Genomic DNA, 55,728 nt, shown 5'->3' on the forward strand with positions numbered 1-55,728 from the left:
CATCCCGCCAGACCGGCGATGCTGTCATCCAGGAAACCGTGCGCCCATTCGATCACTTCGATCTCGGCCACGCCGCCCACGACGAACGGGTCCTGCGCGGCCAGTGCGGCCACCGCATCGCGGCTCTCGCCCTTCGCCAGCAGAATGCCGCCTTCACGCGGGACCTTGCGGCCCCAGCCCAGCAGATGTCCCGCCGCATGCTGTTCGCGCAGCCAGGCGACATGGTCTTCGAGCAGCGCATCCACCTTGTCGATCGGTGCAGTATAGGTGAGCGAAACGATGAAGCTGGCCATTACAGTGTCGCCTGTCCCAGAATGCCCTTGGTCGAGGGGATCGCCCCGCCCTTGCGCGGATCGAGTTCCACCGCTTGCCGCATGGCGCGCGCGAAACCCTTGAAGATGCCTTCGCAGATATGGTGGTTGTTGGTGCCGTAGAGCAGCTCGATATGCAGGGTGATGCCCACCGCCTGCGCGATCGAGTGGAACCAGTGCTCCACCATCTCGGTGTCGAATTCGCCCAGCTTGTCCTGCGTGAAGCCGGCCTTCCAGACCAGATAGGGACGGCCCGAAATGTCCAGCGACACGCGCGCCAGCGCCTCGTCCATGGGCGAGTGCACGTCGCCGTAGCGGCCGATTCCGGCCTTGTCGCCCATGGCCTGGGTGATGGCCTGGCCGATGGCGATGGCGCTGTCCTCGGTCGTGTGGTGCTGGTCGACGTGGAGGTCGCCCTTGATGCGGCAGGTGATGTCGATCAGCGAATGGCGGCTGAACTGCTCGATCATGTGGTCGAGAAAGCCGATCCCGGTCGAGACCTGATAGGCCCCGGTTCCATCGAGGTTAACCTCGACGAAGATGTCGGTTTCGTGCGTCTTGCGGGTGATCGAGGCTGTGCGCATGGCTGCGCCTATATACCCGTGCGTGTCAGAATCAATCCGGTCGTCAATCGGGCCCGCGCCGGCCCCTTCAGTGGATTTTCCTTGGATAAACGATCGGGGAGGCGTAATTTCCCACTCGTAACGGGTTGACCACCCGATGAACGATGCGCAGGTAGTGGCGCGATGAACGATACCCCGCCAGACAGCATGATCCCCTATGACGAAATCGTGCAGGAAGCCCTGCGCGCCGTCGTCGGACGTGTGCTGGGCCAGGTGGAGGCCGCCGGCGGCGTCCTTCCGGGCAGCCACCACTTCTACATCACCTTCAAGACCGGCGCTCCGGGTGTGAGCATTCCGGCGGACCTGCGGGCCCGCTTCCCGGACGAGATGACGATCGTTATGCAGAACAAGTTCTGGGATCTGGGCGTTTCCGACCGCGGTTTCACGGTCAGCCTCAGCTTCAACCAGATGCCTGCCAAGCTGGACATCCCGTTTTCCGCGATCACCGCCTTCGTCGATCCGGCGGTCGATTTCGGCCTCCAGTTCCAGGCGATGGACGACGGCGAGCAGGACGATGACATGTCCGCCACTGCCGGCAACGACGAATCGGAACGCGACGTCGCCTCGCGCATTACTCCCAGTGAAGACGGCTCCAACGTCGTCTCGGTCGATTTCGGCAAGAAAAAGTAAGGCGGACACCCCGCCCGAGGATTTACTGGGCGATGGCTACCAAACTGAAAAAACAGGCGCTCAAGGCCGCAAGCGCGGTCAAGTCCGGTCCTGTCGGCCTTAAAAAGCTGGCGGACAATGGCGGCGAACTGCACGGGCCCAGCCCCAACCCCGCCACCAACCTGGTAATCGCCGACATCGTCCTGCGCACCGGGACCACGCTGGCCCGCCGCGCGGTGGAACGCGGCGTGCTGGGCAGCAGCTATTCGCAGAGCAAGGCCAAGTCGATTCTCAGGGGCCGGACGGTATCCGAAACCCTGCTCCACGGCGCCCTCGCCCGCGTGGCGTTAAGCTCGATCCCCGGCGCGATCGTGGTGGGCGGGGCGCTCGTCGCCAAGACCCTTTACGACCGAAGCCGCGCACGGCAGGCCCGCGCAGAGGGCGCCGCCGACCTTCACGAAATGGCGCAGGACGGCGTCGAGGACTGAGGCGGCCGCATCCGCTCCGGCGGCAATTTTCCCCTGACCGGCCGCAAGCCACCTTGATTTGCGCGCTTTCCCCCGCCATCGGGGGCAATGGTCCAGACCGATCCCTCCCCGGCTTCCACCGGCACGCTGTCACGGCGCGGCCTGATGTTCATCATGTCCTCGCCGTCGGGCGCGGGCAAGACAACGATCTCGCGCATGATGCTCGAACATGATCCGCACATCTGCAACTCGGTGTCCTGCACCACGCGCCCGCCGCGTCCCGGCGAGGTTGACGGCAAGGACTACCACTTCGTCACCCAGGAACAGTTCGACCGCATGGCGGAAGACGGCGATTTCCTGGAATGGGCGACCGTGTTCGGCCACAGCTACGCCACCCCCAAGGCGCAGGTCAAAGCCGGCCTGAAGGACGGGCAGGACTATCTGTTCGACATCGACTGGCAAGGCACCCAGCAGCTGTACCAGAAGCTGGAACGCGATGTTGTCCGCGTGTTCCTGCTGCCCCCCAGCATCGAGGAACTGCGCCGCCGCCTGACCGGGCGCGGCACCGACAGCGCCGAAGTCATCGCCGGGCGCATGGAGCGCGCGCGTTCCGAGATCAGCCACTGGGACGGCTACGACTACGTCGTGGTGAACGATGACATCACCAGCTGCTTCGAACAGGTGAAGAAAATCCTGGCCGCCGAACGCCTGCGCCGCGCCCGCCAGACCGGCCTCATCGGCTTCGTGCGCGAACTGATGCAGCCCGGGGATTGACGGTGCAGGCGCTGCGGCGCCGGGGGCTTCGACAAGCTCAGCCTGCGGGGAATTTTAGGAACCAGCTTTCAAAACCGCTCAGGCTGAACTTGTCGAAGCCCCCGGCCGCGAACGCTGCCCTGATCCGACGATAGCCTTGCTCTGCGCCGCGTCTGCCTCTAGGCCGCGCCCCGACAAATAGCCCCATCCGGAGACCTTTCCATGTCCGACCTCGCCGCCAAGATCGAAGCCGCGTTTGACGCGCGTGACACCGTCACCCCCGCCAGCGACGATGTAAGGCTGATCGTCGACGAGGCGCTGGAACTGCTCGATTCGGGCGCGGCGCGCGTTGCCGAGCCGGACGGCCAGGGCGGCTGGAAGGTCAACCAGTGGCTCAAGAAGGCCGTGCTCCTCAGCTTCCGCCTCTCCGACAACGCCGTTGTGGACTACGGCGCCGCCGGCGCGCCTGCCTACGACAAGGTGCCGCTCAAGTTCGCCAGCTGGGATGAAGCCCGCTTCAAGGCCGCCGGCGTACGCGTGGTCCCCGGCGCGGTCGTGCGCCGCAGCGCCTACATCGCCAAGGGCGTGGTGCTGATGCCCAGCTTCGTGAACCTGGGCGCACACATCGGCGAAGGCACGATGATCGACACCTGGGCCACCGTCGGCTCCTGCGCACAGATCGGCAAGAACGTGCACATCTCGGGCGGCGCCGGCATCGGCGGCGTGCTGGAACCGCTGCAGGCCGGCCCGGTCGTGATCGAGGACGGCGCTTTCATCGGCGCGCGTTCGGAAGTGGCAGAAGGCGCGATTGTGGGTGAAGGCGCGGTGCTGTCGATGGGCGTGTTCATCGGCGCCTCGACCAAGGTCGTCGACCGCGCCACCGGCGAAATCCACATCGGCCGCGTGCCTCCGTTCTCGGTGGTCGTGCCCGGCGCGCTGCCCGGCAAGCCGCTGCCCGATGGCACCCCCGGCCCGTCGCTCTACTGCGCCGTGATCGTCAAGACCGTCGACGCGCAGACGCGCTCGAAGACCGGCATCAACGAGCTGCTCCGCGACTGATCTCGCACGACCAACGCATACTTACGCGGGGCGGGTGGCGGAACGCTGCCCGCCTTGGCGTGTTGTTCGATGTAAAGGGCCCGCTTGAGGCCCGCAGCATTCGGAGACAGGCCATGGAAACCCGCACGCAGGAAGTCCACATCGAGAAGGATGACGCCCGTGCCGGCACGACGCCAGGCGTCGTCCGTTATGTGCTGATGATCAGCCTTGCCATCGCGATCGTGGCGCTTTCAGCCATCTGGCTGACCGGTTCCCTCACCACCCCCGAAACCGGCGGCGCGGCCGATACCTCGAAGGCGGTCGCCGAAGACGGCGGCAAGATGCCGTGACCGCATGTTCACCCTCCGGCATATTGCGCAAGGGCACGGATGTGCGCTGGAAATGGGGTCAGGGGACCGCGACCGGCAAAGTCGCAGAGCGCTTCGAACGCCGTGTCAGCCGCACCATCAAGGGCAAGCGGATTGCCCGAAATGGCACCCATGACAATCCCGCCTACATCATTGAACAGGAAGATGGCGCCCGCGTCCTGAAACGTGGTTCGGAACTGGAACCCGCCTGATGGACCTGCAACGCTTCGTCACCGCGCAGGATGAGATTTTCCCACAAATCCGCGCCGAACTCGTCAGCGGTGAAAAGCGCGGTCACTGGATGTGGTTCATCTTTCCGCAGCTTGCCGGGCTTGGCACCAGTTCCATGGCCGAGCGCTATGCCATCGAAGGTCTTGGCGAGGCGCGGCGCTATCTTGCGCATCCGGTTCTGGGGCCGCGCCTTGGGGAAGTGACGCAACTTATGCTTGGCTGGGCCGGGCGACGCAGCGCCGTTGCTATTCTTGGCCCGGTGGATGCCGTGAAATTCTGCAGTTCGATGAGCCTGTTCGAGTTGGCAGCGCTGGAACGCAGCAGCGAGGCCGATCGATTTGGCCATGCTCTTGACGCCTTCTGTCAGGGGAGGCGTGATGAACGCACGATCGAAATGCTCAACCGCGTTTCCGCCAGGCCTGCGGCCTGAATTCCACCCTTCCGGCATAACGGGAACTTTTCCGCTCTTCCCGCGTAACGGGAACTTTTCGGCATCGTACCGCGTTCAGCAGTACGGACCGAACCAAGTGCGGCCACCAAGACCGCCATCGGCCCGACGGGAGAGCCGTCATGCAACGTGTCGGAGACGAGGTTCACCTCGATGACGACGAGGCACGCGGGGGAAGCACGCCTAACATCGTTCGTTATGTGCTGATCGCCAGCCTTATTCTTGCCATTCTGGCCATGTCCGCGATCTGGATTTCGCGTGCGTGGTACGACAGCCCGGAAAGCGGCCAGGCTGTCACCGCAGAGCAGCATGCCCTGGGCAATTGACGCAGACAGATGATTTTGGGTGAACAGTGAAATTGACAGGAACCGCCTGCGTTACCGGATGAGGCCCTGAAGCCTTTGGTCCGGTTGCCGGCGGTTCCCGTCAAATCTGACGACAAAGTCGCCATCTCCTGTACCCACAGAACTACCCGCAACCTCTTGCGAATTCCTTAACGCGCTGAAAAAATCGCCTGCTAAAATCGGGGGCCACTTACAGCGAAACCCGCGCAAGGCCGCGCCAGCGCGCAGCAGCAGCCAGATGCGCCTGCGCTCTCCTCACCTGCCGCTGCGTCCACTTGCCTGCCGGTCGCACCCGGCCTAGCCCATGGAAATGGGAGAGTTCGATTATATCATCGTGGGCGGAGGCAGTGCCGGCTGCGTCCTTGCCAACCGCCTCAGCGCCGACCCGAAAACGCGGGTCCTGTTGCTCGAAGCGGGCGGCAGGGACGACTATATCTGGATACGCGTGCCGGTGGGCTACCTCTACTGCATCGGCAACCCGCGCACCGACTGGTGCATGTCAACCGAGGCCGAACAAGGGCTGTCTGGCCGCTCGCTCAAATACCCCAGAGGGCGCGTGCTCGGCGGCTCCTCGTCGATCAACGGCATGATCTACATGCGTGGCCAAGCCGCCGACTATGACGGCTGGCGCCAGTCCGGCAACGCCGGGTGGGGCTGGGACGACGTCCTGCCCTACTTCAAGCGCGCCGAGGACCATTACGAAGGCCCCGGCGAATTCCACGGCGGCGGCGGCGAAATCCGCGTCGAGAAGCAGCGGTTGCGCTGGGAAATCCTCGAATCCTTCCGCGACGCCTGCGAGCAGCAGGGCATCCCCCATAGCCGCGACTTCAACACCGGCGACAACGAAGGCGCGGGTTTCTTCCAGGTCACCCAGCGCAGTGGCTGGCGCTGGAGCGCCTCCGACGCTTTCCTCAAACCCGTACGCAGCCGCGCCAACCTCAAGGTGGAGACCGGCGCGCTGGTGGACCGCGTCATCATCGAGCAAGGCCGCGCGGTCGGCGTTGCCTACACCCTCGGCGGCGAAAAGCGCGAGGCGCGCACCGGCGGCGAAGTCATTCTGGCGGCGGGCGCGATCGGCTCACCCGCCATACTCGAACGCAGCGGCATCGGCGACGCCGCCCGCCTCGCCGACCTCGGTATCGCCCCGGCGGCAGATAGCCCCGAAGTCGGCGCGAATCTGCAGGACCACCTGCAATTGCGCTGCGCCTGGCGCGTCTCAGGCGTCGCCACCCTCAACGCCCGCGCCGCCAACATCTTCGGCAAGGCGCTGATCGGCATGGAATATGCCCTGCGCCGTACCGGCCCCATGGCCATGGCCCCCAGCCAGCTGGGCGTCTTCACCCGCAGCAATCCGCGTTACACCACCGCCAACCTCGAATACCACGTCCAGCCCCTGAGCCTCGCAGCCTTCGGCGGCGCGCTGGACCCGTTCCCCGCCTTCACCGCCAGCGTATGCAACCTGCGCCCCGAAAGCCGAGGGACCAGCCGCATCACCAGCGCCGATGCAGCGATCGCCCCCTCGATCCGCCCGAACTACCTCTCCGCCGCAGAAGACCGCCGCGTCGCCGCAGACGCGATCCGCATCACCCGCGCCATCGTCGCCCAGCCCGCGCTTGCCCGATATCACCCGGAGGAAGTACGCCCCGGCATCGCTTTCCAGACCGAAGAGGAACTGCAAAACGCCGCCGGGGAGATCGGGACGACCATCTTCCATCCGGTAGGCACCGCGGCGATGGGGACAGTGGTGGACCAGGAGCTGCGGGTCATCGGGGTGCGCGGACTGCGCGTGATTGACGCCTCGGTGATGCCGGCGATCACCTCGGGGAACACCAATGCTCCGACCATGATGATCGCGGAGAAAGGGGCGGAGATGGTTTTGAAGGCGCGTCGACATTCAGCCCCGTCATTCTGAACTTGTTTCAGGATGACGGGATTTGGACGGCAAAGCAGCGAATTTCGACATGTCCTGGCAGCACTCAGGGTCTGAGGCGATGGCCCCAGGCCTTCAACCCATCCCGCTTAAACCAGAAACTCCCGCGTTCGCTTGACGATCTCGCCCACGTAGTCCCGCGCGGCCCGCCCGTTCTGCGCTGCCGCCACCAGCGGTACTTCAAGCCCCAGCACCTGCCCGCGCGGCAGAGCATCGACGAATTCCCGCAGGGGCAGTTCGCCCTGCCCCGGCACCATGCGCCCTGTCATCGCCTCGGTCATATAGTCGCCCTCGCCCTTGCGGGGCGCGTCGCTGAGCTGGATGTGCCCGATCAGCGCCGGGTCCAGTTCCGCGATCTGGCGCACTGTCCCGCCGGAGCGGAAGAAGTGCATCGCATCTATCAGCACCCCTGCGCGGCCTTCGCCGATGTGACGCACGGCATCCAGTGCTTCGGGCAGCGAGCGGATGGTGAACAACGGGCAGAACTCGATCGAAAACCCCATGCTGCGCTCAGCCGCCATTTCCGCGAGGATGGCGAGCTGGTCGAAGGCGCGTCCGCGCTCGGCGCCCATGTCGGCGGAGTTGACGCGCAGGGCGCCAAGGTCGGCGAACAAGTCCATGTCGGCCGCGCGCTCCGACGCATCAATGTCGGAAGAAACGCTCATCCCCTCGGCGATGGAGATCGCTACGCCCCGGTCGCGCAGAGCGGCCTTCAGGTCGCGCCGCAGGCCCGCGTCATCGCGCAGCGACCATCCGGGGTAGCCGTGGGGATTGAAACGGTCGGGCAGCTGGGTCAGCCCCATCGAAACGGCGGTGCAGCCGAGATCCGCCGCCAACGTGACATGCTCGACCGGACCAAGCCCAAGCACCGTCAGCAATTCCAGTCCAAGCGGATGTGGCATTTATCGAATCCTCTCCCGTATGCGCACGGGTATACAGCCTTGTCCCCAAGCGGGCACGGGCAATTGCAGGAAAGCTCAGTGCAGAAAGCCCTGCCGCCACTTCTTCGCAGCGTACCACAGCAGCGCCAGCGCTACGGCCCATATGGCGCCGTTAAGCGCGAGATTGCCCGGCGAAGTCACACCGCCGGGCATGTTCGAGGTCGCTTGCCAGACCTGGTTGCCCGCCAGCCCGCATAGCGAAACGGCGAACGCCGGAACCGCCCAGCGCGAACGGTCCAGCAGGGCCAGCGATCCGACGAACCCGCCGCCCACGCCCAGCGCCCATGTGAACAGTGACCAGGTGGGCGCGGAATCGAGCCAGTCGATGACCTCGGGCGGCAGTGAGGCGAGCCACTCGGGGCTGCGCATCGCGGTCATGGTGAAATCGAGGCACCCGAAGGCGTTCCACACCAGCGCCAGCACCGCGATCAGCCAATAGGGCCAGCGCGGCTTCGTTACGACAGCATCTGCCACGAGTTTCGCGCCCCTTTTTGCACCGCCTCCCCCTACGCCTGCCCCTCACCGGATGCAATTGCCGGCAAAGCTCGCTAGATAGCCGTGATGGCCGACCTTTTCGCCGACGAACTGCCGCCCCCCGGCACTCCCGATGACCTGCGCGAGGATGCCCCGCTCGCCGACCGCCTGCGTCCGCGCGTGCTGGAGGACGTGGTGGGGCAGGAGCACCTGACGGGCCCGGAAGGCGCGATCGGGCGCATGGTGGCGGCGGGGCGCCTGTCCTCGATGATCCTGTGGGGGCCGCCCGGCACCGGCAAGACCAGCACCGCGCGTCTGCTTGCCGCTGCCGTGGGGATGCGGTTCCATGCGGTGTCCGCGGTATTCTCGGGTGTGGCGGACCTCAAGAAGGCCTTCGCCGAGGCGGACGTCGCGGCAAAGGCGGGCCAGCGCACTCTGCTGTTCGTGGACGAAATCCACCGTTTCAACCGCGCCCAGCAGGACGGCTTCCTGCCTTTTGTCGAGCGCGGCACCGTCACCCTTGTCGGTGCGACGACCGAGAACCCCAGCTTCGCGCTCAACGCCGCTTTGCTCAGCCGTGCGCAGGTGCTGATCCTGCACCGCCTCGATGCTGCAGCGCTATCCGCGCTGCTGGACAAGGCCGAAGACCTCGAAGGCGCGCTGCCGCTGACCGCCCCCGCGCGCGAGGCGCTGGTCGCCTCGGCGGATGGCGACGGGCGGTTCCTGCTCAACCAGGCCGAAACGCTCTATGCCGCGAAGATCGCGGCTCCCCTCGATCCTGCGGGTCTCGGCCAGTTTCTGCAGCGCCGCGTGGCGGTGTACGACAAGGACCGCGACGGGCATTACAACCTGATCAGCGCGCTGCACAAATCGGTGCGCGGGTCCGATCCGCAGGCCGCGCTCTACTACATGGCGCGGATGCTGACGGCGGGCGAGGAGCCGCTGTTCGTCCTGCGCAGGCTGGTGCGCATGGCCAGCGAGGACATCGGCCTCGCCGATCCGCAGGCGCTGGTGCAGTGCCTTGCCGCCAAGGACGCCTACGAATTTCTCGGTTCGCCCGAGGGGGAACTGGCGATCGTGCAGGCCTGCCTTTACGTCGCCACTGCGCCCAAATCGAACGCGGCTTATGCGGCGTTCAAGTCCTCGTTCAAAGCCGCGCGCGAGACCGGGTCGCTCAGCCCCCCGGCGAACATCCTCAACGCGCCGACCAAGCTGATGAAGGATATCGGCTACGGCAAGGACTACGCCTACGACCACGACGCGCCCGACGGTTTCTCAGGCGACAACTACTGGCCCGACGAGATCGGCCCGCAAGTCTACTACGAACCCGTCGAACGCGGCTTCGAGCGCGAGGTGAAAAAGCGCCTGGAATGGTGGGACAAGAAGCGCGCCGAGCGGCGGGAGAAGTGATCCGGGATGTTCGTGTGATCGCGGCGGGGGCTTCGACAGGCTCAGCCTGAGCAGGTTTTCACGGTCACCTCACTCGATCATTCATCTCAGATCCCGCTCAGGCTGAGCTTGTCGAAGCCCCCCGCGTTCCCACGCGACACCCAGGACGGAACCACGATGCATTTCCGCAACTTCATGGCGATCGACTGGTCCGGCGCACAGGGTGAGCGGCACAAGGGCATTGCGCTCGCCCTGTGCGCGCAAGGGGACGGCGCCCCGCGCCTGCTGCACCCGCCCGGCCATGCGCGCTGGTCCCGCGCCGAGGTGCTCGACCTGCTGCTCCGCCGCCTGCCGCCCGATACGCTGGTGGGCATGGACCTGGGCATATCACTGCCTTTCGCCGATGCAGGCGCGTTCTTTCCCGGATGGGCGCAAAGCCCGCCAGATGCCCGCGCGTTATGGGCGATGATCGACCGCCTTTGCGCGGATGATCCGCACCTTGGCGCCGCCAGCTTCGTCGACCACCCAGGTCTCAGCGCCTATTTCCGCCGCCACGGCGGGCGAGAGGGTGTGCACTTCCACCTTCCCGGCGCCTTGCACCGGCGCGGACGGATGCGCGTGACAGAGGAGGCGCAGGCCCGCGCCGGGTGCAGGCCCTACTCCAACTTCAACCTCGTCGGCGCGGCGCAAGTCGGCAAGTCGAGCTTGACGGGGATGCGCCTGCTCCACCGGCTGGGTGGGCGCGTGCCGGTGTGGCCGGTCGATCCGCTACCGGAAAGCGGGCCGGTGGTGACTGAAATCTACACTACCCTCGCCGCCGTTGCCGCCGGGCGCACCGCTGGCCGTGCCAAGATGACCGATCACGCCGCGCTCGATACCGCGCTGGCCGCGCTCGGCTCGCAGCCGCTGGGCGGCAGCGGCGCGATCGACGATCACAGCGCGGATGCCCTCGTCACCGCCGCCTGGCTGCGCACCGCCGCGCACCGCAGCGAACTGTGGCATCCCTCTGAACTTACGCCGGAACTCGCCGCAACCGAGGGCTGGACCTTCGGCGCGGCCTGACGCACAACCTGCTCCATAAAACAGGGAGCTTCCACCCAATGAAGACCGTTCTGCTGGCAGGTATCGCCTGCCTATCGCTGGCCGCCTGCGCTACTCCGCCGGCCGGTGAAACCGTGTCCGCGACCACGCCGGCCCAAACCGCGCCAACCCCAAGCTGGAAGGCCCTTGTCGACCAGAGCATCGAGCAGTGGTTCGCCGTCGATCCCTCCTTCGCCATCTACGAAGGGGCGCACCAGTATGACGGCAAGCTGCCCGACTGGAGCGATACCGGCCTGAAGGCCCGCGCCGCATTCCTCCACTCGGTGATCGACAAGGCCGGCAGTTTCACCGGCCTGTCCGAGGCAGACAGCTTCGAGCGCGACTACATGGTGCAGGTCGCCAAGGGCCAGCTGTTCTGGCTGGAGGACGCGGACCTGCCGCATACCAATCCGACGTTCTACATCAATGGCGGCCTTGACCCGAACGTCTACGTCAGCCGCGACTATGCCGACAAGCCGACACGAATGAAGGCCATGATCGCCTTCTTCAAGGCCGTGCCCGCAGCCGCCGCGCAGATTGGCGCCAACCTGCCCGCCGCGATGCCCGCCAGCTTCATCAAGGTGGGCAAGGACGGCTTCGGCGGCTTCGCGGACTACTATCGCGGCGATGCCCGCGCTGCGTTCGCGGACGTGGCCGACCCGGCGCTCCAGGCCGATTTCAAGGCATCTTCCGAAGCGGCCGCCGCCGCCATGAAGGCCGTCTCCGAGCAGGTCGCCAAGGCTACGGCGACGCAGGACTTCGCGATGGGCGCGGACAAGTTCTCGCGCATGGTCGCCGCCACCGAGGCGGTCGACGCGCCGCTGGACCGGCTGGAAGCGGTCGGCCGCGCGGATCTTGTGCGCAACCAGCAGGCGCTGAAAGCGGCCTGCGTGAAGTTCGCGCCGGGCAAGACGATCCCCCAGTGCTTCGACAAGATGCGCGCCGACAAGCCCGCAGACGGACCCGTCGCCGAAGCCCGCCGCGAAATCCCCGAACTGGCGCAGTTCGTGCGCACTCACGATATCCTGACGATCCCCGGCACCAAGCTGGCGCAGGTGGAGGAAAGCCCGCCCTACAACCGCGCGAACTCAGCCTACATCGATCCGCCGGGACCGCTGGAGAACGGCGGTTCGTCGATCTACTATATCTCGCCGCCCGACCCTGCGTGGTCGAAGCAGATGCAGATGGACTACATCCCCGGCAAGGCTGACCTGCTGTTCACCACCGTCCACGAGGTTATGCCGGGCCACTACCTGCAGTTCCTCCATTCGAACGCCGCGCCCTCGATGGTGGGCAAGCTGTTCGTCGGCTACGCCTTCGCCGAGGGCTGGGCGCATTATGCCGAGGAAATGATGCTGGAGGCGGGCCTCGGCAATGGCGATCCCGGCGTTCAGGTCGGCCAGATCTCCAACGCGCTGCTGCGCAACTGCCGCTACCTGTCCGCCATCGGCCTTCACGCGCGCGGGATGACGCAGGCGCAGTCCAAGTCTCTGTTCATGAAGGAATGCTACCAGGACGAAGGCACCGCCGAGCAGCAGGCCGCGCGCGGCACTTACGATCCGGCCTACCTCAACTACACGCTGGGCAAGCTGATGATCCGCAAGCTGCGCGAGGACTGGACCGCCACGCGCGGCGGCCGCACGGCATGGAAAGCCTTCCACGACGATTTTCTCAGCCACGGCGGCCCGCCGATCCCGCTGGTCCGTCAGATCATGATGAAGGAAGACGCTCCACACGCCGTTTTCTGACCAAAGCTGTTTTCTGACTGGACCGGTGCCCCCCGCTCGCGGTAAGGGCGCCGGACTAGCCCCGCTTAAAGCGGAACGCAGGGCCGGCTTAGCTCAGTTGGTAGAGCACCTGATTTGTAATCAGGGGGTCACGGGTTCGACTCCTGTAGCCGGCACCACGCGCATTGCGATTTCTGCCAAGACAGCCAGATTGCGTTGACCGGCAAACACCGTCAGGCAAGCACCGCCAGGAAGGGCGCGGCAATACCGTGGGCGCGCTCCTCGGCTCGATCGTGATCAGCGGCCGTTCTGCGGTCATGGTGCAGGGCCAGCAGGTTCCCGCCTTCACCGCCGCACCCGTTCCCTACTGAGCACACCCGACATGCAACAGGCGCCCCCGCGAACGGTGGGCGCCTGTCCTGTATGGCAGTCCGGGCACCCTGCAATGCAGGATTGCCCGGTATTTTACGTCACTCCGCAGCGACGCCTTCGCCGAAGAGGCCCGGCTCCGCACCGTCGTCGACCAGCAGGATGTCGTCGTTGGTGGTCGCCTTGCGGCGCGAATCGAAGTTCGACCACACGGTGTTCCAGTCGCCGCGAGTCGCGCCCTTCGAATATTCGGTCGCGCGGGTTTCGAAGAAGTTGGCATGTTCCACGCCGTTGAGCAGCGGCTGCAGCCAGGGCAGCGGGTGATCCTCGATCAGGTAGATCGGCTTCAGGCCCAGCTGCGTCATGCGCCAGTCGGCGATGTAACGGATGTAGCGCTTGATGTCCTTGGCGGTCATGCCGTTGACCGGGCCCATTTCAAAAGCGAGGTCGATGAAGTTGTCTTCCAGGCGCACGGTGGTCTGGCACTGATCGGCGATATCGTCCTTCACCGCCTTGGTCAGGCAGTCCCGCTCGCGCACGAAAGTATGATAAAGCTGGATGATGCCTTCGCAGTGCAGGGATTCGTCTCGCACCGACCACGAGACGATCTGGCCCATGCCCTTCATCTTGTTGAAGCGCGGGAAGTTCATCAGCATCGCGAAGCTGGCGAACAGCTGCACCCCCTCGGTAAAGCCACCGAACATGGCCAGCGTGCGCGCGATGTCCTCGTCGTTGTCGACGGTGAACTTCTGCAGATAGTCGTGCTTGTCCTTCAGCTCGGAGTATTCGAGGAATGCGCCGTACGTGCTCTCGGGCATGCCGATGGTGTCGAGCAGGTGCGAATAGGCGGCGATGTGCACCGTCTCCATGTTGGAGAAGGCGGCCAGCATCATCTTGATCTCGGTCGGCTTGAAGACCCGCGAATATTTCTCGTGGTAGCAGTCCTGCACCTCGACGTCGGCCTGGGTGAAGAAGCGGAAGATCTGCGTGAGCAGGTTGCGCTCATGCTCGGAAATGTTCTGCGCCCAGTCGCGGCAGTCTTCGCCCAGCGGCACTTCCTCGGGCAGCCAGTGGACCTGCTGCTGGATCTTCCAGAAGTCGTAAGCCCAGGGATATTCAAAGGGCTTGTACGTCTTGCGGGCTTCGAGAAGAGGCATGGGGCGGGCTCCGGTGGGTCGGCTGATATGGGGTTCACCTGAAGCCTCCATCACTGGCGCGCTCAGGCGGAGACGTCAGAGATAGGCAGGATCGCTGCCAAATCCATGCGCCGAATCAATCTTTGCACAGGTAGATGTAGGGGCAAGTGAATTGTTTTACCACAACGGGTTGTGTCCCCAATGCCATGCGAGCGTGCATGATCGCGTTGGGCTTCGACAGGCTCAGCCTGAGCGGGGCTTGAGAGCCAATCCCTAAACCCGCTCAGGCTGAGCCTGTCGAAGCCCCGCGCGACAAGGCGCTCACCCCGCCCCCGCTCAGCCGTCCACTTCGGCGTAGTGGCTGGGCGGCTGGATCACTTCCATGCGCTCGGAAAGCAGCGGGCGGAACGAGGGCCGCGATTTCATCACCAGATACCAGGCGCGCGATTGCTCGTGAGTCGACCAGTCCAGCCCGCCCAGGTAATCGGCCACGGAAATCTGCGCGGCGGCGGCAAGATCTGCCAGCGTCATCGTCGCGCCCGCCAGCCAGGGCCGGTTGTCGATCAGATAGTCGATGTAATCGAGATAGTCGTGCGCCAGCTTCATCGATTCGCGCAGCGCCTTGGCATCGGGCGACTGGCGCAGGACGAGGCGCTTCTTCATTCGCTCCAGCAGCAGCGGGCCCGAGACGTCTGTGTAGAAATTCTCGTCGAACATCGCGATCAGGCGGCGAATCTCGGCGCGCTGCTGGGAGGTGCCGCTGATCAGCGGGTTGCGATCGACGGTTTCCTCGAAATACTCGCAGATCGCGCGGCTGTCGGACAGGACGATGCCCTTTTCGGTCTCGCGGATGACAGGGGTGCGCCCCGCCGGATTCATCGCGAACAGCCGGTCCTCGCCTTCCCATGGCTTGGCGGTCTGGAGTTCGTAGGCGATGCTTTTCTCGGCCATGAGCAGCCGGACCTTGCGGCTGAACGGGCAGAGCGGAAACTGATAGATGTGCCACATGACTTATGGCGATGCCAAAGCGCGGGGGAGGCGTCCACCCGGAGGTGATTTTGCATGGGGGCTAAACGCGTGGATAAGTCCCGCAAGCGCGACAACCCGCGTGCGCCCGTCACATATCGCCGCTACGCACTGCGGGCCGACTGACCGTGCGGCAGGTGCGAGAAACCCTCGCGCGCAAATTACGGACGACTTCACCCGGAGAGCCTTCATGTTCAGCCATATCACCGTGGGCAGCAACGATCTTGCCGCCTCGCAGTCCTTCTACGACGCCGTGTTCGGCGTGCTTGGCGCCACGCCGATCATGACCGACCCGGCTGCGGGCCGACTCGCCTATGCCCATAACGGCGCGAACTTCATGATCTGCACACCGGTCAACGGCGAAACCGCCTGCTTCGCCAATGGCGGCACCGTGGGTTTCGCGTGCGACAGCGCCGAGCAGGTAGACGCCTGGCACAAGGCCGGCTGCGAGGCGGGCGGCGTCTCGTGCGAGGACGCGCCGGGCGTGCGCGAATTCGGGGCCCGCAAGCTCCACCTCGCGTATCTGCGCGACCCTGATGGCAACAAACTTTGCGGCATGTACGCCCTGCCCGCCTGATCGCAGGCTGCTGACGGACTTGAACGCGGCAAGGGGCCTCGCCGGCGGCGAGGCCCCTTGTCTTTCAGGCCGGGCTTATCGGCTCGGGTCCATCGTCACCATGGTGAACTTCGCCGTCGCCGAATGACGCCGCTCGCCGGTGAGCAGGTTCTCTGCCCATAGTTCCACGCCGACCAGCACCGAATCCCCGCCCGCCATCAGGACGTGCGAGATCAGTTCGATCATCTCGCCTTCGCGGATCGGCGACTTGAAGTCGATCCGGTCGGACGTGCCCATGATCATGGGCCGGCGGGCATGGCGGGTAGAGGCGATGAAGGCCGCGCGCCCCATCATCTTGAGCGCATCGCCGCCGAACAGGCTGCCGTAATGGTTGGTCTGCATCGGAAAGACCATGTCGACCATGTGCAGCTTGCCGTCGGCGCCCGGCACGCCAGCTTCGGGCACCGGCGGGAACGGCAGGTGCGTCTCGGCGCCCTTTTCGGCCACCAGCGTGAACTTGCCGCGCGTACATAGGCGGCGCTCGCCGGTGACGGGCGCTTCGGCGACCAGTTCCACCTCGACGTCGATCGAGCGGTTGCCGACCCGGACCACCCGGCCCGTCGCTTCGATAAGATCGCCGACATGGCCCGGCGCCTCGAAGTCGATGCGGTCCGAACAGGCGGTCACGAACTGGGCCCGCGCATGGCGGGCAGCGGCGAGGAAGGCGATCTTGTCCATATGCGCCAGCGCGACGCCGCCGAACAGGGTGCCGTGGTGGTTGGTGTCGCCGGGGAAGACCGTATCGATCAATTGCACCGGGCTGGAGGCAAAGGTTTCGGGATCAGAAATTTGCGTCATGTGTCACTCGTCAGATTCTATCGGCGCGGCGACGGGACGCGGGAAAGCGGCAAGCCGGCGGCCAGTGAGGGAATCTTCTCCGTATGGGTGATGGTCGGCTCGAAGACGGAGCAATGCTCCGTGGCGGCGTATGCCAACGCCAATGGCCGACCTGTCGTTGCGGGCAAGTGGAAGCGCCCGAAGCGCGGGCGTCTCGCAGCATAGCCATGCGCGGTCAAGGCCCCGGCGGGCGTAGCGGGCGCTGGCGGCATCCCCCGGCCCGGTTATTGCCGTAGGTAATTAAGGGGAGCGCCCCAACTCCCGCGCCTGTCTTACACTCCCGCCCAGGCTATGGGGGAAGTACTGCATGGATGCGATCGCGCGCGCTGCCGATATGGATGTCGAAGCCGACGCCCCGGACTCCCGGGATGCGGCCCGCCCCATCGCCGCCGCGCGCCATTTCGCGCTTCCCCAGGCGCTGAGGGGACTGGCGGCGCTCTGGGTGGTGCTGTTTCACCTTCATTCCGGCGGCCATGCATCGGAGCTGTTCGCCCGGGCCCCGCGCGCGGTCGTGTGGATCTTCGCGCATGGCGAAAGCGGCGTCGCGGTGTTCTTCGCGCTCAGCGGCTTCGTCATCGCCCATAGCCTGCGCGGTGCCACGCCTTCGCTCGGCCTGCTTTCGCGCTTCGTCCTGCGGCGGGCGATCCGGCTGGACCCGCCTTACTGGGCGGCCATCCTGACGGTGCTGTGTCTCGGCTTCATCGAATACCGCATCGGCCACGCGCCCGCGCCCGATATCACCGGCCCCCAACTGGCAGCGCACCTGTTCTATGCGCAGAGCCTGCTGGGGTTCCAGAACATCAACATCGTATTCTGGACGCTGTGCTACGAAGTCCAGTTCTATATCTTCTTCGTCATTTCCCTGCTGGTCGCCCACAGGTTCGCGGCAAAGGGCCGGGCGGGCGTGAGACTGCTTCATTTCGGCATCGCCGCGATCTGGGCGGCGGGGTATTTTTCCAGCCCGTTCGAAGGGCTGTTCGTGGACCTGTGGTTCGCCTTCTATCTGGGCGTGCTGGCCTACCGCGCGCCGCGCTCCCCCATCGACGCCGCGCAGATGGCCCTGCTGTTCGTCCCGGTTGCGCTGAGCCAATCGCCATTCGGCTGGGTGGCCTTCATTACCGCTGTGATTCTGGCGGTCAGCCTGGCCACAGGATTCGTGAAGGACGGCCTGCGCAGCCCGCCGCTGCTGTTCCTGGGGACGATCAGCTACAGCCTGTACCTGTTCCACAATCCGGTCACCGGCGCGGGGTTCTTTGTGGCGGACATCCTGAAGCTGCCGGACCTCGCCGCGATTGTCACCGTGCTGGCCGTCAATGTCGCGGTCGCCTGGGCGGCCTACCGGCTGGTCGAAGCGCCGGCGCACGCGCTCAGCAAGCGGATCGCGCTGCCCTGACGGCGGCGCGGCGCCCCATCATCCCCGGCGCGAGAGCAGGAACACCGCATGTTCGGCGCGGAAGTTCGCCGCCGCCGCGCTGCAGCTCTGGTCGCCGGAAAGAAACCACTGCCCCTCCACGGTGATCCCGCGATCCTTCACCAGCGAACGGAAATCGTTGACGGTGAGGTGATGGATGTTGGGCGTCTCGTACCAGGCGACCGGCAGCAGCCGCGTCACCGGCATGCGCCCGTTCCACAGCAAGGATGCCCGCACCCGCCAGTGCGCGAAGTTGGGGAAGCTGACAAAGGCACGCCGGCCGATGCGCAGCAGTTCCTCCAGCACCATGTCGGGGCGCATCGTCGTCTGCAGCGTCTGGCTGAGGATCGCATAGTCGACCGATTTGTCGGGATAGAACGCCAGATCCTTGTCGGCATCGCCCTGGATCACCGAAAGTCCGCGCCCTACGCAGCGGCCCACATTGGCCGCGTCGATCTCCATGCCGCGCGTGGCGCAGCCCTGACCGTCGCGCAGGGCCGCCATCAAGGTGCCGTCGCCGCAGCCCACGTCGAGCACGCTGGCGCCGTTGGCCACGTTCTCCGCGATCACCGCAAGGTCGGGGCGCAGGCCTTCCTTCCCCATGAAGCTTTGGGCCGCGTTCATGACGCAGCCTCGAGCATGGCGGTGAATTCCGGCGAAAGGCGCTCCATCAACCGCTCCTGCCGCAGCAGCGGAGTGAAGCCGAGCTGGGCGTAGACGCCGTGCGCATCGGCCGTGGTCAGCGCGAAACGGCGCACCGTCGCATAATCGGGATGGTCCAGGAACCAGCGCACCATGCGGCGCCCAAGGCCCTGCCCGCGCGATGCCTCGTCCACCCAGACATCGGCGAGCCACGCAAAGCTGGCGCGGTCGGAGATCACGCGGGCGAAACCGACCTGGCCCTGCTCCGAATGATAGGCGCCAAGGCAGTGCGAGCCGGCGATCTGCCGCTCGACAGCGCTACGCGCGATGCCCGGCGTCCAGTAGCTCGTCTCCAGCCAGCCGTGGATGCGCGGTACGTCGAGGCGGGCCGCATCGTCCGAAAGTTCGATCATCCCAGGAACCCCTCCACCACGCGGTCCAGCGCCGGCACGTCGAGCAGGAAACTGTCGTGCCCGTAAGGCGCGGACAGTTCCACGAAGCTCACCGGCAGGCCCGCCGCGTTCAGCGCGTGGGTGACGTTACGCGATTCGGCGGTGGGATAGAGCCAGTCGGTATCGAAGCTGACGAGGCAGAACCGCGCCTTCGAGCCTGCGAAGGCATTGGCCAGCATGCCGCCGTGTTCCTCGGCCAGATCGAAGTAATCCATGGCGCGGGTGATATAGAGGTACGAATTGGCGTCGAACCGGTCAGTGAACGACAGGCCCTGATAGCGCAGGTACGATTCGATCTGGAAATCGGCGTCGAACCCGAAGGTCTTTTCCTCGCGGTTCTGCAGGCGGCGGCCGAACTTGTCGGTCAGGCCCGCTTCCGAAAGATAGGTGATGTGCGCGGCCATGCGCGCCACCGACAGGCCTTTTTCCGGGCCTTTGCCGTGCGCGTAATAGTTGCCCTCGCGCCATTCCGGGTCGGCCATGATCGCCTGACGGCCCACTTCATGAAACGCGATGTTCTGAGCGGAATGGCGCGCGGTGGAGGCGATCACCAGCGCGGCGCGGGTGCGCTCCGCAAAGTTCGAGGCAAGGCTGAGCGCCTGCATCCCGCCCATCGATCCGCCGACCACGGCATGAAGCGCATCGATGCCCAGCGCGTCGAGCACGGCGATGTGCCCCTTCACCATGTCGCGGATGGTGATGACGGGGAAGCGCTTCGCCCAGGGCTCGCCATCGGGCGCAAGGCTGGCCGGGCCGGTGGAGCCCATGCAGGAACCGATGACATTGGCGCAGATGATGAAATAGCGGTCGGTGTCGATCGGCTTGCCCGGTCCCACCATGCGCACCCACCAGCCCGGCTTGCCCGTCTTGGGATGATCCGAGACGACGTGATGGTCGCCCGTCAGCGCGTGGCAGATCAGGATCGCGTTGTCCTTCGCCGCATTCAGCGTGCCGCAGGTTTCGTAGGCCACGCGCATTTCCGGCAGGCTCTGCCCCCCGTCGAGCAGCAGCGGGGTGCCAAGTTCGAGAACCTTGCGTTCGATATTGAGGGAAGAGGCCGTGGACATGATGCGTTCGCCAAGTGGGGGGCTGGCTTTAGAGTGTCAATCGCCCCCTGTCATTAGCCGCCGCGCTGGGGTATGGGGCCGCCCGTCATGAGCGAAACCGAAACCTCCGCCCCGACCACGGCGAAAGCCCCGAGCCCCAAGCCCTGGATCGAGGCAATCCACGCCTATGTGCCCGGCAAGTCCAGGGGCAAGGACGGGCGCCCGCTCATCAAGCTGTCCGCCAACGAAAACCCGCTGGGCACCAGCCCTGCCGCGCTGGCCGCGATAGCGCAGGCCCCCGCGCTCTATCCCGACCCCGACAGCACCGCGCTGCGCACCGCCATCGGCGCGGCGCACGGGATCGACGCTGCCCGCGTTGTGATGGGCACCGGCTCGGACGAACTGCTCAATCTCATCGCGCAGGGCTATGCCGGGCTTGGCGATGAAGTGATCTACGTGCGCTACGGCTTCGCGGTCTACGATATCGCGGCCCGCCGCTGCGGGGCGGTGCCGGTAGTGGCGCCCGATGCCGATTACGGCACCGATGTCGATGCGCTGGTGGCACTGGTGACGGACAGGACCCGCGTGATCTTCGTCGCCAACCCCAACAACCCCACCGGCTCCTACCTGCCCGGCGGCGAGATCGCGCGGCTGCACGCCGCCCTGCCTGCCGACGTGGTTCTGGTGATCGACCAAGCTTACGGCGAATATGTCGCCCCCGAAGACAGCGACGGTGCGCTGGCACTGGCCGGCGAACATGAGAACGTGCTGGTCACCCGCACCTTTTCCAAGATCTTCGGCCTTGCCGGCGAGCGGATCGGCTGGGCCACCGGCGCGCCGGGCCTGATCGCCACGCTCAACCGCATTCGCGGGCCGTTCAACGTGTCCGCCACGGGCCAGGCGATGGCGCTGGCAGCGCTGAACGACGGCGCCTTCGTCGAAGCCAGCCGCATCCACAACCGCGACGAGCGCGCGCGCTTCGTCGAAAAGCTGGAAGCGCTGGGCAACCACGGCCTGCGCCCGCTGCCGAGCCAGGCGAATTTCGTGCTCATCCTGTTCGAAGGCGCGCTTACCGCCGAAACCGCTTTCGACGGCCTTGCGGATCGCGGCTATATCGTACGCTGGCTCCCCGGACAGGGCCTGCCGCAGGCGCTGCGCATCACCATCGGCAAAAGCGAAGACATGGACGCCATCGCGGACGGCCTGCGCGAAATGGCGGAAAGCGCGAAGTGACCTTCGCCCGGATCGCCATCATCGGCCTTGGCCTGCAAGGCGGCTCGATCGGCCTCGCGGTGCGGGAATACCTGCCCGAGGCCCGGACCACCGGCTACGACCTCTCGCCCCAGCACCGCGCCCTCGCCGCAGCGCGCGGCCTGGTTGACACGGTGTGCGAAACCGCCGCCGATGCCGTGCGCGAGGCTGACCTCGTGATCTTCTGCGTGCCGCCCGGCGCCATGGGCATGGCTGCCGAACAGGTGCGCGAGGCGCTCCCCGCAGGTGCCCTCGTCAGCGATGTCGGCTCATCCAAGGAAGCCATCGCCAAGGCCCTGGGCGAAGCACTGCCCGACCACACCGTGATCCCTGCCCACCCCGTCGCCGGCACCGAGAATTCGGGCCCGGACGCTGGCTTTGCGCACCTGTTCCGCAACCGCTGGTGCATCGTCACCCCGCCGGCCAAGGTCGACATGGTGATGCTCTCGCAGCTCGTCGGCTTCTGGGAAGCGCTGGGCGCCAATGTCGAGATCATGACGCCGGGGCACCACGACCTGGTGCTTGCTGTGACCAGCCACCTGCCGCACCTCATCGCCTACACCATCGTCGGCACCGCCTCCGATCTTGAGGACGTGACGCAGGGCGAGGTCATCAAGTATTCCGCCGGCGGCTTCCGCGACTTCACCCGCATCGCCGCGTCCGACCCGACGATGTGGCGCGACGTGTTCCTTTCGAACAAGGAAGCGGTGCTGACCATGCTCCAGCGCTTCACCGAGGACCTGACCGCGCTGCAACGCGCGATCCGCGTGGGCGACGGCGACAAGCTGTTCGACCAGTTCGCCCGCACCCGCGCGATCCGCCGCTCGATCATCGAGGAAGGCCAGGACGATGCCCGCGCCGATTTTGGCCGCGGCGATCACGAAGGTGTCTCAGCCGGCAAGCTATAAGGCGCACCAGCAGACGATAACGCATATTTAACCCGCGCCCCGGGAGCCCGAAGCGTTTTCGGGCTTTTGAGCGGTGAAGCCTCGCTCAAGGACGCCCTCCGCCCATGCAGCTTTCCATTGTCACTACCCTTGATTACGCCGTGCGCGGCCCGGTCGATGTCCTCCTCCAGATAGAGGCGGCCATGATTCCCGAGCAGCGCGTGATACAGGCCCGCATCGATCTGCCACTGCTCGACCATTTCGCCCGCGTTTCTGCCCAGGCCGACATCGGCGAACGCATCTGGCTGCGCACCGCCGCCCCGCTGCAGGTCCGCTACGAGGCCACCGTCTCGGTCGAACGGATGCTGGCGGACGTGGACACCCTCCCGGCCATGCCCACGTACCTGCTGCCGGGCGAGACGGTCGATTACCTGATGCCCTCGCGCTATTGCACGTCGGACACGTTCCACGAATTCGTCGAGAACGAGTTCGGCCACCTGCAGGGCGGAGCCCGCGTCGCCGCCATCCGCGACCGGATCGCCGCCACCCTCACGTATGAGCCAGGCTCCAGCGATGCGTTCACCACCGCCGCCGACACCTTCAAAAGCTGCCGGGGCGTGTGCCGCGACTATGCGCACCTGATGATCGCCCTGGTTCGCGCCAGCGCCATCCCCGCGCGCTTCGCCAGCGTCTATGGCCTGGGCGTGGAGCCGCAGGACTTCCATGCGGTGGCCGAAGTATTCCTCGACGGCGCCTGGCACATCGTCGACGCCACCGGCATGAGTTCGCCCGACCGCATCGCCAAGATCGGCGTCGGGCGCGATGCCGCCGACGTTTCGTTCCTGTCCAGCTTCGGCGATGTCGAAATGCTGTCGCAGACCGTCGAGGTCAACGAACTGGTGCCCGCCTGAACCGACTGGTGCCTGATGGGGCTTCGACAAGCTCAGCCTGAGCGGCATCGGGGTCATGGAATGTCATCCGCTCACCCTGAACTTGTCGAAGGGTCAGGGGGCCTGCCGAAACCCTTTCAGCTATCCGCAGACTAGACGTTCAGCACGTTGATGGCCGCCAGCACCCGTGCCTCGATCTCCTCGCGCGGGAGGCCGGGCTCGATGCGTTCGCCCACGCGCACGGTGATCGTGCCGGGCTTCTTCCAGCGCCGATGATAAAGCCGCCCGCTGTTCACCGCCACCGGCACCACGGGCAGCCCCAGCAGCTTGTAGACCCCGGCGAAACCGGACTGCAAGGGCGGGCGCTGGCCGGTGGGCACCCGGGTGCCTTCGGGGAAGATCGCCAGCGTTCGCCCCTTCGCCGCGAAACCGCGCGCGCTGGAGATCATCTTGCGCAGGGCCCGCGCACCTTCGCCGCGCTCCACCACGACCGCGCCGTAGCGCCGCGCCGCCCAGCCCCAGCCCGGCAGTTCGGTCAGTTCGGCCTTGGGGAAAGGCGCGGGGTGGCGCATCTGCGCGGGCAGGTCGATCGCCTCGTAGAAGCTCTCGTGCTTCATCGCGACCAGCACGCCGCCGCCCGGCATCTCGCCCTCCACGACAACGCGGATACCCAGCAGCCAGCGCGCGCATAGGCGGTGATACAGGCTCCAGCCGCGCGCTGTGCGCCGCATCAGTTCCTCGTTCACGAAGGAGGCCAGGCCGGTGACGATCACGAAGAAGATCGTGCCCAGATAGAAGGTGACGTAGAACAGCAGGCTGCGCACCACGTCCAGCGGCGTGGCGGGCGAATCGATCTTGGTCACAGGGCTTCCCAGAGGTTGAGCGCGGCACGGGCCAGCAGCTTGTGGTATTCGAGGAACAACGCGCCAAGGCTGGGATGCGAGGGCACCCCGTCGCGTTCAAGCCTGACGTCGTTCGGAAATTCGCGGCCGATTTCCAGCGCGGCGCGGCGCATGTGCCAGTCCGCCGTGACAAGCCGTACCGACTTGGCCCCATGTTCGTTCACCCACTGCGCCGCTTCGATGGCGTTGGAGCGGGTGTCGTAAGCGCGGTAGCCCAGCGTCACGCAGCACTTCATCAGGCGCTGGGGAACCCGGAACTGCACCGCGAACTCACGCGGGCGCACTTCACGGTCGACGCCCGAGACCAGCAGGTCGGGCGCCTTGCCCGCTTCCAGCACCTTGAGCGCATGTTCGATCCGGCCCTGGCTGCCGGTCAGCACGATGATCGCATCTGTGCGTACATCGGCAGCCAGCGGCCCCGGCAGCGCTATGGCGAACCACAGGAACCCGAAAAGCCAGATCAGCACGATGAAGGCGACGAAGCGACGAAACATGATCTAGGCTATATAGGACTTAGTACGGACGAAAGCAGGCATTAAAGCAGGCATTAAAGCATCCGGCGCAAGGCGTGCAGCACGGTCAGCCGCGCGGTCAGCATCGCCAGCAGCGTCGCCAGGATCGGCACCACCGCCAGCAGCAGCCAGTCGCTCCAGATAAGCGCGCCATTGTCGACCAGCCCCGCGCCCAGCCCCGAGAAGCGGCGGGCAAGCGAAAGGATCACCACCAGCGCCAGCGCCAGTCCCACGGTACCGCCTCCGGCCGCATCGTAACCGATGGAGCGCTGGAACACGCGGGCCACCTGCGCATCGGTGCCGCCCAGCAGGTGGACGATCTCGATGGTATCGCGGTTCGCCCCGAGCGCCGACCGCGCCGCCAGCAGCACAGCTGCCGCCAGCGCCATGGCCAGCAGCGCCACCAGCGCGATCGCAAGCCATTGCAGTGAAACCATCGCATCGAAGACCGGACGCAGCCAGTTGGACTGCGCATCGATCCGGGCCGACGGCGCCGCAGGCATCACCCGCTTGCTGATCGCGGCAAGCTGGGCCGGCGTGGCGGGACCTTTCAGCCGTACATCGATCAGCGCCGGCACGGGAATCGCAGCGCCCGTGGCGGCGGCGATGCCGGTGCCCAGCCAAGGTTCGATCAGCGCATCCAGTTCCTCCTGCGGCACCAGCCTCAGACCGGCGATGCCCGGCATGGATTTCATCGCCTTGACCGCGCGCGCGGCCTGAGCGGCGCGGATGTCGGCGCGCGGCTCGATGATCTGGACGGTCACGCCGCCCTCGATCTCCGCCCGCGCCGAGGACACCGCGTTGCCCAGTGCCAGCCCGGCGGCCAGCGCGATCGCGGTCATCGCCACCATGATCGCGATCACCCACGGCATAGGCCCGGACATGCGCGCCTGCGGAATGATATCCACCGCCCGGCCCCTACGCAGCAGACCGCCGCGCAGCCAGCGCCCGAAATCGACAAGCCGTTTCATGTCAGTTTCCGGGGCGGATAGCGCAGCGCGCCCGTGGGATCGGACAGGCGCCCCCGGTCCAGCCGCATGATGAGGCTTTCGGGCACCTTGCGCAGCAGGTCGAGATCGTGGGTGGCGACCACCACGGTCGTCCCCTGCCGGTTGAGCATCTCGAACAGCCGCATCAGCTTCATGGCCATGTCGGGATCGACGTTGCCGGTCGGTTCGTCCGCCACCAGCATCGCCGGGCGCGCGATCACCGCGCGGGCGATGGCCACGCGCTGCTGCTCGCCGCCCGAAAGCGTGGCGGGACGTGCATCGATACGGTCGGCCAGGCCCACCCATTCGAGAATGTCGCGGACCGGACCGGCCAGATCGCGTTCCTGGTGCCCGGCGACGCGCAGCGGCAGCGCGACGTTATCGAAGGCGGAAAGGTGTTCCACCAGCCGGAAGTCCTGGAACACCACGCCGATGCGCCGGCGCAAGGCAGGCAGCCGCGCGCGCGGCAGGGTGATGGCATCGGTTCCGAACATGCGGATCGCGCCGCGCGAAGGGCGCTGTGCAAGATACAGCAGCCTGAGCAAAGAGGTCTTGCCCGCGCCGCTCGCCCCGGTGAGAAAATAGAACCGCCCCGGAAACAGCGTGAACGTCAGATCGCTCAGCACCTCGCGCTCGGTGCTGTAGCGAAGTCCGACATTGTCGAAATGAATGATTTCGCCGTCCGCGGTCATGCTCGTCTAAATGTTGTGTCAGTCGGGCCGAACGGGCGACGTAAAGCTCTATAGCCTCGCTTGCATGTGGAAAAAAGGGCGTCAGAGCGCGAACCCACAGGTCGGGCGCTTGTCGCGCGCGATGCAACCGTGCTTATGAGAGAGATCATGATCATCGCCTGCCCTGCCTGCTCTACGCGATATGCGGTTCCGGACAGTGCGATCGGCCTGGAAGGCCGTACCGTACGCTGTGCCAAGTGCCGCCACAGCTGGTTCCAGGAAGGTCCCGGCACCGGGGAAGCCCCGCAGGAAGCCGCACCGGCATTTCCCGCAAGCGAACCCGCACCGATCCCGCAGGAAGCATCCCTGCCGCCCCCGCCCCTCCGCACCGCCGCCGCGCCGCGCCCTGCGGTCGTCATCCCGCGCACGCCCGAACCCGCCCCCGCTCCCGCCCCCATGCCGGAGCCGGTAACCGCCGCGCGCGAATCGGCGGCAAGCGAAGCGCCGGCTGCCCTGCCGCGCCGTGAACAACGCTCCGCGCCCGTCACTTACGACGACACCGCGACCAGGCACTACGCCGACGAGAGCACTTCCAGCTTCGATTTCTCGCCCCCGTTCCGCCCGCGGCGCAACTGGGCGCGGATCGGCACGTATGGCGCGATCGCTTTTGCCATCGCCACGCTGGGCCTGGCCGGCGCCGTCGCCTGGGGCGGCATTCCGGACTGGCTGCCGCTTCCGCGCGCCACTTTCCAGCGCGCCCAGCCGGATCTCAAGCTGGATTTCCCGCGCGGCCGCCAGGATCGCAAGCCGCTCCCCGACGGCACCGAGTTCTTCAGCGTCAGCGGCACGATCAGCAATATCGGCGCGCAAAGCCGTAGCGTTCCCTCACTGCTGGTCGTCCTGCGCGACCGGCGTGAAACCATCGTCTATGAAAAGGAAGTCATGCCGGCCAAGCGCCAGCTGGCCCCCGGTGAGACGATCACGGTGAACGAAGCGCTTACCGACATTCCCAAGTCCGCCGCCGCCGCCGAAATCGGCTGGAAGCCGGATTGAACCCGACCTGCTCCTGACCCCCGGAAAATCCTGATCCGGGACGAAAGCCGGTGCCGGTGACAAATCATTCATTTGCCCGGCGCAGTTCGCATCCGCACAATTCCTGATGGGGACTTACGGATAGCGGGGCGATTCTTGAAGTGCAGGCTCTCTTGAGGCTCAGACGCAAAGCCTGGCTGAGCCGGTACGGCGCCGATTCGGCACTCGTATCGTGCATTCTGGGCATGCTGGGCGCCTGCACCGCATCCGGTGCAAGGGCGCAGGACATTCCGGCCGGAGACGGCGCCATTTCGGTGCAGAAACGCCCCCGGCCCGAACTGGACCCGGTCCCGGTTCGCTTCAGCGGGTTCGAAGTCCTGCCCTCGGCGGAACTGCGCACCGCCTATGACGACAATATCTATGCCGGAAATACCAACAAGGTCGACGATGCGCTCGTCACCCTTTCCTCCAGTATCGCTGCCCGGTCTACGTGGAGGCGCCATGCCGTCTCGCTCAACGCAACTGCCGGGCTGACACGCGGCCTGTCGCAGGACAATGAAAACACCAACACCTACGATGTCCAGGCCGGCGGTCAGCTGGACATCGGGGCAGGCACCCAGGCCTCTCTGCGCGCCGGATACTCACGCGCTTACGAACCGCGCGGTTCGGTCGGCGACACCACGCTGCGCGGCCCGCGTATCGCCTACAATACTCTGGAACTGGGCGCGCAACTGGAACACAATGCCGGCCGCCTGCTGCTGGGTGCGGAAGCGTCCCTGGATACATTCCACTACGGCGCCTACCGCGTGGCGGGCGCACAGATCGCGCAGGGAGAGCGCGATTACCGCACCTGGTCCACCTCGCTGCGCGCCGGCTACGCCATCGGCCCTGGCATCGCCGCCTTCGTCGAAGGCAGCTACAACAAGGCCCGCTACCCTGACGAGACAACCTCGCTCGACCGCAGTTCGGACGGGTATTCGCTGCGCGGCGGCGTACAGTTCGGCGTCACTCGCCTGATCCGCGGCCGCGCCGCCGTCGGCTACCAGAACCAGCGTTACGACGACCCCGCTTTCCCGCGCATCAAGGGTCTCGATTTCGCCGGCAGCCTGGAATGGAACCCGACGAAGCTGATGACCTGGACGGTAGAGGCGAAGCGCACGATCCAGCGATCCCCGCTCGTCGGCGTGGCCGGCATCCGCCAGAGCCGCTATTCCGGGAAGCTGGATTACGAACTGCGCCGCAATATCATCCTCACCGGCCGCCTCGATCAGACCGTCAGCGACTATGCCGGAACTCAGCGGGTTCAGAAGGACCTGGTCGGAACGCTGGGCGCGGAATGGCTGCTCAACCGCAATTTGCGCGTGTCGGCGCAAGGCGGGTTCCAGCGCACCCGCAGCGATGGCACCGGCGGACGCCAGTTCGATCGCAAGCGTGTCTCGGTTTCGCTCAGGTATGCCCTGTGACACGCCTGATACGCCTCGCGTCGACCCCGCTCGCCTGGCGCATCGTGATCGCCGCCGCGCTCGCCCTCGCAGTCCTGATGTTCGCGCGCCTGCCCAGCGACATCCCGCACCGCACTGCACGCCTCGTCGCGGCCTTCGCCTCCCCGGCGGAAGCTGAGGCGGGCATTCCGCCCCTCTCCCTTGTCCCGCCGCCGCCGTTGCCCGATCCCGCGCAGAGCATCCCCATCGCCGCAGACGCCGCGCGCCTGTCCAACGCGCAAGTGCCTATCGCCGATCTTCAACCGGCCCTGGCCGCGCCGTTCCGCTTCGTCGGCGCCCCCGATGCACACCTGCGCGCCCGCGACTGCCTCGCCCTCGCCGCCTGGTACGAAGCAGGCGACGATCCTTCGGGAGAGCGGGCGGTCGTCCAGGTCGTCCTCAACCGCGTGCGCCACCCGGCCTTTCCCGACAGCGTGTGCGCGGTGGTATTCCAGGGATCGCAGCGCCAGACCGGCTGCCAGTTCACCTTCACCTGCGACGGTTCGCTCGCGCGTATTCCCTCGCCGCCCGCCCTGACCCGCGCACGCGCCATTGCCGAGGCAGCGCTGTCAGGCGCGGTCGATGCCCGGGTTGGCCTGGCGACGCACTATCACGCCGATTACGTGGTGCCGCGGTGGCGCGACGGTCTGGTCAAGATAGCCCAGCAGGGCGCCCACCTTTTCTACCGCTGGCCCGGCTATTGGGGCTCGGCCGCTGCCATGTCGCGCGGCTCGGGCTCCGGCACCGAAAGCCCCCAGCCCGCCCTCGCCGCACTGTCGGAGATGCATGATCCGGCAGCGGCGCAGGCCGTCACGGTGCCGCAGATCCTGTTCGAACCCGTCCCCGTCGCAATCCCCCCACAGCTTGCGCCTTCCAGCCATTCCGCACTCGAAATGCAGCTCGACCCCGCGGCCCCGCCCGGCAGCTACGCACTCAAGGCGCTGGCGCTGTGCGGTAGTCTGGCGGAGTGCCGCGTGGCCGGCCGCCTTGGCGAAACCGGCAGCATCGCTTTCGTCTATGTGCGCATGGCCCGCACCCGCAGCGAAGGTGCCTACTGGGATTGCGCCCGTTTCCTGCGCAGCGACCGCGCCCAGTGCCTTCCCGGCGGACAGGCGCTCGACCGCCTGCTCGCCGTAAGCTGACCACGCCCTCGCCCATGTACGCAGACCACCCCGTTCACGACGACCTGCCCGAGCCGCCGCCGCCGACGCCCGACCAGATGCGCATGATCGCATCCCTCGCCCGGCCCCACGCCCGCTCCCTTGCTCTTGTCGCAGGTCTCACGCTGGCCAGTTCGGCGACGACGCTCACGATCCCCTGGCTTGCCGGCAACCTCGCGGGAAAGCTGATCGAGGCCGGGCCCCTGGGCACTACCCGGCTGGTCGTACTGCTCGTACTGGCCTTCATTGCTTCGGCGGCGCTCGCCGCAGTAGTCCAGATCGTTTCGGGGAACACGGCTGCGCGCATCCTCGCGGACCTGCGCGCGAAGCTCTACGATCATCTCCAGTCCCTGCCCGTCGGATGGCACGTCGCGCATCGGCAAGGCGATGTGCTCGCGCTGATGACCACCGAGGTCGCGCATCTGGGGCACTTTCTCACCGGCACTCTGATCGGCGTACCGCCGCTTTTGCTCACGGCTGCGGGCGCTGCCCTGCTGATGCTGCGGATCGATGCCTCACTGGCCCTGCTCGTGCCGCTGTTGATCCCCATCTACGTGATACTGCTCAAGCTCGTCGGGCGCCGCATGCGCGTTCTGGCTGAGCGCGAGCAGAACGCCGAAGCACAGGTTCTGGCGCTGGCCGAAGACAACCTCGGCGCCATTTCCGCCATCAAGGGTTTTGCGCGCGAAGACCTTGAAAGCACCCGGTACCGCAGCCGCGTGGAAATTGCTCGCCTCTACGCGGTCCGGTTGATCCGCATCCAATCCATCGTCGAGCCGGTAAGCGCGCTCGTCGCCTCGCTGGCTTCGCTCGGACTGCTGATGATGATCGGCGACCATCTGCATCAAGGGCGCCTTTCCGGGCAGGAGCTGTTTTCTTTTCTGTTCTACGCCGCGCTCCTCACCCGCCCTGTCGGCGAACTTGCCGAGACCTGGGGGCAGGTTCAGGTGACGCGCGGCACCCTGGCCCGCATGGCCAGCGTGCTGGCCACCGCGCCCGAGCCCGGCTACGCCGTTTCGAACCCCATGCCGCTGCTGCGGGGCGCGATCCACTTCGAAAAGGTAGACTTCGCCTATCCCGGCCGCAGCCGTGTCCTGCGCGGCTTCGACCTCGATATCGCGGCCGGCGAAAAGATCGCGATTCTGGGCGACAACGGCGCCGGCAAGACGACGATCGTTGCCCTGCTGCTGCGCCTTTACGACTGCCAGTCCGGGCGCATCACCCTCGACGGCAACGACATCACGCAAGTATCGGTGCAGGATCTGCGCGCGCAGATTTCAGTAGTCCCGCAGCGCGCCCAGCTCCTGAGCGGCACCGTGCGGGAGAACATCGCCTTCGGCCGCCACGGCGCCAGCCGCGCCGAGATCGACGAAGCCGCGCGCCGGGCCGACGCCTGGGACTTCGTGACCGCGCTGCCCCAAGGGTTCGACACCCAGATCGGGGATCGCGGCGTGCGGCTGTCCGGCGGTCAGGGCCAACGCATAGCGCTTGCCCGCGCGCTGCTGAAGGATGCTCCGATCGTCGTGCTCGACGAAGCGACCTCGATGTACGACCCTCACGGAGAAGAACGCTTCGTCGAAACTTGCACCCGGATCCTGCAAGGCAAGACGGTAGTTATCATCACGCACCGGCCGGCAAGCGTGGCATTGGCAGATCGGGTAGTGCGGATCTGAGAGACCGTTTGAAAATGCGCAGAAGAGCGCATTTTGAATGCGGCACCGGCGGCAGAATGGGCAAAGGCCATTTTCAAACGGTCTCTTAGCCGCGGACGCGGCCGGTATGCCAATGTTTCCGAAAGCGGGAAGACTATTGGAACTGGGTCCATTGCCCCAGCCCCCTTTACTGGCGCCGCTGCACGCGGCGCCGTCTTGCCGTTCACTTTTACTGCGGTCCGCACACGATGAGAGGGCAGGGAAGCCATGCTCCCCTACCCTCTTCTCCCCCGGTTATTCTGTCATCCCAGACGGCCTGCGAAGGCTCAGAAATAGCGCTCCAGCACGCGGATCGTATCACCGGGCATTACTGCCACGGCCTGGTTGGAATACAGCTCGACCGACTTTTCCGCCGGGTCCGAGGTACGGCGCAGGTTAACCCGCCGGGCATTGGCGCGGTAACTGAAGCCCCCCGCCGCAGCCACTGCCTGCTCGATCGTCCGCCCGGCGACATAAGGATATTCGCCCGGCTTCTGCACTTCGCCCATGATGTAATAGGGGCGATAATTGAGCACCTCCACGCTGACCCGGGGGTCCGTCATGTAACCCTCGCCAATGCGGGCCGTGAGCGCCTTGGTCACGTCGCTCACGGTCTGACCGCCTGCCGAAACCATGCCGATCAGCGGAAAGGCGATGTCGCCTGCGCTGGACACGGCATATTCACCCGACAAATTCGGCTCGTTGTAGACGGTCACGCGCAGCTTATCTCCAGCACCCAGCCGGTAGGCGCCAAGGCCCTGCTGTGCCTCGGCCGCGCCAAGCGGCGGCGCGCTCGATGTCGCGCAGCCTTGGATGAGGACCGCCAGCACCCCGGCTGCGGCAAAGCCGGCCAATCGCCTGCGCAGGCTGCAGATCATCGTCACCCCTGATTCTCCGTCAAGCAAATCTCGCTCCCGAGCATTCCTCACAAGGATCATCAAGACAAGCATCAATGTGATGTTACAGAAATATAATTTCAGTTCTTTCTCAAATATTACTTCCCAAAATCCACCATAGATCGAACTCCGGACGAACCCGTGATGTTACATTTTTGAAATGATATGAAGTCCGACTTGTCGATGTAGTCATTGTTGAACGAAACTATGTCCGAATCCGGATGATCTGTGGTGACACTCCGGTATGAACGGATGGTAACAGCTTGAACAAGTCGGTTGTCCTTGCACCCCAGCCGGGGTCCCTCGTCCCCGCGACACGACCCGCTGCGGCGCCTGCGCCGGCCGACCGGATTGATCCCGGCCTGCTGCTGGCCTTCCTGCGGCGGCGCTGGCCACTGATCCTGGGTGTGCTGCTGTTATGCCTGGCCGCGGGCCTCGTCATCACCGCACGCCAGACGCCAACGTACCTTTCCACTGCGGAAGTCACGCTCGACGCCAAGGTCGAGCCGATCGCGCCGCTCTCCGAGGACGACCGTCTGGCCGCGCAGGGAAGCCTGGGCGAAACCTATATCGACACGCAGGTCGAGGTCATGACCTCGAGCCACAACGTCGCCGGGGTCGTCGACCGTCTCGGCCTCGCCCGGGACCGCCGCTTCATGCAGGAAGGCGTCAACGCCGCCGGCGCGCGCGACGCTGCCATCGCCTATGTCGAGGACGGCGTCACCGCATTCCGCTCCGGCGCGACCTACACGATCAGCGTCGCCTTCGAGAGCGAGGACCCGGCAGAGGCCGCACGCATCGCCAACGCCTTTGCCGAGCAGTATACGCTGGGCACCCTGGCCGACAAGGAAACCGGCGACGGCAAGGCGCTCAAGGAAGTGGGCGCGCGCATGGAAGCCGCGCGTATCCAGGCTTCGACAGATGCCGCCACGCTGTCGCGCTATCGCCTCGCGCACAACCTGCCAACCACCACAGACCGTTCGCTGACCGAGCAGGAAATCTCCGCCTACAACCAGCAGGTCACCGAGGCCCGCGCTCAGGCCGCGGAGGACACAGCGCGTCTCGCCACCGCCCGCCAGCAGCTTGGCATGGGCTCGGCCGGCGACGACGTGGGCGAAGCGCTGGGGTCCGGCGTCGTGGCCTCCCTACGCCAGCAGCAGGCGGGCTACGCCGCTGAAATCGCATCGCTTTCCAGCAAGTATGGTCCGCGCCACCCCGATCTGCTGCGCGCACGCAGCCAGCTCGATGCAGTGACCGGCCAAATCCGGGAGGAAATCGGCCGCGTCATCTCCAACCTTTCGGCCAAGGCCGCTGTTTCGCAAAAGCGGCTCGATTCTCTGTCCGGATCGCTCAACACCTCGCAAGGCGCGCTGCGGCGCGACAACGTCGCGATGGTTGACCTTCAGGACATCGACCAGCGCGCGCAGGCATCGAAGTCGCTCTACGAAAACTACCTGTCCCGCTACAAGGAGCTGGCGGCGCGCATCGGCATTCGTCAGCCAGAAGCGCGTGTCCTGCACCCCGCCCTGCCAAGCGAAACGCCGGCGCGGCCCAATTTTCTGCTCAACATGGTGCTCTCCGGCGCGCTGGGACTGGCTCTTGGCATCATCTGCGCCATTACCGCCGAGATGATGTTCAGCGGCCTCACCTCCGGCGAGGATGTCGAACGGCGACTGGGCGTGCACTATCTCTGCTCGGTTCCCGAACTCACCTCGGTGCTCTCCCGCAAGGAGCGTGGCGGCGTCGCTGGAGACCCGGTCGAGGCGGTTGTCGACCATCCGCGCTCTGCCTTTGCCGAAGCCTTCCGCAATTTGCGCGCATCGATCGCCTTCGCGGTCGAGAACCCCCGCATCATCGCGATCACTTCGGCCCTGCCGTCCGAAGGCAAGACCACAGTGGCGCTGTGCCTGGCCCGTTCGATGGCCAGCGGTTCCGACCGTATCCTGCTGATCGACTGCGATGTGCGGCGACGCGGGGTCAGCCGCTGGCTTGCCGGCACGCGTGAGGTCGGCCTGCTCGAAGTGCTGCGCGGAGACGCGAAGCTCGAAGATGCGATCGTCACCGATCCGCGCACCGGGCTTTCGATCCTGCCGCTCAGCAGTTCGGCCCAGGAAGACCATGCGCTGCTTACCGGCACCGGGATGGATACGCTGCTGGCGCTTGCCGCCCAGTCGTTCGACGCCGTGATCATGGACACCGCGCCCGTCCTGCCGATGGCGGATGCCCGCCTGCTGCTGTGCAAGGCCGATGCCTCGATCATTGCCGCTCGCTGGCGCCGTACGCCCGAGGCCGCAGTTCGATCGCTGCTGCGAATGCTGCCCGCAGGCTACTTCGGAATGGCCGGCATGATCCTTACCCGGGTCGACGTTCGCAAGCAGGCCGCCTTCGGGGTCGACGAGAACGCCTTCTACAAGGCGTACAAGGACTACTATGCTTAACCTGCTGCCGATCGCCTCCGGCGAGGATGACGATGCATTGCTGGCCAGCGTGCGGCAACGCTATCGCAAGGTCGCCATCGTCCACTACTGGCTGGTGACGATGCGCGGCGGCGAGCGGGTGATCGAGCGGCTGCTGCACCTGTTTCCCGGTGCCGACATCTTCACCCACGTCTACGACGAATCGCGCGTTTCACGCACGATTGCGCAGGCCAAGGTAACCACCAGCTTCATTCAGCGCCTGCCCGGCGCTGCTCGCCACTACCAGAAATACCTGCCGCTCATGCCCATGGCCCTCGAACAGCTGGACCTGCGCGGCTACGACCTCGTGATCAGCAGCGAGAGCGGTCCGGCCAAGGGCGTCATCACCGATCCCGATGCCATGCACCTTTGCTACGTGCATTCGCCGATGCGGTACTTGTGGGATCACTATCACCAGTACCGCGAGTCGACCGGCGCGTTCAACCGCGCGATCATGCCCTTCCTGTTCCACCGCCTGCGCACCTGGGACGTGGCATCCGCCTCGCGCGTCGATCGCTACGTCGCCAATTCACGCTTCATCCAGCGGCGTATCGGTCGGGCCTGGGACAAGCCCTCGACCGTCGTGCATCCGCCGGTGGACGTCAGCCTTTTCTCGCCCTCGGCCCAGATCGATCAGAACTACCTTTGGGTGGGCCAGCTGGTGCCTTACAAACGGCCCGACCTGGCGGTGGAAGCATTCAACCGGCTGGGCCTGCCGCTGCTGGTGGTGGGCGAAGGGCCGATGGCGCCCGCCTTGCGCCGCATGGCCGGACCCAATGTGACGATCATCCCGCGCCTCGATTTCGCATCCCTGCGCGCGCATTATGCCCGCTGCCGGGGGTTCGTGTTCACGGCGGAGGAAGACTTCGGCATAGTGCCGGTGGAAGTCATGGCCTCGGGCCGACCGGTGATCGCCTTTGGCAAGGGCGGTGCGCTCGATTCGATCGTGGACCAGCAGACCGGGCTGTTCTTCAGTGAACAAACCGTCGATTCGCTGATCGACGCCGTCTCGCGCTTCGAGGATTGGCTGCCCTCGTTCGACCCGGCGGTCGCCGTGCTCCAGGCGAGCCGCTTCTCTCCTGCCGTCTTCGACTCCGGGATACTGCGGTCGCTGATGTGAACAAGCCGCCAAGACCGCTCCGGCAAGCTGGCACGCGGTTCGCGATGGGCTTTGCCGCCTGCGCCGGCCTTACCAGCAGTTGCAGCCAAGGTGCGCCTGCACAGACCTCCCCGCAAACCATGACGCTTGGCGTGCAAACCCACTTCGCGCAGGGCTGGCCGGCCACGCGCCTCGACCTTGCCCGTAAAGTCGGTGCGCCTTCCTTGCGCGATTCGGTGCCATGGGCCCGCGTCGAGACCTCGCCCGGCCGTTACACGTTCGAAGGCGCCGGCGTCGCGGCACTGGACAGCTTCTGCCGCAAGGGCGGTTCGCTGCTGCTGGTCGCCGTGCCGCTCAACCCGCTTTACGATGGCGGCGGCGCCTTGCGCTCGCCGGGTGCGAAAGCTGCGTTCGCCGGATACATCGCCGCGCTGCAAGCCCACTTCGCCTCGTGCCTGACCGCGATCGAGATCGGCAACGAGATCAACAGCATGAACTCGCGCCAGCTGTTTCGCCCCGGGGAAACCGGCGTCGATCCCTTGCGCGAATACGTCGATCTGGTGCGTACCGCGCGCGAGACCCTGCGCGCACGCGGCGGAACCGCAAAGATCCTCGGCGGATCGAGCAACATGATCGCGACCGGCTTTCTCGACTCGCTGTTCGCGCGCGGCCTGCTCGATGCCGCCGATGCCCTCGCCGTGCATCCCTACCGCTCGCAGGCAGAGAACCTCGATGTCGAACTGGCGCATCTTGCCGATGTCATGCGCCGCCGCGGCAAACCCCTGCCTGTCTGGGCCAGCGAGTTCAGCGACAATTACCCGACACCCGAAATGGCCGCGCCGCAGCTGGTCAAGGAAGCGACCCTGCTTGCGGCCGGCGGGGTGGAGGCGGCCCACTGGTACGCGCTCGTCGACCAGAAGTGGTTCCGCAACATGGGCCTGTACGATGCCGATGGCCGCACCAAGCCCGCCGCGCAGGCGTTCAGCCTCGCCCAGCGCGAACTTCTGGCACACGGCCGCCCCGAGCGCGTCGATGTGGGCGATCCGAACGTGCGCCTCTATCGCTTCGGCGCGGATTCCTGGGTGGCCTGGGGCGCTTCGGGGCGGGCCGCCTTCGATGCCTCCGCCCGCCTGCTCGATGCACGCGGACAGCCGCTTTCCGGCACCGAGGCCGAGCTGAACGACGATCCGGTGATCGCCCTGCGATCCGCCCGCCCGACCTTCACACAGGGGCCGGTAGTGGCCGACAGCCTGCTCGGCTATGGCAGCGGGGACTGGCGCTATCTCGCGCGCAAGGCGGACGGGAGCGAGCGAACCCTCCCCTTGCTCGACGGCCAGTGGACTACCTACCACGGCGACCGCTTCGTGCGCCCGCTGTGGATCGGCGACGTCGCCGGTGCGCCCGCTGGCGAGGGGACCGGGGCCATCCACGCCATCGTCCGCTACACTTCCCCCGCCGCGCGCAAGGTTTCCATTGCCGTGTGCATCGACAAGCAACCCGGCGGCGACGGCATCGACGTAGCGCTGCGACGGGGCAAGACAGACCTCGCGGCCGCCCTTGTCACAGCGTCCCAGCGCTTTGCCCTGCGTGATATCGCGCTGGGCGCGGGCGACACTGTCGACCTTGTCGTGGGACCGAACGTCAAGGCGGGCCGAGACGGCTTCCGCTACCGCATCCGCATATACGCCGAGCCGCACGTCCCCGCTGCGGACTGCCCGGCCCGCGCGGTTTCCGTTTACCCGGCCAAGATCTGAAAGACGCGCATGGAACTTACAATCATCGGCGCAGTCCAGCTGCTGCTCGGCCTGGGGCTTTTCGTGTTCGGATCGCTGCGCGGGCTTTTCGCGTTCGTGATGATATCGACCCTGTTCGGAGGCTCGGCTGCGGTCAACCTCACGGCGCTGGGCGGATCGTCGATCACGCCCGCGCATTTCGCGCTCGCGTTTCTGCTCCTGCGCTGCGTCGTGCCGGGCAGCGTGCCGCCCGGCAACCTCGTCGATGCCCTGCGCGGCAATGCATGGCTCGTGGTCTTCGTCGTCTACGGCGTTCTCGCCGCACTGATCCTGCCGCGCGTCTTCGCGGGCGAGATCGACGTAACGCCCCTGCGCGGCCAGATTCGCGCCCGCTACGGCAGCGAACTCGCGCGTATTCTTGCCGCCGCGCCGCTGCGCTTCAGTCCGCAGAACATAACCACGGCGGTCTATATGACCGGCACGCTGATGATGGCGCTGGCAGCGCATACGGTGCTGCGCTCTCGCCCCGCCGTGGCGGGCGCCGCGGGCACCGCACCCACGCCCGCAAGCCGCATACTGGTTCGCACCGCCGCCACGATCGGGATCGTTCACGCCCTGCTCGGCTTCGCCAGCGTGGCGCTGCGCAATACCCCGGCCAACGTCGTTTTCGAATTCTTTCGCAACGGCAACTATGCCCAGCTCGATCACGAATGGAACGGCTTCGTGCGCATGAACGGCGTCTTGCCCGAAGCCTCGTCCTATGCCGCTTTCGCCGTGGTGTGGTTCGTGTTCAACTTCGAATGCTGGCTGCGCGGGGTCGAGCCTCGCCGGACCGGACCCGCCGCCCTGCTGCTGGGCACGGCGCTCGTCGCCAGTACCTCGTCCAGCGCCTATGTCGGACTTGCGCTTTTCGGCACTATCCTGGCTGTGCGCGCAGCGGTGACGCCGCGCCTGTTCACGTTCGACCGGCTGGCCTGGATGATCCTTGCAGGGCTTGCCGGCATGGTCTTGGTCAGCGCGATGCTGGTGCTGAACCCGGTGCTCGCGGGTGCGCTGCGTGACCTGCTGGAACACATGACGCTCGACAAGGCCGGATCCTTCTCGGGCCGGCAGCGCCTGTTCTGGGCGGGACAGGGGCTGGAGGCTTTCGTAGTCTCGCACGGATTGGGCATCGGCCCCGGCTCGTTCCGCTCGTCCAGTCTGGCGGCAGCTATCCTGGGTTCGGTGGGCGTGATCGGCGCTGCCGCTTTTGCCGGACACTTCCTGCGCGCGTTCAAGCCTCTGGCGCTGTCGACCTGGATGCGCAGCGGCGAGGCTGAACGCGATACCGCCGCAGCCGCAGCCTGGGCCATGCTGGTTGGCGTGGGCGTGGCCTCGGTCTCGGCGCCAAGTTGCGACCCCGGATTGACCTTCGCCATCCTGTCCGGTTCGGCCATCGCCCTGCGATCAGGCCGGCGGACCGCCGAGGCAGTGCCGGGGGATGCGGGCGGGGCCGCGTTCGACGTGGGAGGCGCCGCGGCATTCGGCCCGCTGCGGGTCCCCCTACCGGCCTGATGCGGCAGATGGGGCTTTCAGGAAAGGCTGCGCGGGCGGGTGAGCACGGAGCGCAGCAACCCGCCCAGTTCCGCCCTGCGCGCGCTTCCCAGCATCAGCAGCAGAACCGCCGTGTAGACCAGCATGCCCTGCACGATGAGGAAGCCCAACCGGGTGAGCGCGGCCAGTCCGGTCACCGATCCGTGCACATGCATGGTATCGCCCGTCCCCCACACCACCACGGCCATGACCGCCGAAGCGCCGAGCGCGGGCGCGATACCGGCCAGCACGTCGGCGGCGCGAATTCCGCTTGCCCGCTGGAGCAGCACCATCTGCAAGGCCAGCGTCACATAGGCGCGCCCGACATAGGCGACCGCGAACCACAGCAGGCCGTGGGGCGCAGCGGCGATGCAGAACACCAGGGTAAGCGTCAGCTGGATCGCCGCCAGCCGCGCGATCACCCCGGCCCGGCCCAGCACGGTGAGCGCCGGATCGGCGAAGAAGTTGAGCGCGAAGGGCGGCCCCAGCAGGCACAGCACCCGCGCCAGCGGTATGCTTTCACCCCATTGCGGGCCGAACAGCAGCGGAATGATCTGATCCGCCAGCACGCCGATCCCGGCAATGGCGGGAAAGGCGATCATGGCGCTGGTCGATACCATCTTCACATAACCGCGCCGGAATGCCGGCATATCGTGCTTGAGCTTGGCGAGCGTGGGTACGGCGACGGTCGAGAACGGCGTGATCAGACCCTGCGCCACCACCTCGATCGATTTCCAGGCGGTGCGATAGACGCCCACCGCGCCGATTCCTATCATCCGGCTGAGGATCACGTCCTGCGCGCGGTTGAGCGCGACAAGGAGCAACTGCGAGCCGGCAACGCTGGCCCCCAGCTTCCACTGGGCGCGCAAGGTGCTCCACGAAACATCGAAACCGGGGCGCCAGCGAAAGGCGTGCCAGGCGACCAGCGTGCCGATCGCCTCACTGGCGAAGCGTTGCACCACCAGCGCCCACACGCCCCAACCCGCCTCTGCCGCCACCAGCGCCAGCGTACCGCCGACCAGTCCGGCGCCGAGCGAGCGGATCGCCAGCGCACGGTGGCCGAATTCGCGCAAGTTGCGGCTCATATGCGTAGCGCCGGCGGCCGAGATCGGCACCACGAAGCCCAGCGCGGCGATGACCGGTGCGGCTTCCGCGCTGCCCAGCGCGTTCGCCAGCGGGCGGCGCAGCACGAAACACAGCAGGGCCACGAGAAGGCCCATCGCAAGGTTCGCCCAGAACACCGTGTCGGCAAGGCGCGGGGTGACTTCCTTCGCGCGGTACAGGCTGCTCACCAGTCCGCCCTGCGCGATGATCTTGCCGATTTCCGCCACCGCCAGGCCGACGATGAATACACCGAACGTCTGCGGACCCAGCCGATGCGCGAGAGCCGCGAAGACGATGAAACCGAATATCTGGTCGCCGCCAAAGCGCACCACGCTCCATCCGATCGCTCCGGCTGCCCGATGCCGCAAAGTACCTTCGACAGCCATGCTGCATCCCTAACGTTTTCGTTTCGCTTGCATAGTCATGCCGCAACTGCGAAATAGCAAGTCAAAGTCATCATCAGAAGGATGATCGCATGAACTCCGAATTAAATTCTTTTAATGGCTCATTCGACAGCGCCATTTCTCGATTGAATGAATGCTTTTCGGAACACCTACAGGGTAAATTCGCCCTCCTTGATTTCCCCAACTATTCCAACGTGGGTGATTCCGCCATCTGGCTCGGCGCACTTACTTTGTTCCGATCCCTGGCGGGCGCCGATCCCGCCTATGTCAGCGCCTTTCATAATCTCGACGACGCGGCGCTGCGTTCGGCAGTACCCGAAGGTCCGATCTTCCTCATTGGCGGCGGCAGCTTCGGCGACATCTGGAACCATCACCAGAACTTCCGCGAAGGCGTGATCGCCCGTTTCACCGACCGGCCGGTGATCCAGCTGCCGCAATCGATCCACTACAACGACCCGGCGCGAATCGCGCAGACCGCGCGCATCATCGCCGCACATCCCAACTTCACGTTGCTCGTGCGTGATGTCCCGTCGCTGGAACTGGCGCAAAAGTATTTCGACTGCCCGGTCCACTTGTGCCCGGACAGTGCGTTGGCCATCGGCGCCACCCGCGGCGCCGCCCCGTCGATGGACGTGCTGGCAATGCTGCGGACCGACAAGGAAGGCGCGGGCGTGGCGCAGGTCCCCGCCGGCATTCCCGTCGACGATTGGCTGGACGAGGATATCAACGCCGTGCGCCGGGCCAAGGCCGCCGGCGCCATCCGCGCCTGGACCGCACTTTCGCCGTCAGCCGCCCGCGCCAGGTCTTACGAGGCTGCGGCACGCCACCGGGTCGAACGCGGTTTCCGCCAGCTTTCGCAAGGCCGCGCGATCGTGACCGACCGGCTGCATGTCCATATCCTGTCACTGCTGCTGGGCCGGCCCCATGCCGTGCTCGACAATTACTACGGCAAGATCGGGCGCTTCCTGGATGCCTTCACCGGGGCATCGCCGCTGGTCTACCGCGCCGCAGATCTGGACGATGCGATTGCCTGGGCACGCGAAGCGGCCAGGAACCGGCAAGCCGCGTAAACACCCCGGAAAAGTGTGCTGCCTCAGCCCGCGCGCAGGCGGGGCAGCGCCATGGCCCGGCGCCCGACCTGGCCGATGGCCGCACGCACCACAACATGGAGCGGCGGCTCCAGCCAGGCGGCGATGGCGAGCGAGGCCAATAACGATCCGGCCATCGCGCCCAGAAACGCCGGTACCGGGCCAAGCGGGGCTGCGGCCAGCAAAATGGCGCCGCCGACATGGATATGGATGAGATAGAGCGGGTAGGTCGACAGGCCCGCCAGCCGCAATGCGCCTGAAAAGCGCTTTGCCCGCACCGCGATCGCATCCCGGTACAGGAACGACAGCGCGACCAGCGCCGTGATCGCAAGCCAGATTCCATAAGCCAGTGGCCATCGCCCGGCGAGGTCTGCCCGTCCGGCCATTTCCCAGCTCGCCGCTTCGCGAACCTGCAAGGCCGCCGCTGTAACGCAGGCAAGTGCCAAGACCAGATGCCGCCGCCGCAGATCGCCATTACCAAGCCGGGCGCAGAGCATGCCGATCGCGAAATACCCCCCGTGCTGGAACAGCAGGAGTTCGGTGAGGCGCCCTCCTCCTGCCAGCAGCCCTGTCGCTACCGCCGTCCAGTACCCCGCGCTCGCCAGCCCCAGCCCCCAGGCAAGCGCCTGCATCCCGCGCGCGGCCCGGCCCGATGCCAGCATCGCCCAGATCACCGCGTAGAAGCACAGTTCGACCGGGATGGTCCAGAACTGACCGATGATCCAGGGCCCCCAAGGCATGAACGTGAGCGTCTTGAGCGCCAGCCACGCCGCCTGTCCGGGCGGAACGGCAAAGACCAGCACCGCGACCGGAAAGGCAATGGCGCAGGCGATCAGCAGTGCCGGCAGCAACCGCGCCGCGCGCCGCTTGGCAAAACTGCGCGCGCTGACCCCTTGCGCCGAATAGGCGATGACCGCCCCCGAAACGACGAAGAACACCTGAACGCCGACCCATCCGCACCAGCTCAGCTGCCAGCCGGGCGGATAGGCGATCACGGCGCCCAGCGCCGCGTTGAGCATACTGCCTTCGATCGCCCAGACCTTGAACCCCAGGTGATACACCACCACCAGCACGGCAGCGAGCAGGCGCACGGCATCGAGCCCATAGACGGGCGCCTTGCGCGGAAGGGAAGATACGGGGCTGGACGTCATCGCCCGCGACCATTCGCGCAATCGGCCGATAGGCCAAATTAACTCGCGGTCATGACCTCGATAATCCGGCGGGCCTGTTCACGCCAGGAAAAGCCCTCAGCCCGGGCAAAGCCCTGAGCGCGCAGGGATTGCGCAAGGGCCGGATCGCCGAGAACCCGCCGCACCGCCGCCAATATGTCGTCGCTGTCGAGCGGGTCGCAGTAGAGCGCCGCCGTCCCGCACCGTTCGGTCATGGAGGGGATGGCCGAGGCGACGACCGGGCAGCCCAGGCTCATCGCCTCGACCGGCGGCAGCGGCGATGCCTCGTAGAGCGAGGGAAACAGCAGGCATGAGGCCTGACGATAATAGCCCGCCAGCGCTTCGAGACAGGGCACCTGCCCCACGAATTCCAGCATATGCCCCACATCCGGCGCGACGCTGGCGCGAATGGGGGCGAGGATCTCATTGCTCGCGCCGACCAGTACGGTGCGCACGCCGTCTTCGCGCGCAAGGCGCTGGGCGACGGCGATCACCCGCTCGACGTTCTTGCGCCGTGAAAGAGAGCCTACATAAAGCACCATCCGCTCACGCTCGCCGCCCTGCGTGCCGGGCGCACCGCGCTCCACCCGGTCATGGCTCCAGCCGCCGTTCTGGATGGCGACGATGCGCTTGCCCGCACGTCCGTTCAGGCGTTTCAGGCGTTCGCGTTCGGTCACGGAAACGGTGAAGATCGGATCGGCGCGGCGCAGCAGTACGGGCAGCAATGCGCGGTGCGCCCAGCGGTAACGCAGCGAATAGGCCTGCGGCAGCGAGAGATAGGATACGTCATGGATCATCACCGCCACGCGCTGCCCGGCCAGCGCCGAGGCGAGCGGGGCGGTGTTGCCCAGGCACAGCAGGCGCCGTCCCCTGACCATGCGCGGCAGCACCAGTTGCTCCCACAGGTGCCCGCTTGCACCGCCCCGCCGCTCCACTTCGATGTGGCGAAGGCCCAGCGACTGCACGTCCGCACCCGCTTCACAGGCCAATGCGATACGGTGCGCGGTTTCGCCGGCTCCGACCATCCGGTCCATTTCGGAAACCAGTTCGCGGGCAACCCGCTGCACGCCCGTAACGGGCTGCATCAGAAAGCGGCCATTGATCAGAATCGCGTCGTCGCGCTGCGACATCCAAGCCCCCACGTTACCCCTCCTGCATGGCGCGCGATGCGCCGCTAGGGAAGGTTCCTCTTGCACGAAATCGCGGTTAAATCTTGGCAATACCGATAATTGCGCGTCGCAATCGCTGCGCCTCAATATTACGCTGAGGACCTCTGCTTCGATGGCTTGTACGGAAAGGCGGCGCTGTTTCTTCATGTCGATGCTGCCGGTCTACATCAACGGCAAGTTCTATTCGGGCGGCCTGAACGGGGTTCACCGGGTAGCCGACCGCCTCGTGCGCGAGATCGACGCGCGCCTTGGCCTGGAATCTGGCGGGGCCATTCCGCCCGTCACGCTGCTGCTGCCCGCCCGCCACGACGGCGACTGGCGGCCGCAGCTCCAAAATATCGAAGTGCGCACTCTGGACGAAGCGCCCTCGCAAGGCTGGGAGCAGCGGCGATTGCCTGCGCTCGCGGCGGACGGCGTGCTGGTCAACCTCGCCAATCTTGCGCCGCTGCGCCATCGCCGCAAGATCACGCTGATCCACGATGCGCAGTTCCTGTTTCCCGACAGTTCGTACCCGCTGCGCCAACGCCTGGGATACCGCCTGCTGACCCCGCGCATGGCCCGGTCAAGCACGGCGGTGCTCACCGTGTCGGACTATTCGCGGCGCATGCTCGACGTGATGGGCGTTTCCTCGGCGGCGCGCACCGGGGTGCTCTACAACGGCGTCGACCATGTACTGGAGGCGGAGCCGGACGAACGTGCCCTGGCCGAACTCGGCCTGTCCCCGCGCGGGTACACGCTGATGTTCGGCAGCGCCAAAGCCTACAAGAACAACGCCGTGGTCTTTGCCGCCTATGCGCAAGGCGCGCTTGCCGCAGTGCCGCTGGTGGTCGTGGGCACCACCCGCGCCGCACTGGCCGCGCAGGGCCTGACCGCTCCCGAAGGCGCCATCTTCGCCGGAAAGTGCGACGATGCACGGCTGCGCGCGCTCTATGCGCAGGCGCGCTGCCTGCTGTGCCCATCGCGCACCGAAGGGTTCGGTCTGCCCCCGCTGGAGGCCATGCTCTGCGGCACGCCGGCCGTGGTCGCGCCCGCCGGGGCCCTGCCCGAAGTGTGCCGCGACGCCGCGCTCTATGCCGATGTCGACGATCCGGCTTCGTGGGCACACGCGATCACCGCGCTCGATCCCGCCTCTTCCCTGTTCGCGCGCAAGGTGGAGGAAGGACGCGCACGGGCGCTGCAATTCACCTGGGCGCGGGCCGGCGGCGAACTGCTGGACACGATCATGTCGCTGAGCGAGCAGCCCTTGAGGCAGGCAGCATGAGCGGCGCGCGCCCACGCGTCTCGGTGATCCTGCCGTGCTACAACGGCGAGATCTATCTGCGCGAGGCGGTGCAGTCTATCCTCGATCAGACCCTTGCCGATTTCGAACTGATCGTCGTCGACGATGGCAGCACCGATGGCTCGCCTGCGATCCTGCAAGACATGGCGGGCAAGGACGCGCGGATTCGTGTGGTCACCCAGCCCAACGGCGGCATTGTCGCCGCGCTCAACACCGCGATCGAACATGCGCAGGGGCAGTACATCGCGCGCATGGACGCCGACGACGTCTCGTTTCCCGAAAGGCTGGCATTCCAGGCATCCTACCTCGATCAGCACCCGGACGTCGTGCTGGTGGGCGGCTATGCCGTGGGAGACCGCAACCCAACCCCCGCCAGCACCCGGACCACCGGCGGGCGCCATGCCAGCACCGACCTTTCGGTGTTCCCCCCCCGCGTCGCTGTTTCGATGCACCCGCTGATCATGATGCGGGCGGCCGCGCTCAGGGCCATGGGCGGCTACCGCAGCGACTATCGCCATGCGGAGGACTACGACCTGTTCATTCGTGCCAGCGCCCACGGCCGGATCGAGAACCCGCCCGTCGACGTATTGTTCTACCGCCGCCATGAAGGCGCGATCTCGATCGGCAATGTCGAGGAACAAGAGCGTTCCGCCGTGCGCGCAGAGCTTGACGCCATTGCGCGCACCGGCGCCGGCCGGCCCCCGGCCCTGATCGTCGAGGCCTATACCCGGCTGCGGATTTTCCGCCGCTACCGGGCGATCTCGGCAGAACGGGTGCGGGCGATGCGCCTGCCCGTGCTCGCCAGCCTTGTCGCGATCACCCCGCGATCATTGCTATCCAGCCGCTTCCGCCGCCTGCCGCTGTTGATCGGTGTTGCGCTGGTACGCTCGATGCGGACGGCCTGAAACGCGTTCGGCCTCCGGCGCTTTTCCATCGCCGGAGGCCGAGCCGGTTGTCATCGCGTCGCGGCGTCTGCCGTCAACTGGCCTGCAATGCGATGGTGGCGGCAACCCACTGCCCCGAGGCGGAAAGCGTGAAGGCCCCCGGGTCTTCCGCGCCCGAGGCGATCTTCCATGCACTCGCATTGGTCGACTGGCCGCTCGCGCTCGATGCCCGCGTCATGAAACCCGAATACCCGGCTGGACCGGAGGACACAGCGGCGGTGCCGTCAAGCGCGAGGACGGCGATGTCCAGGCTTGCGCCCGTCCAGCTTGGGGTAATGGCCGGCGGGTCTGCCGACGTGGCGGCGCTGCGCAAGTAACTGCCCATCTCCACCGCCCCGGTCGCCCCGGTGACGCGCAGCACCCGCGTCACCGCCTGCTGCGAGCCGGACAGGGCGACGTTCAGCACCCTGCCGCCCTCCGTGCCGTCCGCTGTCCGCGTGAACACCATCAGCGTGTGAGCGTTGGAGTTCGAAACGTACTGGGCCCGCTGTGTCCAGGCCCCGGCGGTCGCATTGTCCCAGGTGACGGCAGGGACCGCATCGACCGTCATAATCGCGACCAGCACGTCGCCGGCGTTGACGACCCCGGGCATGGCCACCGTGATGCCGGTCGCATCGGCGGCGTTCCAGCTCTCGGTCTGGTCGGCCACAGTGATGGTTGCCGCCGCCGCCACTGAAATCGCGAAAGCGGCTTCCGCCGTTGCCCCCAGACTGTCGGCCGCGCGCAGGACGATGCCGGACCGCGTGCCCGCAGACGCAGGTGTGCCCGAGATGACGCCCGTCCCCGCATCAAGCGCAAGCCCGGCGGGCAAGGCCGCCGATCCCGGTGCGAGGGTGAAGGCGTAGGGCGCCGTGCCCTTCACCACGCGCGGGGTATAACCGGTGTAGGGTAGCCCCTGCTGACCGGCCACCGGCACATACTTCAGGGCAAAGGGGATCGCCGCATAGGCCGCCCGAAGGTGGTCGGCGCGCGTGCCTGCGTGAACCTCGTTCGGGTGTACCCCGTCCGAGGAATTGCTCCCCTGCGCCATGCCGCGCCCGGCATCGGTTTCGGCATCGGAGAGGATGAAGGCAGCATCGCTCGCCACCGTGTCCACCGCGTCGAAGCAGGGCAGTCCGTCTTCGGCGAGCGGGCCCGAGCGCAGCCATGCATTCCATGCATCACGCGCCGCTTCCTGATCGGCCGTGAACGTGACGTCGGCGTAGGCCTCCTGCCAGATCACCATGTCGAAGCCGTAGGCCCGCAGCTTTGCAGCCATGTGCCGGGCCTGCCCTTTCATCGCCGCGACTGCCGTGAGCGCGCTTGGCGCATCGGTGACGTTGGTCTTGATATCGTTGTGGCCGTAGTCGCTGACGTAGACGTTGGGCACGCCGGGCGTGAGATAGGCGGCGGATGCCGTGTTGAAGCCGGTATAGCCGAGTTCCAGCCGGTGCCCCGCGATGCCGATGTTGCGATAAAGCACGCCGGCGGCGGAGCGGTGGTGAAGCGCGGCCGTGATCGTGCGGTTGTTGGCGCCGCCGGTGCCGAACACGATGCTGTCGCCGCCCGCAAGAAACGAAAGCGTGGCCGGCTCCGCAGTGGAGAAAACCGTCTTCAGCGCGGCCTTGATCGCGGTGACTTCGCTATCCGTCGGCGCGGCGGCATAGACCACGAAACCGCGCCAGTCGGTGCGCCCGCCGTATTCGATCGCTTCGCCGACCTCGCCCCCGGTATTGAGCATGGCGGCGGCAGCGGCGGGGTAATCCGCCGTCTGCTCGTCGCGGTGAACGACTTGTTTCGCCGCGTTGGAAACAAGACCCAGCACCGCAAGGTTGTTCACGCCAAGCGCCCGCGCATTCGTTGCGGTCGCCGGGATTGAAGCGCCCGCCACCATCGGCTGCATCGCCAGATTTCCCGCGCTGCGCGGACTGGTCAGGCCGTAGTCGGTCGCGCCGGCGCCGAACGCCCAATAGCCGCAGGTCGCCGCCTGCCCCGGGGTGCGGGCCGCCATGAACACCGCGCAGTCGGCGCGCGGGATCGCAAGGGTTGCCGGTATCAGCATCGGGCTGTCGGTGTCGTAATTGGTGATGATCGGCCCGCCCTCACCCAGCCAGAGCGAGGGCTGCGCGGAGGCGGTGGGCTGTGTCAGATGGCGGCCATTGCCGGTCTGGTCGTAAACCGCCGCGACCGTGAGAGGCGAGGCGCCCTGAAAGGCCGAGGCAGCGGCGATGTCCAGGGCCTGCCCGGAAAAGCCGATGTCGAGTTCGGCCCCGTCCGATGCGCGGCGCAGGCGCAGCGCCGGTCCGGCATAAGCGGACACCAGCAGGCCAAGACCGTAGGCCCCGGCCAGTGCCGCGTTGGCGGGCAGATACGTGCCCGGCGTAGGAGTCGGTGTGGGTGTGGGCGTCGGAGTGGGCGCCGCAGTCGCCCCGGTCAGCGTCACGGCATATTCCACCGCGCGGGCGGCAGCGCCCGTGCCCACGCTTTCGCGAACAAGCGCCACCTGGCTCGCCCCCGCAGCCAGCGCCGAGGCCGCAGCGATGCTGGTGCCGGCCAGCGCCAGATTGGCATTGCTGCCCGAACGCAGCGAAAAGCTGGAACCCGAACCCAGCGCACGCGGCAGCGCGAACAGCGCGCCGCTGCCTGAAACGGTGCGCGTGCGGTTACCGACCCCGCCTGAGCGGCCCCCCGATACGAGGCGCGTCATGCTCAACCCTCCCCGACGAGATCGGCGGCGGTCGTGCCGGCGGCGCGCACGTAAAGCGCCCGAACGGCGATGTAGCTGGCATCGGGCAAGTTGCGATAGGTCACGTCGGCGGCGCCATCGACGCCGCGCAGCACCACGTCGCCGCCCGTGCCGACGTAGATGCCCTTGGGCACCAGCGCCAAAGCCTGGGTGTCACTGGGCAAAATTGCGAAAGGCGAGCGCGACGGCGCGAAGGCGGCATCGGCATGGGTCTGGAAGGGGTCCTGCATCTTGGCAACTCCGACTGGAAGGCAAAGGGACTGATGGCCGAGACGCTTGTCGCCCCGGCTTTCGTTCGCCTTATGTTCCATTCGAATCGTTGTAGGAAAGTGATTATTCGCGCGGGCGCCGCCCTGGATTCACGCCGAAGCGGCAGGCCCGTGGTCGAGATTGCCGGCAGCCTTGCGCGCCAGATCCTGACGCACCGCCGCCCGCCCCTCACGGTCGAAGCCCAGTGCCTGCGCCACGCATTGGCGCGCCGCGTCCGGCTGATCTCGCGGCAGGACGGGAATGACGAACCGGTCGGCGACGACCCGTACCTTGGCGGTCCCGTCCTCGATCGCCAGCGCCGGAGCTTCGGCAAGGATCGCAAAGATCAGCGCGTGAAGGCGATTGGTCAGCACCAGTGCAGCTTCGCGGTACAGCGCGATGAGCGGGTCCAGTTCGTACCCGCCGAGCACGGTGATCTCACGCTCGGGCCAGCGCGCCACCAGACGGGCAGCGGCGGCCTTGTCCATACCCTCGCGCGGATCATGACAGGCGATGACGATGCGCGCACCGGGCAGTGCGCTCAACGCCGCCTCCAGCGCCGCGTCGAGCGCATCCCCTTCGATCGAGCGTCCCTCGCTGCCGTCGATGCAGGGGGCGATGACGATCCACCGCCGCTCACCCCGCCCCGGCGAAATCGTATGGGCGCCGGCCGTGGGCAGGAACACCATGTCGGCATTGACCGCGTGCGCCTTGCCGGGAGCCAGCCGCGCCAGATTGCGCGCCGATGCCTCGTCCCGCAAATTCACGACCTTGCACAGTGACAGCACCGCCCGCCACAGAACCCTGCGCATCGGCGAACGGATCGTGCTGACCCCCAGCCCCCGCGTGACAAGACTGCCGCCGCCCAGCCGCGCGCTCAACACGCCCGCCAGCAAGCCGAGCAAGGACGGGATCGAGACGTTATCGCGCACCAGTTGCCCGCCGCCGAAAACGAGCTGCGCTCCGAATGCCTGCCGCGCGAATGCCGGTATGGCCTTGCCGGAAACCAGCACACCGCCCGCCGCCTCGACCTGCCGCTCCACCGCCGCCGGCAGCGGTGCCCAGCGGCGCACGAGGCCCCCGCGCCCGCTGGTCAGGGCAAGGTTCTGCAGCAGCAGTTTGAGGTCGCCCAGGTTATGCAGATCGCCGCAGACGAAGACCTGGCGCCGCATTTGTGCCTGTGCCTGTTTCCGGGCTTTGGCCATAGCCGCCCTCGGGTCCGGGGTGGTCGCCAGTCCCGTCACATCTCCAGTATCCGGCGCGGATCGACGCGCCCGCGCAGGCAGTCGAAAATGGCGAGCATGTTGCCCAGCAACCGCCCCCGCCGATCGACCAGCGGTTCGGGCCGAAGGCTGCGCAGCGCGTTGGCCGCCACGTTGTTCCACATCAGCCGGTTGCCGAAATCCGGCCGCATCGTGCCCTTGCGCTTGAGGTAGACGATGTTCGCTACCTGCGAATAGCCCAAGCGCTTGCCCGAAGTGCGCCCGCCGCTGGTGCCCAGATGCACCCCGGTCACCGCGCGGGTCGACACTTGCCGCCCCTTGCGGCCCAGCCGGTTGGTGAAGTCGATATCCTCCTGCCAGCCGTAAAGCGGCAGGTTCTCGTCAAAACGCATCCCTTGTGCCGCACTGGTGCGGATGGCCATGTTGCAGCCGTAAAGCTCATGGCGGTGGCGCAGCTCCGCCGACGACGGGTCGGGCTTTGCCAGCAGTTCGAGCGCCTGCTCGACCGTGAAGCCGCCCTGCCGCACCCCGTCCCCGCGCAGTTCGCCGGTGATCCCGACAATATCGGGATGCGCCTCGAACAACGCCTCCACCTGTGCGAGGTAATCATCCGCCGGGATGAAATCGTCGTCGAAGAAGACGATGATGTCCGCCTGCCCTTCAAGCGCCTCAAGCGCGCGGTTGCGTTGGCGGCACAGGCCCCTTTCGGAAAACACGATGCGCGGCGCGCCGCGCGCCTGCTCGACCCCGGCGACATCTGCTGGCGAGACCGATACGACCATCACGCCGTCGGCAGGCCGGGTCTGCAAGGCCAGCAGGTCGACGGTCCGGCGCACCAATTGGGCACGGCCAACCGTGGCGATCACGACGTGGATGCTAGGCAAGCGGCCAATTCCCTCGACAGTTACTATCGGCGCGACATCGCAGCCGATGAACACATGGAACGCGGCAAAGGATAAAGAGAACGCGGCCAACTACAGTGTTAAAAAATAGTCACTGCGCGCGAACATCCTGCGAATATCGAGGTAACTCTGGTAGTCCCCGTACATGGCAGGGCACCGCGAAACCGCATGTGCAAGTCAATCCACGGAGACAGTCCACGACATGACCGCCCCGTCGATCGCCATTGCGCCGGCGCTCGCGCACGGCGACATTGCAGGCATACCCCGCAAGCGTATGCGCGCCATCAACCGCGTAGTGCTATTCAACGTGAAATACAGCCCCAATTTGGGCGACGGCCTGCTGAGCGAATGCCTGGAACGCGAACTGATGCGCTCGCTACCCGATTGCGAGGTGGTGTCCGTAGACCTTGCCGGCCGCACCGAATATCCTGCATCTCACGGCGGCGCGCGCGGCCTGGCTCTTGCCCTGCTTGACCGCTGCCCCCCGCCGCTTCGCCAGTTCGCCGCGCGGGCCATGCTCGAAATGCTGCTGCGCGGGCGCCTGCGCGGGCGTTATCGCCGCGGACTGTCCGGCGCTGATGCAGTGGTTATAGGCGGCGGTAACCTGCTCACCGATTCGGACCTCAACTTTCCGATGAAGATCTCTGGCGCCCTCGCCGAGGCGGCAAGGCTCTCGCTGCCCGTCTCGGTCTATGCGGTAGGCGTCGCGCCCAGTTGGTCCCAGGCCGGCGCGAAACTGTTCAACCGCGCTTTCTCCCGCACGCGCCTGATCTGGGCGTCAGTGCGCGACGATCGCTCGCGGCAAGGCTGGGCCGCACATTTCGGCCCCCGCGTGGTCCCTGCCGAAGTGGTGGTGGACCCGGGCGTGCTTGCCAGCCTGCATTACCCACCCGCACCGCGCAGCCCGAGCGGCCGCAAGGTCGGCTTTTGCGTGACCGATCCACTCGCGGTACGCTACCATAGCGACAAATCTTCTGCCGCCACGCTTGAGGACTGGTATCCGGCGGCGCTTCGTTCGCTGGTGGAAGAAGGCTTTGAAGTCGCCCTTTTCACCAACGGCAGCCCGGAAGACCGCGAATACCTGCACGGCCGATTCTATGACTGGATACGCCATGCACGAGGGCCGGTCACGCTCAGTCCGTCTTTCGAAACCCCTGCCGATCTCGCCAGTTTTGTCTCGGGCTGCGACGCCATCGTCGGCCACCGCATGCACGCCTGCATCGCCGCCTACTCCTTCGGCGTTCCCGCCGTGGGGCTGCGCTGGGACGTAAAACTCGACAGCTTCTTCGATCTGGCGGGGCGAGGACGCCACATGCTCGACCCGGCCTCCGTGGACGCCGCCGACGCGGGGGCCCGCACCACCGCCGCCATCGCCGATCATCTCGACCCTGCCCCCCTGATCGCGCAGGCATGCCGGGAAGTGGCCGAATTCGCGGCGCGCCTGCAGGGGGCCAACGCATGATCGGCCGCATCGTCCAGATCAACGACCTCAGCGACCCCAAGGGCGGCGCCAGCAAACTCGCGGTACAGGCCGCCTGCGATCTCGCCGCACGCGGACACCAGGTGACTTTCATCACCGGCGACGCGGGAGACAGCCGCGCCCTTGCCGACGCCGGCGTCGAGATCGTCGCCCTCGGCCAGCAGCGCCTGCTTGCGGGAAGCCGCGCCAAGGCGATGGTGACCGGCCTTTGGAACCACGCAGCCCACACGATGGTGCGCGACTGGATCGCCCGGCACGATACCCCCGCAACCGTCTATCACCTGCATGGCTGGTCGCAGATTCTTTCGCCGTCGGTGTTCGGCGCCCTCGATCCGGTACGCGAACGCCTCGTCATCTCCGCGCACGACTTTTTCCTGGCCTGCCCCAACGGCGCATTCGCCTGGCTCAAGTCGGGCGAGGTATGTCCGCACGTCCCGCTTTCCCGCGCCTGCCTCTCTACCCCCTGCGACCGGGATGGCACCGCGCGAAAGCTGTGGCGCAGCGCGCGCCAGGCAGTCCAGCGCCGCGCCTACCGGCCGCGCTCCTCGCCGCCGGTGCTCGCCATTCACGAAGGCATGCGCGATTTCCTCGCCCGGGCAGGCATCCCCGCCGGATCGATCATCGCCCTGCCCAATCCGGTCGAACCCTTCTCGTCACGGCGCATTGCGGCAGAGCACAACCGCGAAGTCCTGTTCGTCGGCCGCCTGGAAGAAACCAAGGGCGCCGATCTGGCGGCGCACGCAGCCGCGCGCGCGGGGGCCGCGCTTACCGTGGTGGGCGAAGGTCCGCTAGCCGATCGCATCCGCCAGATTCATCCCGCAGCCCGCCTCATGGGACGGCGCAGCCCCGCCGAAATTCGCGATCTTGCCGCCAATGCGCGGATGCTGGTCATGCCCAGTCGCTACCCCGAACCTTTCGGCCTGGTGGCGATCGAAGCGGCATGGAGCGGTCTGCCGGTGATCCTGTCCCGAACCGCACTGCTCAGTGACGACCTTGTCGCATCCGGCGCCGGTATCGCCGTCGATCCGCGCAACGTCGATGCGTTTGCCGACGCGATCCGCACGATTCTTCAGAACGATGCGTTAACGCGCGCGATGAGCGAGGCGGCGTTTATCCGTACGATGTCCCTGGCCCTGACCCCGTCCGCATGGATAGATCGCCTGGAAGCCATCTTCGATGAAAGGGTCAAAATGGCACCGGGCGATATCCCCATGGCGCTCGAACAACGCTTGCAGGCACACCGATGACTGCGATCAATGCCGTCCTTGCGATGGCCATACCTGCGAGAGCCAGCAGCGCCTCAATGCGATTAAAAATTCGCAAGGCGAACTTGGCAGACCTTAACCGCAAGATCAGTTCTGGGCAAAAGTCTGTAATTCTCAAACTAAACATCCCTATTTTATCTATATGGAATTCAATAACATTAACCCGGAAATTAAATTAAATTAATTGCGCTCCGATATGACCCATATTGCACTGCAAAATGTAGTTGTTACGAACCGATAAACCGAAATATGGTATATCCATATTAATTGATTCGTCGGTCAAAATCAGTGTGATCGCGGCGGGTTCAATCAGGAGCATGTCGATGCAGACCGCGAAAGCGCAGGTCGCCCGAATGGGAACGACGCTGCACCGCTCCCCTGGCCATTCCTTCAGCAGGACTGACGACCAGGGTCTTGCCGACCGGGGACATCAGATCGCGATGAGGGCTTTCGATCTTGTGGTTTCCGCGCTCGCGCTGCTGCTGTTCCTGCCGCTGCTGCTGCTCGTCGCATTGACCGTCCGACTGACCAGCAATGGTCCGGTTCTCTTCGTCCAGCAGCGCATAGGCCGGGATGGAAAGCAGTTCCCCTGCCTCAAATTCCGTTCGATGGTGGTCGATGCCCGCGAACGGCTGGAAACTCTGCTTTCCAGCTCGGAAGAAGCGCGTCAGGAATGGGCACGCGACCAGAAACTGCGCAGCGACCCCCGCATCACGCCAATCGGCCGAATCCTGCGCAAGACCAGCCTCGATGAACTGCCGCAGCTCCTGAACGTCCTGTTCGGCCATATGAGCGTGGTCGGCCCGCGCCCGATCGTAGAGGGTGAAGTCGCCCGTTACGGCCACCGCTTCGGCGCGTACTGCTCCGTGCGCCCCGGCCTGACCGGCCTGTGGCAGGTAAGCGGACGCAACGAAGTCAGCTACGACATCAGGGTACGGCTCGATGCCTTCTACGCCCTGCGTAAGTCGCTGGTCTATGACTTCTCAATCTGCCTGAGAACAGTTCCAGCGGTGCTTGCCTCGCGCGGATGCTATTGAAATGGTGCCCTATTTTATGAGCGCAACGATCCCGCCCCACAGCCCCAGGCTGATCAGCGCCGCCAGCAGCCACCATCGCCACAAAAGCGGCCTCCCGCCGATCGGCTGCGCCGTTTCAGCGGCTTTTGCCGTATGCGGGCTGGCACCATGATCGGCGCCTGCTTTCCAGGGGCCGATATCGCGGTATGCGCCGGTATCCG

55 protein-coding genes and 1 tRNA gene (3 of these 56 only partly in view) are annotated in these 55,728 nt (G+C 66.3%); 32 read left to right on the top strand and 24 right to left on the bottom strand.

The genetic code is table 11. The features are described from left to right. Window positions 1–3, bottom strand: partial view of an imidazole glycerol phosphate synthase subunit HisH gene (gene hisH / locus V474_RS12140; RefSeq protein WP_043971420.1) — the 5' portion only. The gene continues 621 nt to the left of window position 1, outside the view; the window shows 3 of its 624 coding nt (coding positions 1–3); it begins with the start codon at window positions 1–3; the stop codon falls past the left edge of the window. Further along, window positions 1–293 carry the 5' portion of a YciI family protein gene (locus tag V474_RS12145; RefSeq protein ID WP_059151747.1) on the bottom strand. It extends 1 nt beyond the left edge of the window, so 293 of the gene's 294 nt are visible here — the first part of the coding sequence; it begins with the start codon at window positions 291–293; the stop codon is cut by the window's left edge — 2 of its three bases fall inside, at window positions 1–2. The genes hisH and V474_RS12145 overlap by 4 nt, the downstream gene beginning before the upstream one ends. Further along, entirely contained in the window at window positions 293–895 is a 603-nt protein-coding gene (hisB, locus tag V474_RS12150) for an imidazoleglycerol-phosphate dehydratase HisB (protein WP_043971426.1), read from the bottom strand. Before hisB ends, V474_RS12145 begins: the two co-directional genes overlap by 1 nt. Before the next feature lie 162 nt (window positions 896–1,057). Here hisB and V474_RS12155 point away from each other — a divergent pair, with 162 nt between their 5' ends. From V474_RS12155 to V474_RS12195, 9 genes are all read left to right on the top strand, one after another. After that, window positions 1,058–1,564 carry an SspB family protein gene (locus tag V474_RS12155; protein WP_043971429.1) on the top strand — a complete coding sequence of 169 codons (507 nt, stop codon included), beginning with the start codon at window positions 1,058–1,060 and terminating at the stop codon, window positions 1,562–1,564. A gap of 32 nt (window positions 1,565–1,596) precedes the next feature. Next, the gene (locus V474_RS12160) at window positions 1,597–2,031 is read left to right on the top strand and encodes a hypothetical protein (protein WP_059151748.1); all 435 of its coding nucleotides are present in this window, start codon (window positions 1,597–1,599) and stop codon (window positions 2,029–2,031) included. A gap of 87 nt (window positions 2,032–2,118) precedes the next feature. Beyond that, window positions 2,119–2,784 (top strand): guanylate kinase, encoded by a 666-nt coding sequence (gmk, locus tag V474_RS12165; protein WP_059151749.1) that lies wholly within the window; start codon window positions 2,119–2,121, stop codon window positions 2,782–2,784. Between the two features lie 201 nt (window positions 2,785–2,985). After that, entirely contained in the window at window positions 2,986–3,822 is an 837-nt protein-coding gene (gene dapD, locus V474_RS12170; RefSeq protein WP_059151750.1) for a 2,3,4,5-tetrahydropyridine-2,6-dicarboxylate N-succinyltransferase, read from the top strand. A gap of 113 nt (window positions 3,823–3,935) precedes the next feature. Further along, on the top strand, window positions 3,936–4,151 hold the full coding sequence (locus V474_RS12175; protein ID WP_059151751.1) for a hypothetical protein: 216 nt from the start codon (window positions 3,936–3,938) through the stop codon (window positions 4,149–4,151). After that, window positions 4,148–4,381, top strand: a complete 234-nt coding sequence (locus tag V474_RS12180; protein WP_059151752.1) for a hypervirulence associated TUDOR domain-containing protein — start codon at window positions 4,148–4,150, stop codon at window positions 4,379–4,381. The genes V474_RS12175 and V474_RS12180 overlap by 4 nt, the downstream gene beginning before the upstream one ends. Continuing rightward, window positions 4,381–4,830, top strand: coding sequence for a DUF1810 domain-containing protein (locus V474_RS12185; protein ID WP_330219642.1), 450 nt, complete (start codon window positions 4,381–4,383; stop codon window positions 4,828–4,830). The genes V474_RS12180 and V474_RS12185 overlap by 1 nt, the downstream gene beginning before the upstream one ends. Window positions 4,831–4,970: 140 nt before the next feature. Then, window positions 4,971–5,174, top strand: coding sequence for a hypothetical protein (locus V474_RS12190; protein WP_059151754.1), 204 nt, complete (start codon window positions 4,971–4,973; stop codon window positions 5,172–5,174). Window positions 5,175–5,502: 328 nt separating this feature from the next. Next, complete coding sequence (locus V474_RS12195) at window positions 5,503–7,104, top strand: GMC family oxidoreductase (protein WP_148649377.1); 1,602 nt, start codon at window positions 5,503–5,505, stop codon at window positions 7,102–7,104. A gap of 107 nt (window positions 7,105–7,211) precedes the next feature. On the opposite strand, the gene V474_RS12200 is transcribed toward V474_RS12195, so the two are convergent. Together V474_RS12200 and V474_RS12205 are read right to left on the bottom strand one after the other, a co-directional pair. Next, the gene (locus V474_RS12200; RefSeq protein WP_059151756.1) at window positions 7,212–8,024 is read right to left on the bottom strand and encodes a sugar phosphate isomerase/epimerase family protein; all 813 of its coding nucleotides are present in this window, start codon (window positions 8,022–8,024) and stop codon (window positions 7,212–7,214) included. A 75-nt stretch (window positions 8,025–8,099) separates the two neighbouring features. After that, a complete protein-coding gene (locus tag V474_RS12205) occupies window positions 8,100–8,537 on the bottom strand; it encodes a hypothetical protein (RefSeq protein ID WP_043971455.1) in 438 nt (145 codons plus the stop codon). An 87-nt stretch (window positions 8,538–8,624) separates the two neighbouring features. Here V474_RS12205 and V474_RS12210 point away from each other — a divergent pair, with 87 nt between their 5' ends. The 4 genes from V474_RS12210 (at window position 8,625) to V474_RS12225 (ending at window position 12,912) form a co-directional block, all read left to right on the top strand. Continuing rightward, window positions 8,625–9,947, top strand: coding sequence for a replication-associated recombination protein A (locus V474_RS12210; protein ID WP_059151757.1), 1,323 nt, complete (start codon window positions 8,625–8,627; stop codon window positions 9,945–9,947). Between the two features lie 174 nt (window positions 9,948–10,121). Continuing rightward, a complete protein-coding gene (locus tag V474_RS12215; RefSeq protein ID WP_201786038.1) occupies window positions 10,122–10,988 on the top strand; it encodes a hypothetical protein in 867 nt (288 codons plus the stop codon). Window positions 10,989–11,026: 38 nt separating this feature from the next. Further along, window positions 11,027–12,754: a DUF885 domain-containing protein gene (locus V474_RS12220; protein ID WP_059151759.1), complete on the top strand. Its 1,728-nt coding sequence runs from the start codon at window positions 11,027–11,029 to the stop codon at window positions 12,752–12,754. Window positions 12,755–12,836: 82 nt separating this feature from the next. Continuing rightward, window positions 12,837–12,912 (top strand) — tRNA-Thr (locus V474_RS12225). 291 nt (window positions 12,913–13,203) lie between these two features. On the opposite strand, the gene V474_RS12230 is transcribed toward V474_RS12225, so the two are convergent. Together V474_RS12230 and V474_RS12235 are read right to left on the bottom strand one after the other, a co-directional pair. Next, window positions 13,204–14,259, bottom strand: a complete 1,056-nt coding sequence (locus tag V474_RS12230; protein ID WP_059151760.1) for a ribonucleotide-diphosphate reductase subunit beta — start codon at window positions 14,257–14,259, stop codon at window positions 13,204–13,206. A gap of 315 nt (window positions 14,260–14,574) precedes the next feature. Then, window positions 14,575–15,246 carry a glutathione S-transferase family protein gene (locus V474_RS12235; protein WP_059151761.1) on the bottom strand — a complete coding sequence of 224 codons (672 nt, stop codon included), beginning with the start codon at window positions 15,244–15,246 and terminating at the stop codon, window positions 14,575–14,577. Window positions 15,247–15,454: 208 nt separating this feature from the next. On the opposite strand from V474_RS12235, the gene V474_RS12240 reads away from it, so the two are divergent. Then, window positions 15,455–15,841 carry a VOC family protein gene (locus V474_RS12240; protein ID WP_059151762.1) on the top strand — a complete coding sequence of 129 codons (387 nt, stop codon included), beginning with the start codon at window positions 15,455–15,457 and terminating at the stop codon, window positions 15,839–15,841. A 75-nt stretch (window positions 15,842–15,916) separates the two neighbouring features. Here the strand turns inward: V474_RS12240 and V474_RS12245 are convergent, their stop codons facing one another. After that, window positions 15,917–16,678: an acyl-CoA thioesterase gene (locus V474_RS12245; RefSeq protein ID WP_059151763.1), complete on the bottom strand. Its 762-nt coding sequence runs from the start codon at window positions 16,676–16,678 to the stop codon at window positions 15,917–15,919. Between the two features lie 346 nt (window positions 16,679–17,024). Here V474_RS12245 and V474_RS12255 point away from each other — a divergent pair, with 346 nt between their 5' ends. Next, window positions 17,025–18,110: an acyltransferase family protein gene (locus tag V474_RS12255; protein WP_059151765.1), complete on the top strand. Its 1,086-nt coding sequence runs from the start codon at window positions 17,025–17,027 to the stop codon at window positions 18,108–18,110. An 18-nt stretch (window positions 18,111–18,128) separates the two neighbouring features. On the opposite strand, the gene metW is transcribed toward V474_RS12255, so the two are convergent. From metW to metX, 3 genes are read right to left on the bottom strand one after another with little or no spacing between them, the layout of a single operon-like run. Then, window positions 18,129–18,752 (bottom strand): methionine biosynthesis protein MetW, encoded by a 624-nt coding sequence (gene metW, locus V474_RS12260; protein WP_059151766.1) that lies wholly within the window; start codon window positions 18,750–18,752, stop codon window positions 18,129–18,131. Further along, window positions 18,749–19,183 (bottom strand): GNAT family N-acetyltransferase, encoded by a 435-nt coding sequence (locus tag V474_RS12265; protein ID WP_059151767.1) that lies wholly within the window; start codon window positions 19,181–19,183, stop codon window positions 18,749–18,751. Before V474_RS12265 ends, metW begins: the two co-directional genes overlap by 4 nt. Then, window positions 19,180–20,289 (bottom strand): homoserine O-acetyltransferase MetX, encoded by a 1,110-nt coding sequence (gene metX / locus V474_RS12270; protein ID WP_059151768.1) that lies wholly within the window; start codon window positions 20,287–20,289, stop codon window positions 19,180–19,182. Before metX ends, V474_RS12265 begins: the two co-directional genes overlap by 4 nt. A gap of 87 nt (window positions 20,290–20,376) precedes the next feature. On the opposite strand from metX, the gene hisC reads away from it, so the two are divergent. From hisC to V474_RS12285, 3 genes are all read left to right on the top strand, one after another. Beyond that, window positions 20,377–21,501: a histidinol-phosphate transaminase gene (gene hisC, locus V474_RS12275; protein WP_059152125.1), complete on the top strand. Its 1,125-nt coding sequence runs from the start codon at window positions 20,377–20,379 to the stop codon at window positions 21,499–21,501. Continuing rightward, window positions 21,498–22,427 (top strand): prephenate/arogenate dehydrogenase family protein, encoded by a 930-nt coding sequence (locus V474_RS12280; RefSeq protein ID WP_059151769.1) that lies wholly within the window; start codon window positions 21,498–21,500, stop codon window positions 22,425–22,427. The genes hisC and V474_RS12280 overlap by 4 nt, the downstream gene beginning before the upstream one ends. A gap of 104 nt (window positions 22,428–22,531) precedes the next feature. Beyond that, window positions 22,532–23,317, top strand: a complete 786-nt coding sequence (locus tag V474_RS12285) for a transglutaminase-like domain-containing protein (RefSeq protein ID WP_059151770.1) — start codon at window positions 22,532–22,534, stop codon at window positions 23,315–23,317. 131 nt (window positions 23,318–23,448) lie between these two features. Here the strand turns inward: V474_RS12285 and V474_RS12290 are convergent, their stop codons facing one another. From V474_RS12290 to ftsE, 4 genes are read right to left on the bottom strand one after another with little or no spacing between them, the layout of a single operon-like run. Further along, window positions 23,449–24,159 carry a lysophospholipid acyltransferase family protein gene (locus tag V474_RS12290; RefSeq protein WP_236711232.1) on the bottom strand — a complete coding sequence of 237 codons (711 nt, stop codon included), beginning with the start codon at window positions 24,157–24,159 and terminating at the stop codon, window positions 23,449–23,451. Next, on the bottom strand, window positions 24,156–24,692 hold the full coding sequence (locus V474_RS12295) for a YdcF family protein (RefSeq protein WP_059151771.1): 537 nt from the start codon (window positions 24,690–24,692) through the stop codon (window positions 24,156–24,158). Before V474_RS12295 ends, V474_RS12290 begins: the two co-directional genes overlap by 4 nt. Window positions 24,693–24,745: 53 nt before the next feature. Then, the gene (locus tag V474_RS12300; protein ID WP_082699762.1) at window positions 24,746–25,681 is read right to left on the bottom strand and encodes a cell division protein FtsX; all 936 of its coding nucleotides are present in this window, start codon (window positions 25,679–25,681) and stop codon (window positions 24,746–24,748) included. Further along, window positions 25,678–26,391 carry a cell division ATP-binding protein FtsE gene (ftsE, locus tag V474_RS12305; protein ID WP_059151772.1) on the bottom strand — a complete coding sequence of 238 codons (714 nt, stop codon included), beginning with the start codon at window positions 26,389–26,391 and terminating at the stop codon, window positions 25,678–25,680. The genes V474_RS12300 and ftsE overlap by 4 nt, the downstream gene beginning before the upstream one ends. 147 nt (window positions 26,392–26,538) lie before the next feature. Between ftsE and V474_RS12310 the strand changes: the two genes are divergently transcribed. From V474_RS12310 to V474_RS12325, 4 genes are all read left to right on the top strand, one after another. Then, window positions 26,539–27,423 carry an MJ0042-type zinc finger domain-containing protein gene (locus tag V474_RS12310; protein WP_059151773.1) on the top strand — a complete coding sequence of 295 codons (885 nt, stop codon included), beginning with the start codon at window positions 26,539–26,541 and terminating at the stop codon, window positions 27,421–27,423. 152 nt (window positions 27,424–27,575) lie between these two features. Then, entirely contained in the window at window positions 27,576–28,865 is a 1,290-nt protein-coding gene (locus V474_RS12315; protein WP_148649378.1) for an outer membrane beta-barrel protein, read from the top strand. Next, window positions 28,862–30,025, top strand: coding sequence for a cell wall hydrolase (locus V474_RS12320; protein ID WP_059151775.1), 1,164 nt, complete (start codon window positions 28,862–28,864; stop codon window positions 30,023–30,025). Before V474_RS12315 ends, V474_RS12320 begins: the two co-directional genes overlap by 4 nt. Window positions 30,026–30,039: 14 nt before the next feature. After that, window positions 30,040–31,716 carry an ABC transporter ATP-binding protein gene (locus V474_RS12325; RefSeq protein ID WP_059151776.1) on the top strand — a complete coding sequence of 559 codons (1,677 nt, stop codon included), beginning with the start codon at window positions 30,040–30,042 and terminating at the stop codon, window positions 31,714–31,716. Between the two features lie 305 nt (window positions 31,717–32,021). On the opposite strand, the gene V474_RS12330 is transcribed toward V474_RS12325, so the two are convergent. Then, window positions 32,022–32,612, bottom strand: a complete 591-nt coding sequence (locus V474_RS12330) for a polysaccharide biosynthesis/export family protein (RefSeq protein WP_082699763.1) — start codon at window positions 32,610–32,612, stop codon at window positions 32,022–32,024. Between the two features lie 281 nt (window positions 32,613–32,893). Between V474_RS12330 and V474_RS12335 the strand changes: the two genes are divergently transcribed. The 4 genes from V474_RS12335 to V474_RS12345 all read left to right on the top strand — a co-directional run bounded on the left by V474_RS12335 (window position 32,894) and on the right by V474_RS12345 (window position 39,472). After that, window positions 32,894–35,068: a GumC family protein gene (locus tag V474_RS12335; protein WP_059151777.1), complete on the top strand. Its 2,175-nt coding sequence runs from the start codon at window positions 32,894–32,896 to the stop codon at window positions 35,066–35,068. Then, a complete protein-coding gene (locus V474_RS25595) occupies window positions 35,061–36,206 on the top strand; it encodes a glycosyltransferase (protein ID WP_148649379.1) in 1,146 nt (381 codons plus the stop codon). Before V474_RS12335 ends, V474_RS25595 begins: the two co-directional genes overlap by 8 nt. Window positions 36,207–36,337: 131 nt before the next feature. Continuing rightward, entirely contained in the window at window positions 36,338–37,939 is a 1,602-nt protein-coding gene (locus V474_RS25600) for a hypothetical protein (RefSeq protein WP_148649380.1), read from the top strand. A 9-nt stretch (window positions 37,940–37,948) separates the two neighbouring features. Next, window positions 37,949–39,472, top strand: a complete 1,524-nt coding sequence (locus V474_RS12345; protein WP_059151778.1) for a hypothetical protein — start codon at window positions 37,949–37,951, stop codon at window positions 39,470–39,472. Window positions 39,473–39,489: 17 nt separating this feature from the next. On the opposite strand, the gene V474_RS12350 is transcribed toward V474_RS12345, so the two are convergent. Next, on the bottom strand, window positions 39,490–40,980 hold the full coding sequence (locus V474_RS12350) for a lipopolysaccharide biosynthesis protein (RefSeq protein ID WP_059151779.1): 1,491 nt from the start codon (window positions 40,978–40,980) through the stop codon (window positions 39,490–39,492). Between the two features lie 212 nt (window positions 40,981–41,192). Between V474_RS12350 and V474_RS12355 the strand changes: the two genes are divergently transcribed. Beyond that, entirely contained in the window at window positions 41,193–42,068 is an 876-nt protein-coding gene (locus V474_RS12355; protein ID WP_236711233.1) for a polysaccharide pyruvyl transferase family protein, read from the top strand. A 23-nt stretch (window positions 42,069–42,091) separates the two neighbouring features. Here V474_RS12355 and V474_RS12360 read toward each other — a convergent pair whose 3' ends face one another. Both V474_RS12360 and V474_RS12365 read right to left on the bottom strand, forming a co-directional pair. Beyond that, window positions 42,092–43,237 (bottom strand): acyltransferase family protein, encoded by a 1,146-nt coding sequence (locus V474_RS12360; protein WP_059151781.1) that lies wholly within the window; start codon window positions 43,235–43,237, stop codon window positions 42,092–42,094. A 38-nt stretch (window positions 43,238–43,275) separates the two neighbouring features. Then, the gene (locus tag V474_RS12365) at window positions 43,276–44,397 is read right to left on the bottom strand and encodes a glycosyltransferase family 4 protein (RefSeq protein WP_169795063.1); all 1,122 of its coding nucleotides are present in this window, start codon (window positions 44,395–44,397) and stop codon (window positions 43,276–43,278) included. 172 nt (window positions 44,398–44,569) lie between these two features. Between V474_RS12365 and V474_RS12370 the strand changes: the two genes are divergently transcribed. Together V474_RS12370 and V474_RS12375 are read left to right on the top strand one after the other, a co-directional pair. Further along, window positions 44,570–45,685 (top strand): glycosyltransferase family 4 protein, encoded by a 1,116-nt coding sequence (locus tag V474_RS12370; RefSeq protein ID WP_059151783.1) that lies wholly within the window; start codon window positions 44,570–44,572, stop codon window positions 45,683–45,685. After that, the gene (locus V474_RS12375; protein WP_059151784.1) at window positions 45,682–46,608 is read left to right on the top strand and encodes a glycosyltransferase family 2 protein; all 927 of its coding nucleotides are present in this window, start codon (window positions 45,682–45,684) and stop codon (window positions 46,606–46,608) included. Before V474_RS12370 ends, V474_RS12375 begins: the two co-directional genes overlap by 4 nt. Before the next feature lie 73 nt (window positions 46,609–46,681). Here the strand turns inward: V474_RS12375 and V474_RS12380 are convergent, their stop codons facing one another. From V474_RS12380 to V474_RS12395, 4 genes are all read right to left on the bottom strand, one after another. Next, window positions 46,682–49,333, bottom strand: a complete 2,652-nt coding sequence (locus V474_RS12380; protein ID WP_059151785.1) for a putative Ig domain-containing protein — start codon at window positions 49,331–49,333, stop codon at window positions 46,682–46,684. A 2-nt stretch (window positions 49,334–49,335) separates the two neighbouring features. Next, the gene (locus tag V474_RS12385; protein WP_059152129.1) at window positions 49,336–49,602 is read right to left on the bottom strand and encodes a spike base protein, RCAP_Rcc01079 family; all 267 of its coding nucleotides are present in this window, start codon (window positions 49,600–49,602) and stop codon (window positions 49,336–49,338) included. 129 nt (window positions 49,603–49,731) lie between these two features. Further along, window positions 49,732–50,793 (bottom strand): polysaccharide pyruvyl transferase family protein, encoded by a 1,062-nt coding sequence (locus tag V474_RS12390; RefSeq protein ID WP_059151786.1) that lies wholly within the window; start codon window positions 50,791–50,793, stop codon window positions 49,732–49,734. 68 nt (window positions 50,794–50,861) lie between these two features. Further along, a complete protein-coding gene (locus V474_RS12395; protein WP_082699791.1) occupies window positions 50,862–51,728 on the bottom strand; it encodes a glycosyltransferase family 2 protein in 867 nt (288 codons plus the stop codon). Window positions 51,729–51,948: 220 nt separating this feature from the next. On the opposite strand from V474_RS12395, the gene V474_RS12400 reads away from it, so the two are divergent. The 3 genes from V474_RS12400 to V474_RS12410 all read left to right on the top strand — a co-directional run bounded on the left by V474_RS12400 (window position 51,949) and on the right by V474_RS12410 (window position 55,528). Then, on the top strand, window positions 51,949–53,208 hold the full coding sequence (locus tag V474_RS12400; protein ID WP_169795064.1) for a polysaccharide pyruvyl transferase family protein: 1,260 nt from the start codon (window positions 51,949–51,951) through the stop codon (window positions 53,206–53,208). After that, window positions 53,205–54,473, top strand: coding sequence for a glycosyltransferase family 4 protein (locus V474_RS12405; RefSeq protein WP_082699766.1), 1,269 nt, complete (start codon window positions 53,205–53,207; stop codon window positions 54,471–54,473). The genes V474_RS12400 and V474_RS12405 overlap by 4 nt, the downstream gene beginning before the upstream one ends. A gap of 341 nt (window positions 54,474–54,814) precedes the next feature. Next, window positions 54,815–55,528 (top strand): sugar transferase, encoded by a 714-nt coding sequence (locus V474_RS12410; RefSeq protein WP_236711234.1) that lies wholly within the window; start codon window positions 54,815–54,817, stop codon window positions 55,526–55,528. Between the two features lie 9 nt (window positions 55,529–55,537). Here V474_RS12410 and V474_RS12415 read toward each other — a convergent pair whose 3' ends face one another. Continuing rightward, a protein-coding gene (locus V474_RS12415; RefSeq protein ID WP_148649382.1) for a hypothetical protein crosses the window boundary here: on the bottom strand, window positions 55,538–55,728 show its 3' portion. It continues 121 nt past the right edge of the window; 191 of the gene's 312 nt are visible here — the last part of the coding sequence; the start codon falls outside the window, past its right edge; the stop codon is at window positions 55,538–55,540.

It is taken from the genome of Novosphingobium barchaimii LL02 (genome assembly GCF_001046635.1).
GTDB classification, from domain to species: Bacteria; Pseudomonadota; Alphaproteobacteria; order Sphingomonadales; family Sphingomonadaceae; genus Novosphingobium; species Novosphingobium barchaimii.

What these genes read in the sequence shown, in the direction of transcription:
- hisB (WP_043971426.1), bottom strand. Translation starts at nt 895, where the DNA reads ATGCGCACAGCCTCGATCACCCGCAAGACGCACGAAACCGACATCTTC.
- V474_RS12155 (WP_043971429.1), top strand. Translation starts at nt 1,058, where the DNA reads ATGAACGATACCCCGCCAGACAGCATGATCCCCTATGACGAAATCGTG.
- V474_RS12160 (WP_059151748.1), top strand. Translation starts at nt 1,597, where the DNA reads ATGGCTACCAAACTGAAAAAACAGGCGCTCAAGGCCGCAAGCGCGGTC.
- gmk (WP_059151749.1), top strand. Translation starts at nt 2,119, where the DNA reads ATGGTCCAGACCGATCCCTCCCCGGCTTCCACCGGCACGCTGTCACGG.
- dapD (WP_059151750.1), top strand. Translation starts at nt 2,986, where the DNA reads ATGTCCGACCTCGCCGCCAAGATCGAAGCCGCGTTTGACGCGCGTGAC.
- V474_RS12175 (WP_059151751.1), top strand. Translation starts at nt 3,936, where the DNA reads ATGGAAACCCGCACGCAGGAAGTCCACATCGAGAAGGATGACGCCCGT.
- V474_RS12185 (WP_330219642.1), top strand. Translation starts at nt 4,381, where the DNA reads ATGGACCTGCAACGCTTCGTCACCGCGCAGGATGAGATTTTCCCACAA.
- V474_RS12190 (WP_059151754.1), top strand. Translation starts at nt 4,971, where the DNA reads ATGCAACGTGTCGGAGACGAGGTTCACCTCGATGACGACGAGGCACGC.
- V474_RS12195 (WP_148649377.1), top strand. Translation starts at nt 5,503, where the DNA reads ATGGGAGAGTTCGATTATATCATCGTGGGCGGAGGCAGTGCCGGCTGC.
- V474_RS12200 (WP_059151756.1), bottom strand. Translation starts at nt 8,024, where the DNA reads ATGCCACATCCGCTTGGACTGGAATTGCTGACGGTGCTTGGGCTTGGT.
- V474_RS12210 (WP_059151757.1), top strand. Translation starts at nt 8,625, where the DNA reads ATGGCCGACCTTTTCGCCGACGAACTGCCGCCCCCCGGCACTCCCGAT.
- V474_RS12215 (WP_201786038.1), top strand. Translation starts at nt 10,122, where the DNA reads ATGGCGATCGACTGGTCCGGCGCACAGGGTGAGCGGCACAAGGGCATT.
- V474_RS12220 (WP_059151759.1), top strand. Translation starts at nt 11,027, where the DNA reads ATGAAGACCGTTCTGCTGGCAGGTATCGCCTGCCTATCGCTGGCCGCC.
- V474_RS12230 (WP_059151760.1), bottom strand. Translation starts at nt 14,259, where the DNA reads ATGCCTCTTCTCGAAGCCCGCAAGACGTACAAGCCCTTTGAATATCCC.
- V474_RS12235 (WP_059151761.1), bottom strand. Translation starts at nt 15,246, where the DNA reads ATGTGGCACATCTATCAGTTTCCGCTCTGCCCGTTCAGCCGCAAGGTC.
- V474_RS12240 (WP_059151762.1), top strand. Translation starts at nt 15,455, where the DNA reads ATGTTCAGCCATATCACCGTGGGCAGCAACGATCTTGCCGCCTCGCAG.
- V474_RS12245 (WP_059151763.1), bottom strand. Translation starts at nt 16,678, where the DNA reads ATGACGCAAATTTCTGATCCCGAAACCTTTGCCTCCAGCCCGGTGCAA.
- V474_RS12255 (WP_059151765.1), top strand. Translation starts at nt 17,025, where the DNA reads ATGGATGCGATCGCGCGCGCTGCCGATATGGATGTCGAAGCCGACGCC.
- metW (WP_059151766.1), bottom strand. Translation starts at nt 18,752, where the DNA reads ATGAACGCGGCCCAAAGCTTCATGGGGAAGGAAGGCCTGCGCCCCGAC.
- V474_RS12265 (WP_059151767.1), bottom strand. Translation starts at nt 19,183, where the DNA reads ATGATCGAACTTTCGGACGATGCGGCCCGCCTCGACGTACCGCGCATC.
- metX (WP_059151768.1), bottom strand. Translation starts at nt 20,289, where the DNA reads ATGTCCACGGCCTCTTCCCTCAATATCGAACGCAAGGTTCTCGAACTT.
- hisC (WP_059152125.1), top strand. Translation starts at nt 20,377, where the DNA reads ATGAGCGAAACCGAAACCTCCGCCCCGACCACGGCGAAAGCCCCGAGC.
- V474_RS12285 (WP_059151770.1), top strand. Translation starts at nt 22,532, where the DNA reads ATGCAGCTTTCCATTGTCACTACCCTTGATTACGCCGTGCGCGGCCCG.
- V474_RS12295 (WP_059151771.1), bottom strand. Translation starts at nt 24,692, where the DNA reads ATGTTTCGTCGCTTCGTCGCCTTCATCGTGCTGATCTGGCTTTTCGGG.
- V474_RS12300 (WP_082699762.1), bottom strand. Translation starts at nt 25,681, where the DNA reads ATGAAACGGCTTGTCGATTTCGGGCGCTGGCTGCGCGGCGGTCTGCTG.
- ftsE (WP_059151772.1), bottom strand. Translation starts at nt 26,391, where the DNA reads ATGACCGCGGACGGCGAAATCATTCATTTCGACAATGTCGGACTTCGC.
- V474_RS12310 (WP_059151773.1), top strand. Translation starts at nt 26,539, where the DNA reads ATGATCATCGCCTGCCCTGCCTGCTCTACGCGATATGCGGTTCCGGAC.
- V474_RS12325 (WP_059151776.1), top strand. Translation starts at nt 30,040, where the DNA reads ATGTACGCAGACCACCCCGTTCACGACGACCTGCCCGAGCCGCCGCCG.
- V474_RS12330 (WP_082699763.1), bottom strand. Translation starts at nt 32,612, where the DNA reads ATGATCTGCAGCCTGCGCAGGCGATTGGCCGGCTTTGCCGCAGCCGGG.
- V474_RS25595 (WP_148649379.1), top strand. Translation starts at nt 35,061, where the DNA reads ATGCTTAACCTGCTGCCGATCGCCTCCGGCGAGGATGACGATGCATTG.
- V474_RS12345 (WP_059151778.1), top strand. Translation starts at nt 37,949, where the DNA reads ATGGAACTTACAATCATCGGCGCAGTCCAGCTGCTGCTCGGCCTGGGG.
- V474_RS12350 (WP_059151779.1), bottom strand. Translation starts at nt 40,980, where the DNA reads ATGGCTGTCGAAGGTACTTTGCGGCATCGGGCAGCCGGAGCGATCGGA.
- V474_RS12360 (WP_059151781.1), bottom strand. Translation starts at nt 43,237, where the DNA reads ATGACGTCCAGCCCCGTATCTTCCCTTCCGCGCAAGGCGCCCGTCTAT.
- V474_RS12370 (WP_059151783.1), top strand. Translation starts at nt 44,570, where the DNA reads ATGTCGATGCTGCCGGTCTACATCAACGGCAAGTTCTATTCGGGCGGC.
- V474_RS12375 (WP_059151784.1), top strand. Translation starts at nt 45,682, where the DNA reads ATGAGCGGCGCGCGCCCACGCGTCTCGGTGATCCTGCCGTGCTACAAC.
- V474_RS12380 (WP_059151785.1), bottom strand. Translation starts at nt 49,333, where the DNA reads ATGACGCGCCTCGTATCGGGGGGCCGCTCAGGCGGGGTCGGTAACCGC.
- V474_RS12385 (WP_059152129.1), bottom strand. Translation starts at nt 49,602, where the DNA reads ATGCAGGACCCCTTCCAGACCCATGCCGATGCCGCCTTCGCGCCGTCG.
- V474_RS12390 (WP_059151786.1), bottom strand. Translation starts at nt 50,793, where the DNA reads ATGCGGCGCCAGGTCTTCGTCTGCGGCGATCTGCATAACCTGGGCGAC.
- V474_RS12400 (WP_169795064.1), top strand. Translation starts at nt 51,949, where the DNA reads ATGACCGCCCCGTCGATCGCCATTGCGCCGGCGCTCGCGCACGGCGAC.
- V474_RS12405 (WP_082699766.1), top strand. Translation starts at nt 53,205, where the DNA reads ATGATCGGCCGCATCGTCCAGATCAACGACCTCAGCGACCCCAAGGGC.
- V474_RS12410 (WP_236711234.1), top strand. Translation starts at nt 54,815, where the DNA reads ATGCAGACCGCGAAAGCGCAGGTCGCCCGAATGGGAACGACGCTGCAC.